This is a genomic window from Mesorhizobium sp. P2_F8, assembly GCF_056403655.1.
Map to the genome: position 1 here is coordinate 164,920 of NZ_JBFUFB010000011.1, position 57,671 is coordinate 222,590.

45 protein-coding genes and 4 pseudogenes (1 of these 49 running past the window's edge) are annotated in these 57,671 nt (G+C 61.8%); 25 read left to right on the forward strand and 24 right to left on the reverse strand.

The features are described from left to right. Positions 1 to 55 precede the first annotated feature (55 nt). The gene (locus AC1DZP_RS25920) at positions 56 to 1,438 is read left to right on the forward strand and encodes an RNB domain-containing ribonuclease (RefSeq protein ID WP_477306305.1); all 1,383 of its coding nucleotides are present in this window, start codon (positions 56 to 58) and stop codon (positions 1,436 to 1,438) included. Positions 1,439 to 1,461: 23 nt separating this feature from the next. On the opposite strand, the gene murI is transcribed toward AC1DZP_RS25920, so the two are convergent. Together murI and AC1DZP_RS25930 are read right to left on the reverse strand one after the other, a co-directional pair. After that, the gene (murI, locus tag AC1DZP_RS25925; RefSeq protein WP_477306307.1) at positions 1,462 to 2,250 is read right to left on the reverse strand and encodes a glutamate racemase; all 789 of its coding nucleotides are present in this window, start codon (positions 2,248 to 2,250) and stop codon (positions 1,462 to 1,464) included. Then, complete coding sequence (locus AC1DZP_RS25930) at positions 2,243 to 3,169, reverse strand: RNA methyltransferase (protein ID WP_477228572.1); 927 nt, start codon at positions 3,167 to 3,169, stop codon at positions 2,243 to 2,245. Before AC1DZP_RS25930 ends, murI begins: the two co-directional genes overlap by 8 nt. 492 nt (positions 3,170 to 3,661) lie before the next feature. On the opposite strand from AC1DZP_RS25930, the gene AC1DZP_RS25935 reads away from it, so the two are divergent. The 4 genes from AC1DZP_RS25935 to AC1DZP_RS25950 all read left to right on the forward strand — a co-directional run bounded on the left by AC1DZP_RS25935 (position 3,662) and on the right by AC1DZP_RS25950 (position 8,269). Beyond that, positions 3,662 to 4,642: a right-handed parallel beta-helix repeat-containing protein gene (locus AC1DZP_RS25935; protein ID WP_477306309.1), complete on the forward strand. Its 981-nt coding sequence runs from the start codon at positions 3,662 to 3,664 to the stop codon at positions 4,640 to 4,642. A 441-nt stretch (positions 4,643 to 5,083) separates the two neighbouring features. Further along, the gene (locus tag AC1DZP_RS25940; protein ID WP_477228574.1) at positions 5,084 to 6,061 is read left to right on the forward strand and encodes a right-handed parallel beta-helix repeat-containing protein; all 978 of its coding nucleotides are present in this window, start codon (positions 5,084 to 5,086) and stop codon (positions 6,059 to 6,061) included. A gap of 345 nt (positions 6,062 to 6,406) precedes the next feature. Further along, on the forward strand, positions 6,407 to 7,618 hold the full coding sequence (locus AC1DZP_RS25945) for an NADP-dependent isocitrate dehydrogenase (RefSeq protein ID WP_095085403.1): 1,212 nt from the start codon (positions 6,407 to 6,409) through the stop codon (positions 7,616 to 7,618). A 24-nt stretch (positions 7,619 to 7,642) separates the two neighbouring features. Further along, entirely contained in the window at positions 7,643 to 8,269 is a 627-nt protein-coding gene (locus AC1DZP_RS25950) for a glutathione S-transferase family protein (protein WP_477306311.1), read from the forward strand. A 35-nt stretch (positions 8,270 to 8,304) separates the two neighbouring features. On the opposite strand, the gene AC1DZP_RS25955 is transcribed toward AC1DZP_RS25950, so the two are convergent. The 5 genes from AC1DZP_RS25955 to recA form a co-directional block, all read right to left on the reverse strand. Then, positions 8,305 to 9,099 (reverse strand): PhzF family phenazine biosynthesis protein, encoded by a 795-nt coding sequence (locus AC1DZP_RS25955; RefSeq protein WP_477228575.1) that lies wholly within the window; start codon positions 9,097 to 9,099, stop codon positions 8,305 to 8,307. Between the two features lies 1 nt (position 9,100). After that, positions 9,101 to 9,589: a DUF2269 family protein gene (locus AC1DZP_RS25960; RefSeq protein ID WP_457153591.1), complete on the reverse strand. Its 489-nt coding sequence runs from the start codon at positions 9,587 to 9,589 to the stop codon at positions 9,101 to 9,103. Further along, the gene (locus AC1DZP_RS25965) at positions 9,586 to 10,881 is read right to left on the reverse strand and encodes an SDR family oxidoreductase (RefSeq protein WP_477306313.1); all 1,296 of its coding nucleotides are present in this window, start codon (positions 10,879 to 10,881) and stop codon (positions 9,586 to 9,588) included. The genes AC1DZP_RS25960 and AC1DZP_RS25965 overlap by 4 nt, the downstream gene beginning before the upstream one ends. Before the next feature lie 10 nt (positions 10,882 to 10,891). Beyond that, positions 10,892 to 13,558 carry an alanine--tRNA ligase gene (alaS, locus tag AC1DZP_RS25970; RefSeq protein WP_477306315.1) on the reverse strand — a complete coding sequence of 889 codons (2,667 nt, stop codon included), beginning with the start codon at positions 13,556 to 13,558 and terminating at the stop codon, positions 10,892 to 10,894. Positions 13,559 to 13,951: 393 nt separating this feature from the next. Beyond that, the gene (recA, locus tag AC1DZP_RS25975; RefSeq protein WP_111542534.1) at positions 13,952 to 15,049 is read right to left on the reverse strand and encodes a recombinase RecA; all 1,098 of its coding nucleotides are present in this window, start codon (positions 15,047 to 15,049) and stop codon (positions 13,952 to 13,954) included. A 281-nt stretch (positions 15,050 to 15,330) separates the two neighbouring features. On the opposite strand from recA, the gene AC1DZP_RS25980 reads away from it, so the two are divergent. Together AC1DZP_RS25980 and AC1DZP_RS25985 are read left to right on the forward strand one after the other, a co-directional pair. Further along, on the forward strand, positions 15,331 to 16,275 hold the full coding sequence (locus AC1DZP_RS25980) for a carbohydrate kinase family protein (protein ID WP_477306318.1): 945 nt from the start codon (positions 15,331 to 15,333) through the stop codon (positions 16,273 to 16,275). Positions 16,276 to 16,350: 75 nt separating this feature from the next. After that, positions 16,351 to 17,268, forward strand: a complete 918-nt coding sequence (locus AC1DZP_RS25985; RefSeq protein ID WP_477306320.1) for a pseudouridine-5'-phosphate glycosidase — start codon at positions 16,351 to 16,353, stop codon at positions 17,266 to 17,268. 232 nt (positions 17,269 to 17,500) lie between these two features. Here the strand turns inward: AC1DZP_RS25985 and AC1DZP_RS25990 are convergent, their stop codons facing one another. Continuing rightward, positions 17,501 to 17,824 carry a TfoX/Sxy family protein gene (locus tag AC1DZP_RS25990; protein WP_477306322.1) on the reverse strand — a complete coding sequence of 108 codons (324 nt, stop codon included), beginning with the start codon at positions 17,822 to 17,824 and terminating at the stop codon, positions 17,501 to 17,503. Positions 17,825 to 17,914: 90 nt separating this feature from the next. On the opposite strand from AC1DZP_RS25990, the gene AC1DZP_RS25995 reads away from it, so the two are divergent. Beyond that, entirely contained in the window at positions 17,915 to 18,412 is a 498-nt protein-coding gene (locus tag AC1DZP_RS25995; protein WP_477306324.1) for a GFA family protein, read from the forward strand. Positions 18,413 to 18,439: 27 nt separating this feature from the next. On the opposite strand, the gene sufA is transcribed toward AC1DZP_RS25995, so the two are convergent. The 8 genes from sufA to AC1DZP_RS26035 form a co-directional block, all read right to left on the reverse strand. Next, positions 18,440 to 18,820, reverse strand: coding sequence for a Fe-S cluster assembly scaffold SufA (gene sufA / locus AC1DZP_RS26000; RefSeq protein ID WP_013532156.1), 381 nt, complete (start codon positions 18,818 to 18,820; stop codon positions 18,440 to 18,442). Positions 18,821 to 18,906: 86 nt separating this feature from the next. Then, on the reverse strand, positions 18,907 to 19,335 hold the full coding sequence (locus AC1DZP_RS26005) for a hypothetical protein (protein ID WP_477306326.1): 429 nt from the start codon (positions 19,333 to 19,335) through the stop codon (positions 18,907 to 18,909). Continuing rightward, a complete protein-coding gene (locus AC1DZP_RS26010; RefSeq protein WP_477306328.1) occupies positions 19,335 to 19,727 on the reverse strand; it encodes an SUF system Fe-S cluster assembly protein in 393 nt (130 codons plus the stop codon). The genes AC1DZP_RS26005 and AC1DZP_RS26010 overlap by 1 nt, the downstream gene beginning before the upstream one ends. Before the next feature lie 5 nt (positions 19,728 to 19,732). Further along, positions 19,733 to 20,974: a cysteine desulfurase gene (locus AC1DZP_RS26015; RefSeq protein ID WP_477306330.1), complete on the reverse strand. Its 1,242-nt coding sequence runs from the start codon at positions 20,972 to 20,974 to the stop codon at positions 19,733 to 19,735. Between the two features lie 105 nt (positions 20,975 to 21,079). After that, complete coding sequence (gene sufD, locus AC1DZP_RS26020; protein ID WP_457152950.1) at positions 21,080 to 22,348, reverse strand: Fe-S cluster assembly protein SufD; 1,269 nt, start codon at positions 22,346 to 22,348, stop codon at positions 21,080 to 21,082. Positions 22,349 to 22,373: 25 nt separating this feature from the next. Beyond that, positions 22,374 to 23,129, reverse strand: a complete 756-nt coding sequence (gene sufC, locus AC1DZP_RS26025; RefSeq protein ID WP_095085379.1) for a Fe-S cluster assembly ATPase SufC — start codon at positions 23,127 to 23,129, stop codon at positions 22,374 to 22,376. Between the two features lie 26 nt (positions 23,130 to 23,155). Continuing rightward, complete coding sequence (sufB, locus tag AC1DZP_RS26030) at positions 23,156 to 24,673, reverse strand: Fe-S cluster assembly protein SufB (RefSeq protein WP_013532161.1); 1,518 nt, start codon at positions 24,671 to 24,673, stop codon at positions 23,156 to 23,158. A 188-nt stretch (positions 24,674 to 24,861) separates the two neighbouring features. Further along, positions 24,862 to 26,025 (reverse strand): cysteine desulfurase family protein, encoded by a 1,164-nt coding sequence (locus AC1DZP_RS26035; protein ID WP_477306332.1) that lies wholly within the window; start codon positions 26,023 to 26,025, stop codon positions 24,862 to 24,864. A gap of 241 nt (positions 26,026 to 26,266) precedes the next feature. On the opposite strand from AC1DZP_RS26035, the gene AC1DZP_RS26040 reads away from it, so the two are divergent. Together AC1DZP_RS26040 and AC1DZP_RS26045 are read left to right on the forward strand one after the other, a co-directional pair. Next, a complete protein-coding gene (locus tag AC1DZP_RS26040; protein ID WP_013532163.1) occupies positions 26,267 to 26,941 on the forward strand; it encodes an alpha/beta hydrolase in 675 nt (224 codons plus the stop codon). 18 nt (positions 26,942 to 26,959) lie between these two features. Beyond that, positions 26,960 to 27,628 (forward strand): FMN-binding negative transcriptional regulator, encoded by a 669-nt coding sequence (locus tag AC1DZP_RS26045; protein ID WP_477306334.1) that lies wholly within the window; start codon positions 26,960 to 26,962, stop codon positions 27,626 to 27,628. Positions 27,629 to 27,648: 20 nt separating this feature from the next. Here AC1DZP_RS26045 and AC1DZP_RS26050 read toward each other — a convergent pair whose 3' ends face one another. From AC1DZP_RS26050 to AC1DZP_RS26065, 4 genes are all read right to left on the reverse strand, one after another. Next, on the reverse strand, positions 27,649 to 28,392 hold the full coding sequence (locus AC1DZP_RS26050; protein WP_477306336.1) for a phosphatase PAP2 family protein: 744 nt from the start codon (positions 28,390 to 28,392) through the stop codon (positions 27,649 to 27,651). A gap of 111 nt (positions 28,393 to 28,503) precedes the next feature. Then, positions 28,504 to 30,153: an ArnT family glycosyltransferase gene (locus AC1DZP_RS26055; protein WP_477306338.1), complete on the reverse strand. Its 1,650-nt coding sequence runs from the start codon at positions 30,151 to 30,153 to the stop codon at positions 28,504 to 28,506. A gap of 58 nt (positions 30,154 to 30,211) precedes the next feature. After that, positions 30,212 to 30,544, reverse strand: coding sequence for a lipid-A-disaccharide synthase N-terminal domain-containing protein (locus AC1DZP_RS26060; protein ID WP_095085369.1), 333 nt, complete (start codon positions 30,542 to 30,544; stop codon positions 30,212 to 30,214). Beyond that, entirely contained in the window at positions 30,537 to 31,271 is a 735-nt protein-coding gene (locus tag AC1DZP_RS26065) for a glycosyltransferase family 2 protein (RefSeq protein WP_477306340.1), read from the reverse strand. The genes AC1DZP_RS26060 and AC1DZP_RS26065 overlap by 8 nt, the downstream gene beginning before the upstream one ends. Before the next feature lie 269 nt (positions 31,272 to 31,540). Between AC1DZP_RS26065 and tyrS the strand changes: the two genes are divergently transcribed. Beyond that, positions 31,541 to 32,794, forward strand: coding sequence for a tyrosine--tRNA ligase (tyrS, locus tag AC1DZP_RS26070; RefSeq protein WP_477306342.1), 1,254 nt, complete (start codon positions 31,541 to 31,543; stop codon positions 32,792 to 32,794). A 19-nt stretch (positions 32,795 to 32,813) separates the two neighbouring features. Here tyrS and AC1DZP_RS26075 read toward each other — a convergent pair whose 3' ends face one another. Then, entirely contained in the window at positions 32,814 to 36,212 is a 3,399-nt protein-coding gene (locus tag AC1DZP_RS26075) for a hypothetical protein (RefSeq protein ID WP_477306344.1), read from the reverse strand. Positions 36,213 to 36,307: 95 nt separating this feature from the next. Between AC1DZP_RS26075 and AC1DZP_RS26080 the strand changes: the two are divergent. The 14 genes and pseudogenes from AC1DZP_RS26080 (at position 36,308) to AC1DZP_RS26145 (ending at position 51,178) form a co-directional block, all read left to right on the forward strand. Then, a pseudogene (locus AC1DZP_RS26080) lies at positions 36,308 to 36,771 on the forward strand (peroxiredoxin). Between the two features lie 145 nt (positions 36,772 to 36,916). Beyond that, positions 36,917 to 38,221 carry a M23 family metallopeptidase gene (locus AC1DZP_RS26085; protein WP_477306346.1) on the forward strand — a complete coding sequence of 435 codons (1,305 nt, stop codon included), beginning with the start codon at positions 36,917 to 36,919 and terminating at the stop codon, positions 38,219 to 38,221. A 248-nt stretch (positions 38,222 to 38,469) separates the two neighbouring features. Beyond that, the gene (locus AC1DZP_RS26090; protein ID WP_477306348.1) at positions 38,470 to 39,636 is read left to right on the forward strand and encodes an ROK family transcriptional regulator; all 1,167 of its coding nucleotides are present in this window, start codon (positions 38,470 to 38,472) and stop codon (positions 39,634 to 39,636) included. Further along, on the forward strand, positions 39,633 to 40,397 hold the full coding sequence (locus AC1DZP_RS26095; protein WP_477306350.1) for an ATP-binding cassette domain-containing protein: 765 nt from the start codon (positions 39,633 to 39,635) through the stop codon (positions 40,395 to 40,397). The genes AC1DZP_RS26090 and AC1DZP_RS26095 overlap by 4 nt, the downstream gene beginning before the upstream one ends. 39 nt (positions 40,398 to 40,436) lie before the next feature. Continuing rightward, complete coding sequence (locus AC1DZP_RS26100) at positions 40,437 to 41,477, forward strand: sugar ABC transporter substrate-binding protein (RefSeq protein ID WP_477306352.1); 1,041 nt, start codon at positions 40,437 to 40,439, stop codon at positions 41,475 to 41,477. Between the two features lie 123 nt (positions 41,478 to 41,600). Beyond that, positions 41,601 to 42,596, forward strand: coding sequence for an ABC transporter permease (locus AC1DZP_RS26105; RefSeq protein ID WP_477306354.1), 996 nt, complete (start codon positions 41,601 to 41,603; stop codon positions 42,594 to 42,596). Between the two features lie 13 nt (positions 42,597 to 42,609). Then, complete coding sequence (locus AC1DZP_RS26110; protein WP_477306356.1) at positions 42,610 to 43,380, forward strand: SDR family oxidoreductase; 771 nt, start codon at positions 42,610 to 42,612, stop codon at positions 43,378 to 43,380. Between the two features lie 200 nt (positions 43,381 to 43,580). Next, positions 43,581 to 46,571 (forward strand): beta strand repeat-containing protein, encoded by a 2,991-nt coding sequence (locus AC1DZP_RS26115; protein WP_477306358.1) that lies wholly within the window; start codon positions 43,581 to 43,583, stop codon positions 46,569 to 46,571. 291 nt (positions 46,572 to 46,862) lie between these two features. After that, positions 46,863 to 46,964 (forward strand): annotated as a pseudogene (locus AC1DZP_RS26120) (3-oxoacyl-[acyl-carrier-protein] reductase); the annotation flags it as partial. A gap of 200 nt (positions 46,965 to 47,164) precedes the next feature. Continuing rightward, positions 47,165 to 47,986: a calcium-binding protein gene (locus tag AC1DZP_RS26125; RefSeq protein WP_477306360.1), complete on the forward strand. Its 822-nt coding sequence runs from the start codon at positions 47,165 to 47,167 to the stop codon at positions 47,984 to 47,986. A 181-nt stretch (positions 47,987 to 48,167) separates the two neighbouring features. After that, positions 48,168 to 49,784 (forward strand): annotated as a pseudogene (locus AC1DZP_RS26130) (hypothetical protein); the annotation flags it as partial. A gap of 98 nt (positions 49,785 to 49,882) precedes the next feature. Further along, positions 49,883 to 50,020 (forward strand): annotated as a pseudogene (locus AC1DZP_RS26135) (calcium-binding protein); the annotation flags it as partial. Positions 50,021 to 50,128: 108 nt separating this feature from the next. Next, positions 50,129 to 50,380, forward strand: coding sequence for a hypothetical protein (locus tag AC1DZP_RS26140; protein WP_477306428.1), 252 nt, complete (start codon positions 50,129 to 50,131; stop codon positions 50,378 to 50,380). Positions 50,381 to 50,683: 303 nt separating this feature from the next. Then, positions 50,684 to 51,178, forward strand: a complete 495-nt coding sequence (locus AC1DZP_RS26145; protein WP_477306362.1) for a GIY-YIG nuclease family protein — start codon at positions 50,684 to 50,686, stop codon at positions 51,176 to 51,178. A gap of 1,504 nt (positions 51,179 to 52,682) precedes the next feature. Here the strand turns inward: AC1DZP_RS26145 and AC1DZP_RS26150 are convergent. The 3 genes from AC1DZP_RS26150 to AC1DZP_RS26160 all read right to left on the reverse strand — a co-directional run. Beyond that, a complete protein-coding gene (locus AC1DZP_RS26150; protein ID WP_477306364.1) occupies positions 52,683 to 53,372 on the reverse strand; it encodes a hypothetical protein in 690 nt (229 codons plus the stop codon). 1,070 nt (positions 53,373 to 54,442) lie between these two features. Further along, the gene (locus AC1DZP_RS26155; protein ID WP_477306366.1) at positions 54,443 to 56,119 is read right to left on the reverse strand and encodes a hypothetical protein; all 1,677 of its coding nucleotides are present in this window, start codon (positions 56,117 to 56,119) and stop codon (positions 54,443 to 54,445) included. A 96-nt stretch (positions 56,120 to 56,215) separates the two neighbouring features. Beyond that, positions 56,216 to 57,671, reverse strand: partial view of an SNF2-related protein gene (locus tag AC1DZP_RS26160; protein ID WP_477306368.1) — the 3' end only. It continues 1,733 nt past the right edge of the window; 1,456 of the gene's 3,189 nt are visible here — the last part of the coding sequence; the start codon falls outside the window, past its right edge; it ends in the stop codon at positions 56,216 to 56,218.

The following is a 57,671-nucleotide window of genomic DNA, read 5'->3' on the forward strand; positions in this document are numbered from 1 at the left end:
GGCGATTCTCGTTGGCAGCCTTCCCGTGTATGGAACCCCAGTGTAGGACGGCTGGATGAAATCTCTGACCGATCCCTCACAAGCTCTCTCCACTGGCCTGGCGAAAATCCGCACCGAATTCCACGTGCCAGATAGATTTCCGGTAGTCGTCGTGGCTGCCGCGGAGGCGGCGGCCAAACGTGTGCCCAACCAGCATGCCGATCGAACAGCGATGCCCTTCGTCACGCTCGATCCGGCGAGCTCCACCGATCTTGATCAGGCGTTCTCAATCGAGGCGAGCGGCGGCGATCTTCTGCTGCATTACGCCATTGCCGACGTAGCCTGGTTCGTCGAGGACGGTGACGCGATCGATCTCGAAGCCTGGACGCGGGGCGAGACACGTTACTTGCCGGACGGCAAGGCCGGGCTCTACCCGCCGGTAATTGCCGAGGGTGCAGCGAGCCTGCTGCCGGATGGATCCCGGCCGGCGGTTGTCTTCACGGTCCGGGTTGCGCAGGACGGTGCGACGAAGTTGGACGGCGCGGAGCGGGCAATCATTCAAAGCCGCGCGAAGCTCGCCTATGACAGTGTGAAGCCCTCAGACGTTCCGGCCGGCTTCGCCGAAATGGCGCGACGCATGGCAATGAACGAAGAGCGTCGTGGCGCTTCGCGCGTCGACCCACCCGAGCAGGAGGTTGAAAGGCTCGCCGATGGTACATTCCGGCTTTCGTTCAGACCGCTGCTGCAATCCGAGCAAGACAACGCCGCGCTTTCGCTGGCTGCAAACATGGCGATTGCCGACGCCATGTTTGCGCACCATACCGGGTTATTTCGGGTGATGTCGGAGCCAGATGCTTTCAGGGTGCAAAGACTGCGCAGAGCGGCACAGGCTCTCGGGCTGTCTTGGCCGGTCTCCACCAGCTTGCGCGACTATCAGCGAACCCTTGACCCGACCGATCCGCAACAGGCGGCGCTGATGCTGGAAATCCGCCATGCAAGCGCCGGCGCATCCTACCAACCCTATAAGGAAGGTGTTGTGCCTTGGCATGAGGCGATGGCAGCGACCTATGCCCATGCAACGGCGCCACTCAGGCGACTGGCCGATCGCTACGTCGTGCGCTGCGCGCTGGCCATCGCCAATGGCCAGCCGGTGTCCCAGGCTGTCACCGACGCGTTCGCCAGATTGCCGCAGGTAATGGGGCGTGCGGATAGCCACGCTTCGCAGATCAACCACGCGGCTATCGACCTTGCCGAGGCGGTGATGCTGAAGGGACGCGAGGGCGAGACGTTCAAAGCTGCTGTCACCGACGTCGTCGACCATGGCGTGCGCGTTCAGCTTGCCGACATGCCTGTCGTTGCCAACGTAAAGGGCTCCGGGCTTAGACAGGGCGACGAACTGACGCTAAGGCTGGTCTTGGCCGATCCAGATCAACGCAGCATCGTCTTCGAACCTGTTTAAGTGGGAGACGTTTCCGCCGCCATCTAGCTCACGACCAGCCCGAATCCCTGCATCAGCCGGCTGGTGGCGAAATCCGCCTTGCCGGAGGTGAAGACCGCAATGTCAGGCTCACCCACCGGCAATGGCCCGTCGACCGGCGCCAGCAGCGACATGGCGCGGCGGGCGATCGCTTCGGCCGGATCGATCCAGTCGACCGGCCAGGGCGCGGTCTTGCGCATGCGATTGGCCAGGAACGGGTAGTGCGTGCAGCCGAGCACGACGATGTCGGTGCGGGCGCCGTCCTTCTCGACGAAGCAGGGCGCGATCTCCTGGCGGACGATCTCCTCGTCGACGAACCCCTCGCGCATGTAGATTTCCGCCAGCGGCGCCAGCCGGTCCGAGCCGACGAGCCGCACATGGCATTTCTGCGCCCATTTGCTGATCAGGTCGCGCGTGTATTGACGCTTGACCGTGCCTGGTGTCGCCAGCACCGAGACGAGGCCTGAGCGCGTGCGCTCGGCGGCCGGCTTGATCGCCGGCACCGTGCCGACAAAAGGGTGACCGGGAAATTTCTCGCGCAACGCGTCGATCACCAGTGTCGATGCGGTGTTGCAGGGGATGACCGAAATCTCGGGCTGGAATTTTTCCAGCAGCGCGCCGAACAGGCCAAGGATATGGGCGTTGAGGGCCGGCTCCTCCCAGGCGCCATAGGGGAAGGCGGCATCGTCGGCGACATAGACAAAGCGGCGGTCGGGCATCAGCACGCGCGCCTCGCGCAGCACGGTGAGGCCGCCGATGCCGGAATCGAACATCAGGATCGGCCGCTCAGTCATTGTCGGTTCCCTTTCCGCCGAGCGGCGGCATGTCGTCGTCCTTGCCGGTGCCGTCTGCCTTGCCTGCCAGGCGATCGCCTTCCGCCTTGCGGGCGCGCGCCACGGCCGCCGGCAATCGTCTTGGATCGTCGCCCGGCGAACCCTCGCCACGCGGCATCGCCGGTGAAAACCTGTCCAGCGACGAAATGATACCGCGCAGCACCTTCAGCTCCGGCTCGGCGAAACCGGCACGCGTCAGCACGGCGCGCAGATTGTCGACCATCTTCGGCTTCTTCGGTGCGGGGCGGAAATAACCGCGCGCTTCCAATGCGCCTTCGAGATAGGCGAACAGGCCGTGCAGCTCTTCCTTGCTTGCCGGCTTCATGTCCGGACCGGAAAAATTGGTTTTGGTCTCGTCTTCCAGCCCGGACTTCATCCACTCGTATGACATCAGCAAGGCCGCCTGGGCGATGTTGAGCGAGGAGAAATCGGGATCGACGGGAAAGGTGACGATCTCGTCGGCAAGGCCGACCTCGTCATTGTAGAGGCCGAAGCGCTCGCGGCCGAACAGGATGCCGGTGCGCTGCCCCATTGCGTGACGGGTCCGGAGCACCCTGCCCGCTTCCACCGGGCCGCGCACGGATTTGAAGCCGTCGCGCTGCCTGGCCGTGGTTGCGAAAACAAAGTTCAGATCGGCGAGCGCCGAGGCCAGGTCGTCGAACACCTTGACGGCGTCGATGACATGGTCGGCGCGGCTGGCGGCCGCGCGCGCCTTCTCGCTCGGCCAACCGTCGCGAGGGTTGACCAGGCGCAGTTCCGACAGGCCGAAATTGGCCATGGCACGAGCCACCATGCCGATGTTCTCACCGAGCTGCGGCTCGACGAGGATGATCGCCGGGCCAGCGGTCGTGAGGCCGTGCTGAAAGTCCGTTCCGGTCATGTTTTCCAGGTGATTACGCCACGAAGTCTCCGCGTCGTGCCATATCGATGCGGCTTTTTGAAGAGTTATCCGCCACTTGGCCGACAAATAGCCTTGTGCCGTCCCCTCGGAAGATTGACGGGATGCGGCATCGCACTCGTGCTCTCAACCAAAAGGCATCCGACCTCGTTGCTGCGTGATGGCTCGACCTGGCGCCTCAAACCGCCGGCAAATGGAAACACGGGTCCTCGCTGTTGCTATTGACGATATTTCCCATTTTTAGAAATCATCTACGATCCGAATGCATATTTATTTACGATGACGCATCGCGTCGGTGGAAAATCAAATTAGAAAAAGGTAATCTCCCGCCCGCTTGGGTCCAGCGTGTATTGACGAATGGTATTGAGAAGACGGAGCGTGTCTTGCACACTCCCGTCATCTATTCATGCCCCAGGCATTTCATCACGGATTTCAACGGCCGACGAGGGCGTTGGCCAAATCTAGGAGGGGCAAATGAAAATCGTACGATTTTTCCTTTCACTCGCCGTGTTGCTTGCAGCATCGATCTTCCTGATTGCGCCAGCTTCGGCGCAGGCGACTAGGACGTGGGTTTCCGGCGTTGGCAACGACGCCGATCCGTGCAGCCGAACGGCACCGTGCAAGACGTTTGCCGGTGCCATCTCGAAGACGGCGACGGCCGGCGAGATCAACTGTCTCGATCCGGGCGGCTTTGGCGCGGTCACCATCACCAAATCCCTCACCATCGACTGCAGAAACACTGAAGCCGGTGTGCTTTTTACGCTCGGCACGAACGGCATCATCGTCAACGCTCCCGCCGGCTCGATAGTGCATCTCCGCGGCCTCGATCTAGACGGTGTAGGCACAGGCGCCGACGCCGTGCGTATGCTTGGTCAAGGTCAACTGCATATCGAGGACTGCAACATAGAGCGGGTGACCAGCAACGGCGTCGAATTCGCCGCCAACGCCAACAGCGAACTCTACATAAGCAACACGCGGATAGCTGAGGCAGGCGCCGAAGGTGTTCTTATCAAATCGTCCGTGGCTGCTGGTATCAACGCCATCCTTTCAAGAGTGGAAATCACCAACAGCGGCAGCGGCATTCTTATCGACGGCACGGGCAACACCGTGGCCATGAACCTGACGCTGACCAACAGCCTGATCAGCGGCAACACCGCCAACGGCGTGGTGGTCAAATCCGTCGCAGCGGCATCGCCGGTGCGCGCGACGATTACCGGCAACACGATCAGCGCCAATGCCGGCGCCGGCGTCAACGCCAACGGTGCGGCTGCCAGCGGCAACGGAAGCGCCATCGCCTTTCTCGGCGGATCGACGATCTTCGGCAATGTCACCGGGGTCAGCAATACCGGGAGCGGCGCCGTCCAGTCGTTCAAGAACAACATGATCGCCGGCAACGTAACCGACGGCACACCGCTCACCGCCTTCCCGGGCCCTGGCGGTACGCCGCTGCAATAAGCGACGACAGCCTGCGCGGTAGCGTGAACAAAGGCGATGCCGGCTGCCCTCAAGGGATAGGCGGCATTGCCTCTTTGTTCCCGACTGCCATAGCAGGAGCCTGCGTCTTCCGCTGCCCGGTTGCACCGCTCGACCATGGCGGCCCAAGCCGTCGACAAATGGACCCGCCCTGTGCTCGGTGCCGGCATTGACGATATTTTCCATTTGTAAAAATCATCAACGATCCGAATGTATATTTATTTACGATGACGCGTCGCGTCACTGGAGAATCAAATTAGAAAAAGGTAATCTCCCGACCGCTTGGGTTTTCAAAGTGTATCGACGGTTGGTATTTCGAAGATGGAGTGTGTCCTGCACGCTCCCGTCGTTTATTTATGCCCCAAGCATATCGACACCGGTTTCCATGGCCGACGAGGCGTTGGCCAAATCTAGGAGGGGCAATTGAAAATCTTACGGTTTTTCCTTTCACTCGCTGTGTTGGCTCTCGCGTCAGCCTTCCTAATTGCGCCAGCTTCCGCGCAAGCGACGCGGACGTGGGTTTCCGGCGTTGGTGACGACGCCAATCCGTGCAGCCGGACCGCACCCTGCAAGACTTTTGCCGGTGCCATCTCGAAGACGGCGACGGCCGGCGAGATCAACTGCATCGACCCGGGCGGTTTTGGCGCGGTCACCATCACCAAATCCATCACCATCGACTGCAGAAACACTGAAGCTGGCGTGCTCGCGTCCCTCGTGAATGGCATCATCGTCAACACGCCGGTCGGCTCGGTGGTGCATCTTCGCGGTATCGACATAGACGGTATAGGCAATGGCCTCGACGGCGTGCGGATGGTTGGCCAGGGTCAACTGCATATCGAGGACTGCAACATAGAGCGGATGGGCGGCAACGGCGTCGAATTCGCCGCCAACGCCAACAGCGAACTCTACATAAGCAACACGCGCATAGCCGAGTCAGGCGCTGAAGGCGTTCTCATCAAATCGTCCGTGGCTGCTGGTATCAACGCCATCCTTTCGAGGGTGGAAATCACCAACAGCGCCAGCGGCATTCTTGTCGACGGCACCGGCAATACCGTTGCCATGAACCTGACGCTGACCAACAGCCTGATCAGCGGCAACACCGGCAACGGCGTGGCGATCAAATCCGTCGCCGCGGCATCGCCGGTGCGTGCGACGATTACGGGTAACACGATCAGCGGCAATGCCGGCAGCGGTGTCAACGCGAACGGTGCCGCTGCCAGCGGCAACGGAAGCGCCATCGCTTTTCTCGGCGCATCGACGATATTCGGCAATGTCACCGGGGTCAGCAATACCGGGAGCGGCGCCGTGCAGTCGTTCAAGAACAACATGATCTCCGGCAACGTAGCCGACGGCACACCGCTCACCGCCTTCCCGGGCCCCGGCGGTGCGCCTTTGCAATAAGCGACCGCCGCTTCCGCGGCAGCATGAAACAAGGCGATGCCGGTTGCCCATCAGGGGCAGCGCGGCATCGCCTTTTTTTGTTCTCGATTGCCAGATCGGTTCACCGTTTCACGGAAACGCCGTACCGCTCTATCTTTCTTGTTTTTGTCGCAATTCCCTGAGGAAAAGCGCCATGCGCTTTTCCCGAGAAAACCGCTTCGCACTTTTCCTGGAATTGCTCCGGCAGCAGCCTGCGTCTGCGTCGTCCCGGTTTGCACCGCTCTGATCGCTTTGCTATAGGCGAAGTCCCTGCTCTGGCGAGGTCTGCCCCGCCATCACCCAACTGTTGAACGAGGCATTCTTTCCATGGCGAAGATCAAGGTGGCGAACCCGGTCGTCGAACTCGACGGCGACGAGATGACCCGCATCATCTGGCAGTTCATCAAGGACAAGCTGATCCACCCTTATCTCGACCTCAAGCTTGAATATTACGACCTCGGCATCGAGCACCGTGACGCCACCAACGACCAGGTGACCATCGATTCGGCCAACGCCATCAAGAAATACGGCGTCGGCGTGAAATGCGCGACGATCACGCCCGACGAGCAGCGCGTCGAGGAATTCAAGCTGAAGAAGATGTGGAAGTCGCCGAACGGCACCATCCGCAACATCCTCGGCGGCACCATCTTCCGCGAGCCGATCATCATGAAGAACGTGCCGCGCCTGGTGCCGGGCTGGACCAAGCCTATCATCGTCGGCCGTCACGCCTTCGGCGACCAGTACCGCGCCACCGATTTCCGCTTTCCCGGCAAGGGCAAGCTGACGATCAAGTTCGTCGGCGAGGACGGCAAGGTCATCGAGCACGATGTCTACGATGCGCCGGGCGCCGGCGTCGCCATGGCCATGTACAATCTCGACGATTCCATCCGCGAATTCGCCCGTGCTTCGCTGAACTACGGCCTGCTGCGCAACTATCCGGTCTATCTCTCGACCAAGAACACCATCCTCAAGGCCTATGACGGGCGCTTCAAGGACATCTTCCAGGAAGTCTACGAGGCCGAGTTCGAGGCCGAGTTCAAGTCGAAGAAGCTGTGGTACGAGCACCGGCTGATCGACGACATGGTGGCGTCCAGCCTGAAATGGTCCGGCGGCTATGTCTGGGCCTGCAAGAACTATGACGGCGACGTCCAGTCCGATACCGTTGCGCAAGGGTTCGGTTCGCTCGGCCTGATGACCTCGGTGCTGATGACACCGGATGGCAAGACGGTGGAAGCCGAAGCCGCGCACGGCACCGTCACCCGCCACTACCGGCAACACCAGAAGGGCGAGGAGACCTCGACCAATTCAATCGCCTCGATCTTTGCCTGGACGCGCGGCCTCGCGCACCGCGCCAAGCTCGACGACAATGCCGAACTGAAGCGCTTTGCCGAGACACTGGAAAAGGTCTGCATCCAGACGGTCGAGAGCGGTTTCATGACCAAGGACCTGTCGCTGCTGATCGGCCCCGACCAGCCCTGGCTCTCGACCACCGGCTTCCTCGACAAGATCGACGAGAACCTGCAGAAGGCGATGGCCTGACCAGGCAAGACCCGGGAGGGGTATATGGGCAAGCCCGTCGTCTACGGCGCGGACTACAGCGTCTATGTGCGCATCGTGCGGCTCGTGCTCGAGGAGAAAGGCATCGACTACGGGCTTGTGCCGGTCGATGTCTTTGCCGCCGAGGGCATTCCCGCCTGGTATTTCGAACATCACCCGTTCGGCCGCATTCCGGCCTTCGAGCATGACGGGTTTCGCCTTTTCGAGACGAGCGCGATTGCAGGCTATGTCGACGAAGCCTTTGACGGGCCGGCGCTGCAGCCGAAGGATCCGCGCGGCCATGCGCGGATGAACCAGTTCATCGGCATGCTCGACGCCTATGCCTATCGGTCGATGGTCTGGGATGTCGCCGTCGAACGGTTGGAGAAGGAGGCGCCCGACGAGGCACTGATCGCCAAAGGGCTTTCGCAGGCGAGCAAGGCGCTTCAGACGCTCTCCTCACTGAAAGCGCCGGGTCCATGGTTGCTTGGCGACCAGCTGACGCTGGCCGATCTGCATGCGGCGCCGATCATCGGCTATTTCGTCAAGGTCGCCGAGGGGCAAAAGCTGCTCGCGGAGTTCCCCGAGATCCAGGCGTGGTGGGACCGGATCGCTGCCCGTCCAAGCTTTGCCGCGAGCGGTCCTGCGGCCTGATCAGCCTGCGCCCGTTGTTCAATCCGGCCCGCCGTTCATTCCGGAAGATAGATTTCCGCCTTCATGAAGGTCTTGGCGCGACCCAGGATCAGCACGCGATCGTCGGCCAGGTCACACAAGAGATGCCCGCCACGCTGTGAGCACTGGAAGGCCGACAGGTGGGTCTTGCCGAGTTTTTCAGCCCAGTACGGCACCAGCGTCGCATGAATTGAGCCGGTCACCGGATCCTCGGGGATGCCGGCTCCGGGAACGAAATAGCGGGAGACGAAATCATGCGTTTGGCCGTGCGCGGTAATGACAAGGCCGAGCGGGTGAAAAGCTTCGATCCTGAGCAGGTCGGGAACGAAGGACCGGACGGATTGCTCGTCGGCAAGCTCGACGAACAGGTTCTCAAAATTGCGAAAGCCCGCAACCGGATGCGGCGACAATATCTCCCGCAGCGCCAGCATGGTTTCGCAATCGACAGGCTGCGGCGGGAAGCATGGCAGATCGAGCTGGTAGGCGCCTTGCCGCTGAGAGACCCGCAACTCGCCCACTCGCGTGGCAAAGGCCATGTCATCGGCCACATCATGTTGCGAGGCCAGCACATGGGCGGTCGCCAGGGTGGCGTGTCCGCAGAAGTCGACTTCATGAACCGGTGTGAACCAGCGCAAGTCCCAGCCCTTGCCGTTCGGCCGAGCAAAGGCGGTTTCGGCAAGATTGTTCTCGTTTGCGATGGCCTGCATCACCTCGTCCGCCAGCCAGTCCTGCAAGATGAGGACGGCAGCGGGGTTGCCCTGAAAGGCGCGCTCGGCAAAGGCATCGACCTGGTACATGGTCAGCGTCGGCACATCATCCTCCAAAAAGACTGATCGCCGGCCGGGCGACCATCAGCCAAACGATGGCAAGCACGGCAGCGAAAGCCGGAAAGCCGCAAGCAAACCAGATGCGAAAAAGGCGCTTTTCCTCGACGGGCAGCGGTCGATTTTCGACGGCCGCCTGTCGCGCCAGATTTCGTATCCGAATCTGGATCCAGACCACCGGCAGCCAGAACAGACCCGTCACGACATAAAGCAGCAGCGACAGTACAATCCAGCCCTCGGACAGCGGCCACCCCAATGCCCGAGCAAGCAACACGCCGGTGATCGGCTGCACGACGACCGCGGTTGCCGTGAATATGGTGTCGGCGATGACAACCGTGCCCGCGACATGGGCGACCAGCTCGGCGCGACCGGTGCGCTGCGCCATCAGCATGAAGAAGGCGATCCCGGCGCCGGTGCCAAAGAGAACCGTGGCGCCAATGACATGCGTCCAGCGCAGTATGTCGGCCCAGAGGTTCATCTCTCGTCGAGGACCGCCAGCGCCACAAGCACCAGGCACAGCATTGGGATCGTCTTGACCAGCGGCCCCAGCGGCGCGAGCCATAGACCGGGAACGAGAAGCGTCGACGCCGCCAGATAAAACAGCGTGATGGCTATCATCGCCAGCAGCGCTGGCCGAGCAAAGGGCCGGACCAGAACCGCCGCGCCGGCCAGGATATCCGCAGCACTGCCGGCAAGAACCGACATGTCCGCCAATTTCGCCGACACGCCGCGTGAGACAAGAATGGAAGCGGCCTCGTCTTGCCGGATCAGGCCGATGATGCCCGAAGCAAGCCAGAACAGGGCCAGGCAGCCGAAGATGACAGGTTTTGCCAGCCAGAGGCGCGCGAACCATCGCTCCTGGACATGGGCCGGCATGGCGGCCAGCGTTGCTTCCAGCGGCTGCAGCGGATGGCCGCAAATCTGGTTCCATGGCCCGGCATTGCCGGTCACGCCACGCGCCAGCGCGGCAAGGGCTGCGCTGCGCAAAGGCGATCGCCAGCCAAGGAGGCCGAGGCCATCCGCGGTCACGGCAGCAAGACGGCCGACAATGGCCGGCACCGGTACGACCTTCGCCTGCGGCAGGCCAAGCCATGCCCGAAAGGCTAGGAGAACATCGGCGAGCGGTCTGGCTTGCGCCTCGACGAGATCGACGGCAGTACGGGGCGGCAGCGATCCGGCGACCGCGCGCGAGACCGCTTCAGCAACGTCGGTAACCGCCACGGTCTGGATCGGCTGGCGCGACATGACGGCAGGGATAAAAGCGGGGAAGGCCGCAAGGGCGCGCAAAAGGGCTGTCCCGCCATAGGCGGCGGGCGCGATCACCAAACCCGGGCGCAGGATCGTCCATTCCAGCGCAGAGCTTGCGACAGCCCTGTCGCCTTGCGCCTTGCTGTTGAAGAAAGCGTCGCTGGAGGAGAGGTCGGCGCCGATCGCGGAAATCTGGACAATACGGTGCACGCCGGCCTGTTCGCATGCCGCGACCAGCGCCACCACCGAATGCCGGTGGATGGCGTCGAGGCGATCGCGCGGGCCGTCCTGCAAGGCGCCCGCCGCATTGACGATTGCATCCATGCCGGTGACCACCGGCAGCCAGTGCTCAGCGGCAAGCAGCCGCGACATGTCGGCGGCGATCCAGCGCACCACCGGCCAGCGCCGCTCGGCATCCACGACATTGAGACCAAGGCCGGCCACATGATGACCGTCGCGAAGCAAGCGGCCGACGACGGCTTCGCCGATCAGACCGTAGCCGCCAAGGACGAGCACCTTCATGCAGGGACTTTCAGGCTGCCTCCAGCGCCGCCTTGACCGCGGCGATCGCATCACTGGCTTTCGAGGCGTCCGGGCCACCGGCTTGCGCCATGTCGGGCCGCCCGCCGCCGCCCTGACCGCCCAATGCTGCGGAGGCCACGCGCACCAGATCGACCGCGCTGAAACGGCTTAGCAGATCATCAGTGACAGCGACCACGACGCTCGCCTTGTTGTCGTCGCCGGCGCCGACGAAGACGACGACGCCGGAACCGAGCGAACTCTTGCCGGCATCGGCCAGCGGCTTCAGATCCTTCGGCGAAACACCCGAAACTGCCTTGCCGAGGAAGCCGACGCCGGCGACAGTCTCGTTCTCCGACGGTGCACCCGCCGCGGCACCGCCGCCCAGCGCCAGTTTCTTGCGCGCTTCGCTCAGTTCCTTCTCAAGCTTCTTGCGCTCGTCGAGCAGCGCCTCGACGCGCGCCGGCACGTCGGCCGGCGAGATCTTCAACGTCGCGGCCACCGATTTCAAACGCCGGTCCTGCTCGTCGAGATGCTTGCGCGCGGCTTCGCCGGTCAAAGCCTCGATGCGGCGCACACCGGCGGCGACCGCGCTGTCCGACACGACACGCACCAGGCCGATATCGCCGGTCGCCCTGACATGCGTGCCACCGCAGAGCTCGACCGAATAGGGCCGGTTGGCCTTGGCGCCATGCAGGCCGGTGCCCATCGACACGACGCGCACCTCGTCGCCGTACTTCTCGCCGAACAACGCCATGGCGCCCTCGGCAATGGCATCGTCGACCGACATCAGGCGCGTGCTCACCGGGCCGTTCTGGACGACGATCTCGTTCGCCATGCGCTCGACCTCTTCGAGATCCTCGGGCGAAATCGGCTTGTTGTGCGAGATGTCGAAGCGCAGGCGCTCGGGCGCGACCAGCGAACCCTTCTGCGCGACATGGGTGCCCAGCACCTCGCGCAGCGCCTCATGGATCAGATGCGTTGCGGAATGGTTGGCACGCAGCCTGGAGCGTCTGTCATGGTCGACCTTGAGCTCGACGACAGCGCCGGTCTTGACCGTGCCGCTGGCCACCTTGCCGATATGGACGAACAGGCCATCAGCCTTCTTCTGCGTATCGGAAATCTCGATCGAGAAGCCTTCGCCTGACATCACCCCGGTGTCGCCCATCTGGCCGCCAGACTCGGCATAGAACGGCGTCTGGTTGACGACCACGGCAACCGCCTCGCCCTTGCTTGCGCTGTCGACGCTCTTGCCGTCCCTGACAAGCGCCTGGATGAGGCCTTCCGCCTGCTCGGTCTCGTAACCGAGGAATTCGGTGGCGCCTGCCTTCTCGCGCACCGGGAACCAGATCGTCTCTGTGGCCGCGTCGCCGGACCCAGCCCAGTGAGCGCGCGCCTCGGCCCTCTGCCGTTCCATGGCATTGGTGAAGCCGGCCAGATCGACCGAGATGCTGCGCTGGCGCAGCGCGTCCTGCGTCAGATCGAGCGGGAAGCCGTAGGTGTCGTAGAGCTTGAAGGCCGTCTCGCCATCCAGCATGTCGCCGGCACCCAGTCTTTCCGTCGCTTCCGAAAGCAGGCCGAGGCCACGCACCAGCGTCTTGCGGAACCTCGTTTCCTCGAGCTTCAGGGTCTCGGTGATCAACTGTTCGCCGCGCACCAGCTCCGGATAGGCCTGGCCCATCTCGCGCACCAGGGCCGGCACCAGGCGCCACATCAAGGGGTCGCGGGCACCGAGCAACTGCGCATGGCGCATGGCGCGGCGCATGATGCGACGCAGGACATAGCCACGGCCTTCGTTCGACGGCAGCACACCATCGGCAACCAGGAAAGACGACGAGCGCAGATGATCGGCGATGACGCGGAAGGACGCGACCGTCTCCTTGTCGGGACCGTGCCCGATGGCGGACGACGCCGCGTCGATCAGGTGACGGAACAGATCGGTCTCAAAGATGCTTTCCACCCCTTGCAGGATGGACGCCATGCGCTCCAGGCCCATGCCGGTGTCGATCGACGGGCGCGGCAGGTCGATGCGCTCCTCCTTCGTCACCTGTTCATACTGCATGAACACCAGGTTCCAGAATTCGAGGAAACGGTCGCCATCCTCCTCCGGGCTGCCCGGAGGGCCGCCCCAGATGTGTTCGCCGCGGTCGATGAAGATCTCCGAGCACGGCCCGCACGGTCCGGTGTCGCCCATCGCCCAGAAATTGTCCGRGGTCGCGATGCGAATGATGCGGTCGTCGGAAAACCCGGCGATCTTCTTCCAGAAGCCCGCCGCCTCGTCGTCGGTGTGATAGACGGTGACCAGCAGCTTGTCCTTGTTGAGCCCGAACTCCTTGGTGATCAGGTTCCAGGCAAGCTCGATGGCGCGCTCCTTGAAATAGTCGCCAAAGGAGAAATTGCCGAGCATTTCGAAGAAGGTCAGATGGCGTGCCGTGTAGCCGACATTGTCGAGGTCGTTATGCTTGCCGCCGGCGCGAACGCTCTTCTGCGCGGTCGAGGCGCGCGAATAGGGCCGCTTCTCCAGGCCGGTGAAGACGTTCTTGAACTGCACCATGCCGGCGTTGGTGAACATCAGCGTCGGATCGTTGCGCGGCACCAGCGGGCTCGACGCGACGATCTCGTGACCCTCCTTGCGGAAGTAGTCGAGAAAAGTCGACCGGATCTCGTTCACGCCACTCATGAATGCTGCCTTTTCGAGAAAACCGCCGGCAAACCGGCGGAAAATGGGCTCTGGGTCTCAAAGAGCGTCGCGCTGAAAACGGATTCAGTCGACGCGCTTCAAGTTCTTGCTTCCATGCATGTCGCTGTCCCAAAGCCGCTGCGCACTTTTGGGGCGACATCCATAAGAAAATAGACTTGGCCTTTTAGCGGTCGCACCGCACCCTGTCCAGAAACACGGAATTGGTCCAAATCGCGCGCTTGCCGACCCATCAGCGCCGGCCGCAAAACGAAAAACCGCCGGCTCGAAAGCCGGCGGTTTGGAACGCAAAAACACTGAACTCAATTACATAAGCTTGAGATAATAGAACAGGATTATGGCCGATCTTCGGCCGGCATCCTGTGCACGAAGTTGTCACATCGCGCCGGATTCCTCCTCGAAGCCGTCGTCGCCGCTCTCCGCGCCGCCATTCTCGAGGAATTTCTCGGCGATCAACCCGGCATTCTGCCTGAGCGCCAGTTCGATCTCGCGCGCCGTGTCGGGATTGTCGCGCAGGAACAGCTTGGCATTCTCGCGGCCCTGGCCGAGACGCTGCGAATTGTAGGAGAACCAGGCGCCCGACTTCTCGACCACGCCGGCCTTGACGCCGAGGTCGACCAGTTCGCCGGTCTTGGACACCCCCTCGCCATACATGATGTCGAACTCGACCACCTTGAAGGGCGGCGCCAGCTTGTTCTTGACCACCTTGACGCGGGTCTGGTTGCCGACGACCTCGTCGCGGTCCTTGACCGAGCCGATGCGGCGGATGTCGAGGCGGACCGAGGCGTAGAATTTCAGCGCGTTGCCGCCCGTCGTGGTCTCGGGCGAACCGAACATGACGCCGATCTTCATGCGGATCTGGTTGATGAAGATGACCATGGTGTTGGAGCGCGAGATCGAGGCGGTCAGCTTGCGCAGCGCCTGGCTCATCAGGCGGGCCTGCAGGCCGGGCAGCGAATCGCCCATCTCGCCTTCGATTTCGGCGCGTGGCGTCAGCGCCGCGACCGAATCGACCACCAGCACGTCGATGGCACCGGAGCGCACCAGCGTGTCGCAGATTTCCAGCGCCTGCTCACCCGTGTCGGGCTGCGAGATCAGAAGGTTTTCCAGATCGACGCCAAGCTTGCGGGCATAGACCGGATCGAGCGCATGCTCGGCATCGACGAAGGCGCAGATGCCGCCCTTCTTCTGGGCCTCGGCCACGGTGTGCAGCGCCAGCGTCGTCTTGCCCGAGCTTTCCGGCCCGTAGATCTCGACGATGCGGCCGCGCGGCAGGCCACCGACGCCAAGCGCGATGTCGAGGCCGAGCGAGCCGGTCGGCACGGTTTCGATCTCGACGACCTGCTCGTTCGCGCCGAGCCGCATGATCGAGCCCTTGCCGAAAGCCCGCTCGATTTGCGACAGCGCCGCATCCAGAGCCTTTGATTTGTCCACCGCTTTGTCCTCTACCAGCCGCAAAGAATTCTGAGCCATGATACATCACCCCTTGGTCGTCAATGAAGGCCGGACAATCCGTAATCCCTGCCTATTTGTACCTTTTTTGTTCTCGTTTGGCAAGAGGGTTCAAGTATCTGAAAGGCAATCAATTTCCGGATTTGTTCTTTTTTTGTCCCGAGAATCACATCAGGAGCGCACCTCGCATTGGGCCAGACCGCATAGTCGTTTCGATCTGCCGAATCGCCTGCCTGCATGCGAAGCTTCGTCACGCAGCCTAGCGCTTGTGCGGCTGGAATAACAAAGGTCATATCGCCGGCATGGTGAAATCTCCAAGAATCCTGGCCGTGGGCGGCGCCCATATCGACCGGCGTGGCCAGGTGTCCGGCGCCTACGTGCCGGCCGCATCCAATCCCGGCACGATGCGCGAGGATGTCGGCGGCGGCGTCTTCAATGCCTTGCGCACTGCGGTCCGGCGCGGCGCCTCCGCCTCGCTGCTGTCGGTGCGCGGTGGCGACGCTGCCGCCGATACGGTTTCACGGGCCATCGCCGAAGCCGGGATTGCCGACCTGTCGGCGGTGTTCCTCGATCGCACGACGCCAAGCTATACGGCGCTGATCGACAGCGAGGGCGAGCTGATCGTCGGCTTTGCCGACATGGCGCTCTATGAGCTGGCGTTTCCCAAGCAGGTCAGACGCTCCAAGGTGCGCGAGGTACTCGCTGCCGCCGATGCTGTCTTCTGCGACGCCAATTTGCCGACGGTGGCAGTGGAGAGGCTCGTGGCACTCGCCGCCGGCAAACCCGTCTTCGCCATTGCCATTTCGCCGGCCAAGATCGTGCGCCTGAGGCCGGTGCTCGGCAATCTGGCCGTCGTCTTCATGAACCAGCGCGAGGCGGTCGCACTTGCCGGCCTGGACAGTGCGGCCTCGGGGTACGACATCGTCGACGGGCTGAAACGCGCAGGGCTCAAAAGCGGCGTGGTGACAGCGGGCGGCGCTCCCATGCTGGGCTTCGATGAAGCGGGCACCTTCTCGATCCTGCCGCCGACGCCAAGAAAGGTCGCCGACGTCACCGGCGCCGGCGATGCGCTGGCGGGGGCAACGGTCGCTGCCTCGCTGCGCGGCATGCCGTTGCGCGCGGCCCTGCGCGAAGGCATTGCCGCGGCGACGCTGGCCATCGAAAGCGCCGACGCCGTTCCCGATTTCACCGCTGCTGATTTCACCGAGGCACTGGCTCTTGTGCCGGATGCGCAGGAAGTGGCATGAGACCGGCCAGTTCATAGTGCCGGAGTGTTTCCGCGCGTCCAAGTGGAGGCGCATCGCTGCGGATTGGAGATCAGGATGACACCAGAAACCGCCCGTCCCTTCATCGATATCCATGCGCCGGTTGCACAGGCCTTGGCCGCCGGGCGGCCGGTGGTGGCGCTGGAAAGCACCATCATCACCCATGGCATGCCCTACCCCGACAATGGCGCCATGGCGGCCGATGTTGAAAAGATCATCAGCGACGGCGGCGCCGTGCCGGCGACGATCGCCGTGGTTGGCGGCCGCATCAAGATCGGGCTTTCGGACGGCGAGCGCGAATCGCTCGCCATGACCGGCGACGCCATGAAACTGTCACGCGCCGACCTCGGCTTCGCGGTGGCGCAAGGGCGCACGGGCGGCACCACCGTCGCCGCAACGATGATCGCGGCGCATATGGTCGGCATCAAGGTGTTCGCCACCGGCGGCATCGGCGGCGTGCACAAGGGTGCGGAAAAGAGTTTCGACATTTCCGCCGACCTCGACGAGCTGGCGCGCACGCCAGTCATCGTCGTGTCGGCCGGCGCCAAGGCCATCCTCGACATCGAAAAGACGCTGGAAGTGCTGGAAACGCGCGGCGTGCCCGTGGTCGGCCATGGCTGCGAGACGATGCCGGCCTTCTGGTCGCGGCATTCGCCCTTCCGCGCGCCGCTGACCTTGCACAAACCGGAAGAGATCGCGCATTTCTACCAGACCCGGCAGGCGCTGGGGCTCGCCGGCGGCATGCTGATCGCCAATCCGGTGCCCGAAAACTACGAAATCCCCGCCGCGGAGATGGCCGGCTATATCGAGGCCGCGCAGAAGGCCGCCGAGGCGCTCAACGTGACCGGCAAGGCGGTGACGCCGTTCCTGCTGTCGAAAATCCTGGAACTCACGGGCGGCAGGAGCCTGAAGACCAACATCGCGCTGGTCGAAAACAACGCAAGGCTGGCGGCCAGGATAGCAAAAGCGCTTTAAAGCGACTGCCGAGTTCCTTCACACCCCCCTCTGTCCTGCCGGACATCTCCCCCGCAAGGGGGGAGATCGGATGTCACATTGGCTTTCGCCAATCATCAATGTTGAAAGCGAGAGCCAGCGGTTGAGCTGCCAATCTCCCTCCTTGCGGGGGAGATGTCCGGCAGGACAGAGGGGGGTGCTGTCCYGCCGGCGTTTCCAACCCTGCACAGCCGCAACGCACCAAAGTCACCCGTCACTTCCCCACCCGCCGCCCTGCCTCATAGGCGCGGCGTGCCCAGAGCGTCATCTCGTCGAGATCGTCAAAAGCGCTGTCGGGAATGCTCCAGTAGGGCATGGAGACCAGCTTGCCGTGGCGGGAGCCGGTATAGGTCCACTGCCGGCAGCCTGCTGCCTCGAAGTCCGGCGCGCTTTGCTCGTCGGCCTTCAGCATCAGTTCGCCGCGCAGCACGACGGCGATGATGACACCGTCGAAATAGATGCCCTTGCCGCCGAACAGTTTGCGGATGCTGACCGGACCGAGGCCCTCGAACAGTTCGGCGATGCGTTCATTGTCCATGCCGCGATCATGTCACCGGCATTTGACATTGTCATCGCGCAACCAAGATCATGCTGACAGATTGAGAACATCCGTCGGAGTCGTTTTGTCATGCCGCTTCTGCTCAAGGGGTCCTGCCGCTGCAATGCCGTTCGTTTCGAGGTGGAGAGCCACACGCCGGCGCCGTTCATGCTGTGCTACTGCTCGATATGCCGCAAGCAGCAAGGCGGCGGCGGCTTCGCCATCAATCTCGGGGCCGACAACGAGACCCTGAATATCAAAGGCAAACGAAACCTCGGCGTCTACCGAGCCGAGATCGATGACGACGAGCATCCGCGGTGCGAGATATCGACCGGCGAGCGCAATTTCTGTCGCAAGTGCGGGTCGGCACTGTGGCTCTACGACCCCACCTGGCCGGAGTTGGTGCATCCCTTCGCCTCGGCGATCGACACCGATCTGCCGGAGCCGCCGAGCCGGGTGCATCTGATGCTGAAATACAAAGCCAACTGGGTCGAACCCGTGATCGGCAAGGGCGACAAGACGTTCGACGTCTATCCGGAGGAATCCATCGCCGACTGGCACAAGCGAACGGGCATGTGGGTGGATTAGCGTTCGTCGCCCTGGCGAGGGGAAATCTCAGGCCGAGGCGCGTGCTTCCGCGAGAGCCTTCAGATCAGCCGGCTTCAGCTCGACGGATTCGCCGCAGCCGCAGGCCGAACTCTGGTTCGGGTTGTGGAAGGTGAAACCGGTACGAAGCGTCGTCTGCTCGAAATCCATCTCGGTGCCGAACAGGAAAAGGGCAGCCTCGGGCGCCACATAGACATGGGCGCCATCACGCTCGATGTGGTCGTCCTTGGTGTTGGGTTCGGTCACCAGATCGACCGTGTATTCCATGCCGGCGCAGCCGCCCTTCTTGATGCCGAGGCGAATGCCATGCGCATTGTCGCGGGTGGCGACGATCTCGCGCACCCGGTCGGCGGCCTTTTCGGTCATCGTGATGACGGCAAAGCGTCCCATTCTTTTTCTCCGCGTTCACGCAGGTTCAAGGCCTGCGGAATGAGTCTTCACCTAAAATGGTGAAGAATGTTGGCCGGCGCAACCTCTCAACCGGCAGCCGATGAACTTTGCGAGCCAACCAATCCAAAATAGGCTGCCAGCTTTTTGAACGTCGGCGTGTCTTGCACCTCGCCGTAAGGACGAATGAGCTGCCAAACATCATCGCTATAGAGCAGCAGCATTTCCTCGGTCGGCGCTACCATCTCAATGTCATGTGGATCGAGGTACAGCGAGTATCCAGCTATCCCCTCAGCAGACAAAATCGCGTAGTGCGCTCGATATTCGCCAGAGCTGGTGCGAAGTCCGTCCTCTGACGTTCCCTCATAAGGCTCGACAATACGACAGATACGACCGATTGCCGATCTACGCAGCACCTCCTCGGCCTCCGGGTAGCGCCAGCCATCTTGCGACAGGGAAAGAACACGAACGTAGCAGCCGACGACTACCTCCCGCCCGTCGACGACAGGCTCCGTCATCAATACCAGCCCACCGCGACTTGCGCCTCTTCCGACATGCGGTCGGGCGTCCATGGCGGGTCGAAGGTCATGTTGACCTCGACACCGGACACGCCTTCGACGGCGCCGACGGCGTTTTCCACCCAGCCGGGCATTTCGCCGGCGACCGGGCAGCCCGGCGCGGTCAGCGTCATGTCGATCTTGACCGAGCGGTCGTCCTCGATGTCGATCTTGTAGACGAGGCCAAGCTCGTAGATGTCGGCCGGGATCTCCGGGTCGTAGACCGTCTTCAGCGCCGAGACGATGTCGTCGGTCAGCCGCGCCAGTTCGTCAGCAGGAATGGTCGAGGCGGAGACGACGCTGCTGGCGGCGGTTTCCGGCGTGGTTTCGGCAGCGATGCTCACATCATCCATGGTCGTCACCCAAAAAACTTGCGCGCTTTTTCAAGCGCCTCGGCCAAAGCGTCGACTTCGGCCCTGGTATTATACATGCCGAACGATGCCCTGCATGTGGAGGTTACGCCAAAGCGTTTCAACAGCGGCTGGGCGCAATGCGTGCCGGCGCGCACGGCAACGCCTTGCCTGTCTATCACCATCGACACGTCATGGGCGTGAATGCCCTGCAGTTCGAAGGAGATGATGGCGCCCTTGCCGGGCGCGTCGCCGAAGATGCGCAGCGAGTTGATGGCGCGCAGGCGCTCATGCGCATAGGCCTTGAGGTCTTCCTCGTGCGCTGCGATGCGCTCGCGGCCGATTTTTTCCATATAGTCGAGTGCCGCGCCCAGCCCGATCGCCTGCACGATCGGTGGCGTGCCAGCCTCGAAGCGGTGCGGCGGCTCGTTGTAGGTGACGATGTCCTCCGTCACCTCCTCGATCATCTCGCCGCCGCCCATGAACGGCCGCATGCCAGAGAGAATGTCCTTCTTGCCGTAGAGCACGCCGATGCCCGACGGACCGTAGACCTTGTGGCCAGTGAAGACGAAGAAATCGCAGTCGAGATCCTGCACGTCTACGGCCATGTGCACGGCGCTCTGGCTGCCGTCGACGAGGACGGGAATTCCACGCGCATGCGCAATGCGCACGATCTCCTTGATCGGCGTCACCGTGCCCAGCGCATTCGACATCTGGGTGATGGCGACCAGCTTGGTGCGATCTGTCAGCCGCTTCTCGAACTCCTCGATGTGGAAGACGCCGAGATCGTCGACCGGCACCCAGACCAGTTTGGCGCCCTGCCGCTCGCGGATGAAATGCCAAGGCACGATGTTGGAGTGATGCTCCATGATCGACAGCACGATCTCGTCGCCCTCGCCGATGTTGGGCATGCCATAGCCATAGGCGACGGTGTTGATGGCCGAGGTCGTGTTCGAGGTGAAGACGATGTTGTCGGTGCTTGGTGCATTGAGGAAACGGCGCACCGTCTCGCGCGCCTTTTCATAGGCGTCGGTCGCGGCATTGGATAGGAAATGCAGGCCGCGATGGACGTTGGCGTATTCCTGGGAATAGGCATGCTGGATGGTGTCGAGCACCACCTGCGGCTTCTGCGCCGAGGCACCATTGTCGAGGTAGACCAGCGGTTTGCCGTAGACCTCGCGCGACAGGATCGGGAAGTCGCGGCGGATCGCCTCGACGTCGTAGGGGATGTTTTCGACTTTCTGGTCCATTTCGAAGTCCTTGCCGCTCTAGGCCGCGTTCCTTCCAGCACCCCTGATCCGTCTTGGCGCTTCGCGCCAATCCACCTTCTCCCACAAGGGGAGAAGGGAGGGAGCTTACCCGTGTGTCACAAACCAGTCGTCGAGCTTCGCTTCGAGCGCGTCGACGATCGTCTCGTCGTCCAGTTCCTCGATCACCTCGGCGACGAAGGCTTTGACCAGAAGGCCGCGAGCGGTCTTCTCGTCGACGCCGCGCGCCATCAGGTAGAACAGGTGATCGTGGTCGATTTCGGTGACCGTCGCGCCATGACCGCAGACGACGTCGTCGGCGAAGATTTCAAGCTCCGGCTTGGTCGAGAACTCGCCATCGTCCGACAGCAGCAGCGTGTTGCAGGCCATCTTGGCGTTGGTCTTCTGCGCATATTGGTGGACGTTGATACGGCCCTGGAAAACGCCGCGCGCCTTGCCCGTCACCACGTTGCGGATCACTTCCGTCGAGGCCGTGTGCGGCACGGTGTGGTCGAGCACCATGGTCACGTCGGTGTGGGTGTCGCCGGCCAGAAGGTTGATGCCGCGCAGGGTGAAGTCGCCGCCTTCGCCGGTCGTCCTGACCATGATCTCCTGGCGCACAAGCTTGCCGCCGGCATTCATGACGAACAGCGTCAGTTTCGCGTTCTTGCCGATATGGGCCTTGAACTGCGCCAGATGCGTTGCCGTCTCCGGCTGCTCCTGGACGATCAGCCACGTCACCTCGGCGCCTTCGCCGAGCACGAGCTGGCTGACCGAGCTCGTCAGTGCCGCGCCCTCGCCGGCCTGACGCTCGACGATAACGGCCTTGGCGCCAGCGCCGACGCGCGCCATGAGGCGCACATGGGTCTGGCCGCCGGCCTGCAGGTTCTGCAGTTCGATCGGCTTTTCCAGTTCGGCGCCGTCGGCGATGTCGACAAAGTAACCGTCGGCGACGAAGGCGGTGTTCAGCGCGCCGATGGCGTCATCGCTGCCATAGGGATCGAGCCCGGGCGCGATACTGCCGTCGGTCAGTTTTTCCGACAGGCGCTGCACGGTGACGCCTTCGACGGCCGGCGTCTTCGCGTCGGACTTGCCGTTCAGGATCGCCAGCACGGCGGAGCCTTCCACGATCGGTGCAACAGCCTTGGCCATGGCGGCCGGATCGAAGTCCGGCACCGCGTTCAACAGGCGGCGCAGATCGGTGTAGTGCCAGGATTCGATACGCCGTGTCGGCAGGCCGTGCTTGATCGCTTCGATGGCGTCGTCGCGCTTGAGCATCACCGCGCCGTCGCCCGGCAGCAGCGACAGCCGGTCGCCGAACGCGTCGATCAACGCTGTTTCGGCCGGTGTCCGCTGGGGCTGAGTGTGCATATTCATCAGTTTGACCTTGCCTTCTGGCATCTCACGCGGCTTCGCCGATCACACCGGCATAGCCATTGGCTTCCAGATCGAGCGCCAGCGACTTGTCGCCGGACTTGATGACCTGGCCCCTGTAGAGCACGTGCACCGAGTCAGGCACGATGTGTTCGAGCAGGCGCTGGTAGTGGGTGATGACCAGGAACGCACGGTCGGGCGCGCGCAACGCGTTGACGCCGTCGGAAACGATCTTCAGCGCATCGATATCGAGGCCGGAATCGGTCTCGTCGAGCACGCAGAGTTTCGGCTCCAGCAGCTTCATCTGCAGGATCTCGGCGCGCTTCTTCTCGCCGCCGGAGAAGCCGACATTGAGCGGCCGCTTCAACATCGCCATGTCCATGCTGAGCGAGGCGGCGGCTTCCTTCACGCGCTTCAGGAATTCCGGGATCTTCAGCGGCTCTTCGCCACGCGCCTTGCGCTGCTCGTTCATCGCAACCTTCAGGAATTCCATGGTCGCTACGCCCGGTATCTCCATCGGATACTGGAAGGCGAGGAAGATTCCGGAAGTGGCGCGCTCGGCCGGATCCATTTCGAGGATCGACTGGCCATTGTAGAGGATGTCGCCTTCGGTCACCTCATAATCCTCGCGACCGGCGAGGATATAGGACAGCGTCGATTTGCCCGAGCCGTTCGGCCCCATGATCGCGGCGACTTCACCGGCTTTCACCGTCAGGTTCAAGCCGCGGATGATCTCGGTGCCGTCATCGACGATGCGGGCGTGCAGATTTCTGATCTCAAGCATTCTTTGTTTCCTGAATATTTGTCCGGTCAGCCGACCGAGCCTTCGAGCGAGATCCCGATCAGTTTCTGCGCTTCGACAGCGAACTCCATCGGCAACTGCTGGATGACATCCTTGACGAAGCCATTGACGATCAGCGCGATCGCTTCCTCTTCGGGAATGCCGCGCTGCATGACGTAGAATTTCTGGTCCTCAGAAATCTTCGACGTCGTCGCCTCATGCTCGAACTGCGCCGTCGAATTCTTGGCTTCCATGTAGGGCACGGTGTGTGCGCCGCACTGGTCGCCGATCAGCAGGGAATCGCAGTTGGTGAAGTTGCGGGCATTGGTCGCCTTGCGGTGCGCCGAGACCTGGCCGCGATAGGTGTTCTGCGAGAAGCCGGCGGCGATGCCCTTGGAGATGATGCGGCTCGACGTGTTCTTGCCGAGATGGATCATCTTGGTGCCGCTGTCGACCTGCTGGTAGCCGTTCGAGACGGCAATCGAATAGAACTCGCCGCTGGAATCGTCGCCGCGCAGGATGCAGCTCGGGTACTTCCATGTGATGGCCGAGCCGGTCTCGACCTGAGTCCACGAAATCTTCGAGCGGTCGCCGCGGCAGTCGCCGCGCTTGGTGACGAAATTGTAGATGCCGCCCTTACCTTCGGCGTCGCCGGGGTACCAGTTCTGCACCGTCGAATATTTGATCTCGGCATCGTCGAGCGCCACCAGTTCGACGACCGCGGCGTGAAGCTGGTTCTCGTCGCGTTGCGGCGCCGTGCAGCCTTCGAGATAGGAGACGTAAGCCCCCTCCTCGGCGATGATCAGCGTGCGCTCGAACTGGCCGGTGTTCTTCTCGTTCATGCGGAAATAGGTCGACAGCTCCATCGGGCAGCGCACGCCCTTGGGCACGAAGACGAAGGAGCCGTCGGTGAACACGGCGGAATTCAGCGTGGCGTAGTAGTTGTCGGAGGTCGGCACGACCGAGCCGAGATACTTCTTCACCAGTTCCGGATGCTCGCGGATGGCTTCCGAGATCGAGCAGAAGATGACGCCGGCCTGCGCCAGCTCCTTCTTGAAGGTGGTGACGACGGAGACGGAATCGAACACGGCATCGACAGCAACGCGGCCCGATTTGTAGACATTGTCGCTGACTTCCTCGAGTTCCGAGGCGTCGGTCTTCTGCACGCCGGCGAGAATTTCCTGCTCCCGCAGCGGGATACCCAGCTTCTCGTAGACCTTCAGCAGTTCGGGATCGACGTCGCTGAGCGACGTCGGGCCGGGCGTGCTCTTCGGCGCCGCGTAGAAGTAGATGTCCTGGAAATCGATCTTCGGATAGTGAACGCGCGCCCAGGTCGGCTCGTCCAGCGTCAGCCAGCGGCGATACGCTTCCAGGCGCCATTCCAGCATCCAGGACGGTTCGTCCTTCTTGGCCGAAATGAAACGGATGATGTCTTCGCTGAGGCCCTTGGGGGCCTTGTCCATCGCGATTTCAGTCTGGAATCCGTATTTGTATTGGTCGACGTCGATCTTTCGGACCCGATCGATCGTGTCCTGCACAGCAGGCATATGCGTTCTCCATCCACGCCGGGGTCAAGGCCCGACAGTTTTCAAACTATGGCACCGCCAAATGAACGCCGTAGAGGCATTCGCGGCAGCGTAAGTTCCATATAGTGCGTTTCGACCGGAAATTCACCCGGCCAGCATAAAACGCACGGCTCTACCAGGCCGAAGGCCTGTCTATGTCCGGCCGCTGCTCATGCGGCCCTTTCCCTACTCGCCCGACGTGCGGCGATTGCCGCCAGCGCGGTGCGAAACAGTTCGATGTCCTCAGCGCCGGTCGCGGCACCGATCGACACGCGCAAGGCGCCAAGGCTGTCGCCGTATCCCATGGCTTTCAGCACATGGCTCGGCCCGACCTTGCCCGACGAACAGGCGGAGCCGGCCGACAGCGCCACGCCGGCCAGATCGAAGGCGATCTGCGCGGTTTCGGCTTTGATGCCCGCAATAGCGAAGAATGTCGTGTTGGCAAGCCTTGGTGCGCCGGTTCCAAAGATTTCCGCGTCCGGCACCAGCATTTTCACGATGGCCTCGATCTCGTCGCGGCGCTGCCGCACCGTGTCCATCGACCGCAGCCCTTCGAGCGCCTCGCGTGCCGCGGCGCCAAAGCCGGCGATGGCGGCAAGGTTTTCGGTGCCGGCGCGATGGCCTTTTTCCTGGCCACCGCCATTGATCAGCGGCTTCGGCATCATCAGATCGGAGGCGGCGACGAGGGCGCCAACGCCCTTGGGGCCGCCGATCTTGTGCGAAGACAAAATCAGATAATCGGCGTAACCCGATGATAGATCGATCGAAACGCGTCCCGCTGCCTGGACGGCATCGACGACGAGGACACCGCCCGCAGCCTTGACGACCGGGGCGATACGATCGATTGGCTGGATGACGCCGGTCTCGTTGTTGGCGGCATGGATGGCGACCAGCGGCAGGCCCTCGGCCTTGTCATGACGGGCGAGTGCGGCTGCCAACGCGTCGAGATCGGCGATGCCGTTGGCATCGACGCCAATCCGCGTCACCTGCGCTGCCGGGAAGCGCCCGCCATTCAACAGGCAGGGATGATCGGCCTCGGACACGTAAAGACGGCTCATGCGCACGCTGCCGCGCCCCATCTGCCAGTCCGAGGTCAGCAGCGTCGAGGCCGCTTCCGTCGCGCCGGAGGTGAACACGACATGCTCGGCCTTGGCGTTGACCAGTGCCGCGACATCTCGCCTTGCGGTCTCGATCAGGCGCCGTGCCGCGCGCCCCTCGGTGTGGACCGACGACGGGTTGGCGGCGACATCAAGTGCGGCGACCATGGCCTCGCGCGCCGCGGCAAGCAGCGGAGCACTGGCATTGTAGTCGAGATAGGCGCGCATTCCGGCCATTTTCGTCCGTTTGGTTCCCGTCAGAAGCCATTCCGCTGTCGTATCGCGTTATTTCCTTGAAATTCCAAGGCGAGCCGTCCTATTTACGCGGCTTGCGGCGCGGGTGGCCCGGCTCGACGTCTGGCCACTCAGTTTTGAACAATTCTAAACTAGCTTCTAAGAAGACGCTCGCCCTGCGTCAAGGCCAGAGGAAGACACGTTCCGGGCGCCGCGCATTCGTATTACCCAAGTGGAGTATTTCATGCCTGAGGTCATTTTTACCGGTCCTGCCGGCCGCCTGGAGGGACGCTACCAGCCTTCCAAGGAAAAGAGCGCGCCGATTGCCATCGTCCTGCACCCGCACCCGCAATTCGGCGGCACGATGAACAACAAGATCGTCTACGACCTCTTCTACATGTTCCAGAAGCGGGATTTCACCACGCTTCGCTTCAATTTCCGCGGCATCGGCCGCAGCCAGGGCGAGTTCGACCACGGCACCGGCGAGTTGTCGGATGCGGCGGCCGCACTCGACTGGGTGCAGTCGCTGCATCCGGATTCCAAGAGCTGCTGGGTCGCCGGTTACTCGTTCGGCTCCTGGATCGGCATGCAGTTGCTGATGCGCCGGCCGGAGATCGAAGGCTTCATCTCGATCGCTCCGCAGCCCAACACCTATGATTTCTCGTTCCTGGCACCCTGCCCGTCATCGGGCCTGATCATCCATGGCGATGCCGACAAGGTGGCGCCGCCGAAGGATGTGCAAGGCCTGGTCGACAAGCTGCACACGCAAAAGGGCATCACCATCACGCAGAAGACCTTGCCCGGCGCCAACCATTTCTTCTCCAACGATGCCGACCTGCTGCTCGAGGAATGTGCCGACTATCTTGATCGCCGGCTGGCCGGCGAGCTGTCGGATCCGCGGCCGAAGCGGCTGAGATAGGCAGGGAAGCGGGCAGCGATGTACGAGCCTCCTCATTTCAAGGAAACACGGCCGGAAATCCTGCACGGGCTGATCCGGGCGCATCCGCTCGGCCTGTTGATTTGCAACGGAGCCGAGGGGCCGGTCGCCAACGCCATCCCGTTCCTGCTCGACGCCCCCTCCGGGCTCAATGATAGCCTGCCGCCGAACGGCAGGCTGCGCGCCCATCTGGCGAAGGCCAATCCGCAATGGCAGCTGTTGGCCGACAATCCGGCGTCACCGGTGCTGATCGTCTTCCAGGGCACTGATGCCTATGTCACGCCGTCCTGGTACGAGACCAAGCGTGAGACCGGCAAGGTGGTGCCAACCTGGAATTATGCCATCGTGCAGGTGCGCGGCACCGTCAAGGTGATGGATGACCAGGCCTGGCTGGCGCAGCAGATCGCCGATCTGACCGCGTCCCAGGAAGGCACCCGCGCCGCACCCTGGGCGGTGACCGACGCGCCGGCGCCCTTCATCCAGTCGCAGATCAAGGGCATCATCGGGCTGGAAATCGAGATCGCAGAAATCCACGGCAAGTGGAAGGTCAGTCAGAACCGACCGGTCGCCGATCGTGTCGGCGTTGCGCAAGGGCTCGAAAGCGAAGGGCACCAGTCACCCGACATGGCCCGCCTGGTCAGATCCTATGGCGGGCTGGACAGCAACTAAGCTTCAGCAAACCCGAGCCTTCAGCCAGCCTTCGCTGCAATCAGCCGAAACGTGTTCTTGCGGACCGGCAACCCCGACGGCATCGGGCGAAAGATGAAGCCGAGCCGGGCAAAGACAAGCCCGCACGCCAGCGCGAAGGCGCAACCGAGGCCGAAGCCGGCGACGGTGTCGCTGGGATAGTGCGCGCCGACGAAGACGCGCGTCGAGGCAATGCAGGCGGTGATCGCCAAGGCGATATACCAACGCCGGGGAAACAACAGCAGAGCGACCCCGAACACGGCGCCCATGGTCGTGGCATGGCCGGACGGGAAACCGGCGAAGCGCGCATCGAAGGCAAAGGGATGAAAGGCCAGCACGCCAAAATCGTCGAAATAGAGCGGGCGAGCCCGACCGATCGCATATTTCAGCACATTGACGGCGAGGCCGGACAGGCCGGCGGCGCTCAGCACCAGAAAGGCCAGGCAGGTCCAGTTGTAGACCAGCATCAGCGAGCGCCTTGAAAGGCTTCGCCAATCCGTCAGGTTCGCGGCGACGAGCAAAAGCGCCGATGGAATGAGATACCAGCCACCGAGGCCGAACTGGGTGAAAAAATCGGCCAGGTGGACGAACCCTGGCGACCACTGGCCATGAAGCATCCCGGCCGGGGTGTCGAGGCGAACAAACGCCGCCGCCGTCAGCAAGACCCAGACCAGGCCCCAGACCGGCCACACTATGTTCGGGTACCTGGCGGGACGAGCGGCAAAGCGCTTTCTTGCGATCTGCATCGTGTCGCGAAAATTGTCGAGGGATCGGCGCCCCACCCCAAGGAGCATACCGGAAACGGAAGGGCGCGATTTCACCAGCATAGGAAATTCGAGCCTGTCATCGACGAGCCGTCATGGCGCCACACGATAGAGACCGAGCGAAAGTTTGTCTCCCGACGAATAGTTGAGGCCGTCGATCAGGGCAACGCGGTTCACCGATTTGCCTTGTGCCGCCAGCAGGCCAGTCAGTTTCTGCTCGTCCTCGACCGATGCCAGTGCCAGCGCGCAGGCCGGATCGGTAAACAGATGCCTGGCGACGCCCTCGACATTGGTCAGCACCGTTTTCGTGCCGACCAGGAACACCAGGCTCGGTTCCTGAAATCGCGACGAGGCCAGCACGGTGGTGTCGCAGGGCTTGTTGGCGCGCACCGCCGCCTCGATGGCCGGGCTCAGCCAGATCGGCTTCAGCGACGGCGCTATGACGCCGAACAGCAGCGCATAGGTAATGCCTGCGCAAACGGCGATGGCACCGATGCGGCGGAGCGGCACTTGCAACTGCCGCGAAAAGGCGAAGTAGCCGGCGCCCAGTGCTGCCGCGGCGGCTGGAATGCTCCACCATGAGAACGTACCTGTGAGGTAGATCGGCGCGCCGACGCAGACCGCGGCCAGGCCGAGACTGACCACGGCGAGACCAAACGCCGTCGACCACCACAACCAGTCCTGCCAGCGCCTGAGCGGCGCATTCGCCTCCTGCGGCGACAGCGTCAAAAGCCAGCCGATCAGCAATGCCATGCCGGGATAGGCCGGCAGGACATAATGCGGCAGCTTGGTCGGGATCAGCTCGAACACCAGCCAGAACGGAATGTACCAGGCGAGGCAGAAACGCAGCCTCGGATCGTCGCGCAGACGGTTCAGTGCCTGGAGCCCGGCGCCGACCGCGATCAGGCCGAAGGGCCACATGAACAGCGAATAGGTCAGCATGTAGAAGCCGGGCGGTAGGCCGTGCGATTCCTCGCCCGACGCGACCTTGCCGAGCATGTCCTTGCCAACGGCCTGCTGCAGGAAGGCGCCACCGCTCTTCCAGGTGATCAGCGCAAGCCAGGGCAGCACGATCAGCACGACGAGCGCCAGGCCGCGCCCCGCCTTGAGCTTCGACAGCCAGCGCCCGTCACGCTCGAAGGCGAACAGCACGGCGATGGTGAGTGCCGACAGCAGCGGCGCAATCGGGCCCTTGATGAGGATCGCGGCACCCTGCGCGATCCAGAAGATCCACCAGAGATGGCCGCCGACAGGTTGGTTCCGGCGCGAGGCCAGATAGATCTGCGCCAGCGCGCCTTGGGCCGCCACGCAACAGGCCAGCAGCATGGCGTCGGTCTTGGCGTCGCGGCCTTCGAAAGCGGTGGCGAAGATCGCCGCCATGACCAGGCCGGCGGCGATGCCGGCATTGGCCCCGAACAGATTGGTGCCGGTCCAGGTGATCGCCAGGACAGCAATGGCAATGCCAAGCGCCGAAACCGTGCGATAAACCCAGATCGGAGCGGCAGCGCCCTCGCCGCTCAGCGCGACGGCCGCCGATTGCAGCCAGTAGATGCCGATCGGCTTCTGATAGCGCGAGGCGTCCTGAAAGCGGATGTCGACATAGTCGCCGCTCTCGGCCATCTGCTTGGTGGCCTGGACGAAGCGCGACTCGTCGCGATCGATCGGCGGCATCGACGCCAGCCCCGAAACCGTCATCACCAGGCTGAACAGGAAGAGAAGGATGTAATTCCTGTTCACCGCCATGTCCCGGCCTCTGTGACGAATTTTGATTGATATGCCACGCTGCTCAATAGATCGCTGTTCAATCGACCTTGCTCATCGCGGTCTTGCGCTCGTTGGCGATCAGCCAGAGATTGCGGATGTAGATGAACAGGCCCATGGACTGGCCGGCGATGAACACCGGATCCTGACGCTGGATGGCATAGATCAGAAGCAGGCCGCCGCCGAACAGCGAAAAGAACCAGAAAGCGACCGGCACCACGCTGCGCTTGGCTTTTTCCGATGCCAGCCACTGCACGACGAAGCGCATGGTGAAGAAGAACTGCGCGACGAAGCCGAGCAGGATCCACGCATCGAACTGCTTGATGAAAACCTGGTGAAGCCAGGTCACCAATTCCTGAAGCACGTTAACCACGGCTGATTTCCTCTACTTTAGGCATTCTGCGGCGCCGGCGGCGCAGCCACCAGACACCGGCGAGATCGAGAACCCCCTGCAGGCCGCGATCGAAAATGCCGTAATTCGACTTGCCGTGCCGGCGCGAGCGATCGATGACATCGCAATGCACGACGCGATAGCCCTCCTGGATGACCAGGGCCGGAACGAAGCGATGGGTGCCGTCGAAGAACGGCAATTTGCGCAGGATATCGGTATGGACCGCCTTCAGGCCGCAGCCGGTGTCGCGCGTCTCGTCATGCAGGATGGCATTTCTCAGCCAGTTGGCGAAACGTGACGCCAGTTGCTTGACCTTGCTGTCGCGGCGCTTGAGGCGCTGCCCCTGTGCGGCGCCGAAATCGGGGCCGGCCTCTACAAGCGCATCGATCAGCACCGGAATGTATTGAGGATCGTTCTGGCCGTCGCCGTCGATCGTGGCGACGATGCTGCCACGCGCCGCCCAGGCGCCCGAGCGCACCGAAAGGCTCTGGCCGGCGGATTTCCGGTGCCGCAATTCCCGCACCGGAAACGGGCGAAGCGCTGCCTGCGCTGCGAGCACCGAAGCGGTGTCGTCGGTCGAGCCGTCGTTGACGATGATCAGCTCGAAGTCGCGCCCGGCCATGGTGGCCTCGATCTCGTCGATCAACAGCGGCAGATTTGCCGCCTCGTTCCTGCAAGGAATGACGATGGATATCAATGCGTCCGGCATGTCGCGTCGGGGCTCTGTCGTCGGATATGGCATTTTGTGGATGCCGTGCGGTGCCGCTCGAGGTCGTGGACTGCTAGAACCTTTGGCGCGGCGCCTCATTACGCCAGCCGAAACGATGAAGCAAGCATTGGGCCGATGGTCTCAGACTTCATCCGCGCGGACCACAAAACCGGATTCCACTTTTGCTGATCGCGCTTGGGTGCTAAACGCGCCCGTTCATGCACGCCACGCCCGGGCCAGATTGGCCGGACGCTTTCGGGAAACACAAAATGCCTGCCTTCAAATCCGATTTCCTGCGCACGATGAGCGAGCGTGGTTTCATCCACCAGACTTCGGATGATGCCGGCCTCGACAATCTCTTCGCCACGGAGACGGTGACGGCCTATATCGGCTTCGACGCGACCGCCAAAAGCCTGCATGCCGGTTCGCTGATCCAGATCATGATGCTGCACTGGCTGCAGCAGACCGGTCACCGGCCGATCGCGCTGATGGGCGGCGGCACCTCGATGATCGGCGACCCGTCCTTCAAGGACGAGGCGCGCAAGCTGCTGACCCCGCAGGACATCGACGACAACCTCGCCGGCATCCGCCGCAACTTCATGCCGTACCTCAAATTCGGCAGCGGGCCGAACGACGCGGTCATGATCAACAACGCCGACTGGCTGATGGAGATCAACTACGTCAATTTCCTGCGCGACGTCGGCCGTCACTTTTCGGTCAACCGCATGCTCGCCTTCGATTCCGTCAAGCTGCGGCTCGATCGCGAGCAGTCGCTGTCGTTCCTCGAATTCAACTACATGATCCTGCAGGCCTATGATTTCGTCGAGCTCTACAAGCGCCTCGGCTGCCGCCTGCAGATGGGCGGCTCCGACCAGTGGGGCAACATCATCAACGGTATCGATCTCGGCCGACGCATGGAGGACGCCCAGCTCTATGCGCTGACCACGCCGTTGCTCACCACCTCATCGGGCGCCAAGATGGGCAAGTCGGCGTCGGGCGCGGTCTGGCTCGATGCGGAGATGTTGAGCCCCTACGAGTTCTGGCAGTACTGGCGCAACACCGAGGATGCCGACGTCGGCCGCTTCCTGAAACTCTACACGACGTTGCCGCTGGACGAGGTCGCGCGGCTTGAGCAGCTCGGCGGATCCGAGATCAATGAGGCCAAGAAGGTCCTCGCCACCGAGATCACGGCCTTGCTGCATGGTCGCGGGGCCGCGGAACAAGCCAGCGAGACGGCGCGCAAGACGTTCGAGGAAGGCGCGCTCGCCGAATCGCTGCCGAGCGTCGAGGTGGACAAGGCAGCGTTTGGAGCCGGCGTCGGCGTCCTGTCGCTGCTGGTGACAGCCGGACTGGCGGCGTCAAACGGCGAGGCGCGGCGGCATGTGCAGGGCGGTGCGGTGCGGTTGAACGACCAGCCCGTCAGCGACGAGCGCCGGCTGGTGACGCTTCAGGATTTGAGTCCGGAAAACATCGTAAAGCTTTCACTCGGCAGGAAAAAACACATTTTGGTGCGGCCGGTCTGAGATCGGCCACCGGTATTTCTCACCGGTATTCGAAGATCGACCTGAAGATACCGGGTGCGATCACCGACAGCGGGTTGATATCCAGCACCGGCTTGTTGGCATTGCCCTTGAGCCGATAGGTGACGCCAATCAGGCCGCGGTCGCGGCCATTGCCGAGAAGCGCGCCAACGATGGGCAATTCGCCGAAGATGCGGTTGAGGCCATAGACCGGCATGAACGTACCGGTCATGTCCATGTTGTTGTCCTGGTCGTAGAGGGTGCCCTGGAACGTCGTGCCGATTCGGGGGCCGCGCAGCACGCCATTGGCTAGTTTCAGATAGCCGCCGCCCTTGTCGATCTCGGCGTAGCCGCGTTCAAACTTGACCCGCGAGGTGTCCAGATTGCCCTTGACCGCCTGGTTGAGACTGCGGCTGTCGCCGGCCGGCGTGGTCGAGACGATGGAAGCCAGTTTCGGCTCATTGACCACGAAGAAGTTGCTGGTATCGACCTTGCCCCGCAGCGATCCGTCGCTCGGCCCCGCCAGCGCCAGGGTAATCGCTCCGCCTTCCATATGCTCGTAGATGTTGAGGAACCTGAGTACGGCGCCAGCGTCAGCGGACTGCATGTTGAGCGTGCGCTGGCCAGCACCTGTGGTGTTGCTGATGGTTATAGCGGCGCCCGAACTTGCCGTGGCGCTGACCTTCAGGCCGTTCACCCGCGAGCCGGCGGCGCTGTAGTCGAGCTTCAGGTTGGACAGTTGCTCATCGTGGAACCCGGTCAGCTGATCGACATCGGCGCTGACGGAGATGGCATCGGAGCCGGTGGTCTTGGTTGCCGTGTCGACGTCCGAGGTGAACTGCTTGATCAGCGAGCGGGCATCCAGCGCGTTGCCTGATATGTCGACCGCATAGCCCTTGCCGGACCGCTTCACCGACACCGCGACATCGTCGCCCCTGTTCAAGGTCACCTTGCTGAACTTCGCGGACGACAGGGCGCCATTGACCAGCACGATGTCACCTTCGATGGAGAAGGTTTTCCCGTCGAGATCGAAGTCGGACAGCGTCGTGGTGTCGCCGGACTTGGTCATGACGAATGTGACTTTGGCGGGAACCCCCGCCCCCTTGCTCCAGCCGGCCCAGGGAATGTCCAGCCTGGCGTTGGTCAAATCGGCCGAGACGTTCTGGTCGCCGCTGCCGCTCTTGTCGATCGCGACCTTCACCGTGCCGCCAAGCAGCGGCGTCAATCCGGGCATTGCTGCGGCACGGATCTTGTCGTCGAGCACCAGGGCCACCTTGCGGCTGGGCGGCGGCCCGTCGTCCCGGAGTGGCTCGATCAGGTCGAGTTCGGCCGGAATGCCGTTCAGCGATGCCTTGGCCGAGATCACCGCCTTTTCAGGGTCGACGGTGATCGAACCGTCGGCATCCGTCACGGTCTGCCCCTCGAACGGCTTGGCCAATGACATGCCGCTGTAATCGAGCGACACCAGCCAATCGAGCTTCGAGGAGTCGACGCCGGACTGCAACGGAATGTCAGCCCTGACATGGCCGGTGACGCTACCCGACAGATCTTCCGGCAAAAGGCCGACATGGCGCATGGCGTTGATCGGCTCGTAGGAGGCGAGTTCGGCAACGGCGGAGGCGTCACCCTCGACATCGATGTCGAGCGCGCCGATGACTGGCGGGTGGTTGGCGGCTTTGACCGTCAGCGTGCCATTGCTGGCCGCGACGGTGCGGCCGCTCGGCATGTAGACGGTGCCCGAGGACAGGGAGACGTCGACATCATTGCCATGGAAACCAACAACGCCGACGGCGTCGCGTATCGGCGGAATGCGGCCGGCCGTGTCAAAACGCGATCCCTCGATCTGGAAGCGGCCGAACACCTCGTCGGCGGACAGCGGCACGCCATTGCCGAGACGGTTCGGGACGACGTGGAACTGGAGGTTGGCGTCGACGACGCGGCCGCCAAACAGATTGGCCAGCACCCACAGCCGGGCGTTGCGCGCCGAAAACCACGGCCAAAGCTGCTTGACGTGAGAGACCTGCATGTTGTGGACGTTGAACGCCAGATTGATCCCCGGCGCCTTGCCGTCGACGAACTCCACGGCGGCGGTGCCAAGCACCTCGCCGGAGGAGGCGGAGCGAAGCGCGATCTGCTCGGCGACCAGCCTGTGGCTCACCGTGTTGTAGACACCGGCAATCCGGGCGAGGAAGGTGAGCGCTGGCTCGGGCGAGTCCGAAGGCGCCAGCGAGGAACCGTCGCTGGTCAGGTCATAGCGATAGGCCGGTTCCTCGCCGGCCGCTCCGGTTGCCGGCTTCGGCCCGATCGAGCCGGCGAAATCGAATGTCGACCGGCCGGTCTTCAGCAGCAATCTGTCCACCTGGACCTTGTTGCTGCCCGCTACCAGCGTGACGTTGACGTCGACGTCCGCCGGCAGCAGCCCGCGTGTGCCGAGATCGAGGATGGAACCCGTCGATGACAGAGCGGCCGTCAGCCGCGATGCATTCGTGCCGGACCCTTCCGATCCCGTCAGCTTCAGCGCCACCGCACCCAGCTTTCCGGCAGCGGCCGTGGTATCTGCAGCCCCCGTGACAACACTCGCGTCCGCCAGATTGATGCTCGCGTCCAGCGCCGTCACGCGGTGTGCCGCGATATCGCGGGTGGCGGAAGCGGCGATGGTAACCGCCCTGCCGTCGACATCGGCCTGCGACGAAAACTGCATGCCGCCCGGTCCCGACTGCACGACGGCGGCGTCGGTGACTTTGACCCGTTTGATCGTTGCGGTTTCGGGCAGTACGAATTCGACGTTGCGAAGATCGATCTGGCGCATCGAATCTTCGCGCACGGCGTCGAGCGCGCTGTGAACGTTGGCGAACACCGCAGCCGTCAGTTTCTCCGGATCGACGAGGCCACCCTGATTGCGCAGGCTTGCTGCCCAGTCGCCGCCGGACGGCATCGCCGCCACGACGATGTGGGCATCGGATATCCTGGCGCTGGTCAGCCGCACTTCCCCGCGCAGTAGCGGTATCAGGCGCACGCCGAAGCGCACGCGGCCCGCATCGGCCATCGGCTTGCCGTCGGCGGTCTTCAGGCTGACGTCGCTGACCTGCAACGCAATGAAGCTCGAACCATCAAGGGTGATGCGCGCCGGCCCCACCGAAACATCGACATCGACGCCGGCCAGTTTCTCGATGGCGGTTTCCGCTTCTGCGCGAAGCCGCTCGGAGCCAACGCCGGACGCACCGACCAGATAGACGGCGACTGCCGCCAACAGGACAAGGCAGGCGAAACCGGCGAACACCCGTGCCAGGATGCGAAAGCCGCGTCCGATCCGCGCCTGACCCAGCGGCGGCACGCGGCACGCGGAGGGAAAGGCCCCCAGGTCGGTGATCTCATCCCGCCTGAACCGGATCTTCTCGTGCTGCGGTTGCTCCTGATCCACGCAATTTTCCGTTGTACGAACTCGATCGTGGACGAATCCCCGCTCGACACTATATGGCTGTGGCTTGGCGCGTAACCACAAACAAGGGCATCGGTATGGCTGACCTAGACGTAGGCGATATCGCGCCGCAATTCGACCTGCCGAGGGACGGCGGCGGATCGCTCAGCCTAGCCGCATCCTCCGGCAAGCCCATTGTGCTCTATTTCTATCCGCAGGACGACACAACAAGCTGCACGCAAGAGGCAATCAGCTTTTCGCAACTGAAGCCGGAATTCGAGAAGGCCGGCGCGGTGGTGATCGGCCTGTCGCCCGACAACGTCAAAAAGCACGACAAGTTCAAATCGAAATACAGCCTCACCATCGACCTCGCCGCCGACGAGGCAAGGTGATCGAGGCCTACCATCTGTGGGTCGAAAAATCGATGTATGGCCGCAAATACATGGGTGTCGAGCGGGCAACGTTCGTGATCGGCCGCGACGGGCGGATTGCCAGGATCTGGCGCAAGGTCCGGGTCAAGGGCCATGCCGAAGAGGTGCTCGCGGCTGTCCGCTCGCTTTGAGATCTTCGTCGGCACAGCCAACTGCCCGCAACCCCATGCCCGCCTGACGCGCAATCGTTACTGAAAAGTCCGCAGCGCAAAGCTTTGTTAACCTTAATAATGTGTAGTCAAGCTGTCGTGGTGTCGTAAACGAAAGCTTGGTCCCGTGAAGGCAACCGGTCAGTCAGCAGTCTTCGGCAGGCGCAAAGAACCTCACACGATCATCATCGCCCGGGGCAATGAGATCAGGCACTTCACGATCCGCCCCTGGCTCGCGGCCTTTGTCGGCTCGGCGCTGGCGGCCATCGCCATCGGCTACCTGCTGGCCACCTCCTATCTGGTGCTGCGCGACGACCTGATCGGCGCCACCACGGCGCGGCAGGCGCGCATGCAGCAGGCCTATGAAGATCGCATTTCGGCGCTTCGCGCCCAGGTCGACCGCATCACCAGCCGCCAATTGCTCGACCAGCAGCTGATGGAAACCAAGGTCAGCGAATTGCTTGAACGCCAGAGCCAGCTCAGCCAGCGTCATGGCCGCCTCGGCCCGCTGCTCGAACGCGCCGAGACCGAAGTCGGAGCGGCGCCTGCCGAGGATCCGGTGGCGGCCGGCAAGCCGGACAAACGCGCCGAGGGGACCGGCAGCATCAAGCCGCCGGCGCAGACCTACGCGGTCGCCAGCCTGGGCGCCGATCTCGGCGCCGGCGACACCCGGCCATTCTCGTTGTGGTCGACCCGCTCCGATCCGCTGCCCAACGATTCAGCCGCCGATCGTGCCGACCGACTGTTCGTGTCGATCAACCAGTCGCTGAAATCCATCGAGAGCGATCAACTGACCCGCATCAGCACGCTCGCCGACAACGCCTACAAGAGCGCTGACGCGATCACGCAGGCACTTGAAGCGGCGGGCCTGCCGGTTGACAGCGATTTCGGCAAGAACGAGAGCGACGTCGGCGGACCGCTCATCCCGCTCGACAGTTCGATGATGTTCGACAGCAAGGTCAAGGAACTGGACGAGGCGCTGGACACGCTCGACCATCTCAAGAAGGAAGCCCGCCAGCTGCCGCTGACCAACCCGGCTCCGGGTCATTCCGTCACCAGCCCGTTCGGCGTGCGCACCGACCCGATCCTCGGCACCGCGGCGCTGCATTCCGGAATGGATTTCAGGGCGCCGATCGGCATGGCCGCAAAGGTCACCGCGCCCGGCGTCGTCACCAAGGCAGGCTGGAACGGTGGCTATGGCCGCATGGTCGAGGTCGACCACGGCAATGGTTTTGCGACGCGCTATGGGCATCTCAGCGAAATCGACGTGACCGTGGGCGAGAAACTCGATGCCGGCGCGGTCATCGGCAAGACCGGCAGCAGCGGCCGCTCGACCGGCCCGCATCTGCACTACGAAGTCCGCCACAATGGCGAAGCCATCGATCCGCTGCGCTTCCTCACGATCGGCAAGAAGGTCGCCCAGTATCTCTGAGCCGCGCAGGCCCTGAGCTGATTGGCCCAATACCTCCGAACTCCTATCTGCCCCGCTTCGCAAGCAACCCGGCGAGCGAGGCAACGCCATCCATGCCGCCTGACTGCCGGACGATGGTTTCGCGCCCCTGAAATCATCCACTGGTCAAGCCCTCGTTCCGAAGGACCGAATGCACGAATTATTTTTGAATTCCATTTGACTGAATAAATAAGCGGTGCGAAGCTGAGCCTTCCTAAGGGGCGCACGTCATGGCACTGCGGGGGACCAATCAGGAATTCGGGCGGCCGTACAACCGGCGCATCGTGCTTGAGTCCATCCGCCTGCAAGGACCAATCGCCCGCGGCGAGATCGCCAGGCGCGTCGGGCTCACCGTCCAGACCGTGTCGACCATCGTTCGCGAACTCGAAGAGCAGGGCTACATCCTTTCGCTGCGCGAAGAGCCGAAGGGTCGCGGCCTGCCCCCGGCGACCCTGCGCATCAATCCCGAGGGCGGCTATGCCGTCGGTATCCACATCACCCCGTTCGGCATCAGTGCCGCCTTGATCAATCTGAGCGGCGACGTGATCGAGAGCACATACCGCGAAGCACCGAACGCGACGCCCGACCACGCCTTCGACCTAATCGGAGCAATGGTGGTTGAATTGACAAGATTGCGGGCTGGAGGGCGGGTCCTCGGGGTCGGCCTCGCCCTGCCCGGCCCGTTCGGCGTCGAGTCCATGAGCTTTGTCGGCCCGACCACCATGACCGGCTGGAAGGATGTGGCGCTGCGCGAGCGGCTGGCGGCTTCGACCGGACTGCCGGCCTTCTTTGAAACTGACATGGCGGCGGCCGCCATGGGCGAGCGCCTCTACGGCCTCGGCGCGCAGTTTTCCGAATACTATTACCTTTATTTCGGCGTTGGTTTGGGCGGCGTCATGGTTCATGACGGCAGCGTGTTGCGCGGCGCCTGGGGAAATGCCGGCGAGGTCGGACACATTCCCGTCGTTCCAGGTGGCGAGGCTTGCCCCTGCGGCAATAGCGGCTGTCTCGAAAGGTACCTGTCGCTCGAGGCGCTCCGGCGCTGGAATGGCAGCGAGGCCGATTGGGTGGCGGAAGTCGCCCCGATCTTTCGCAATGCCGTCGCCATCATCGAGAACCTGTTCGACCCCGAGACCATCATCCTCGGCGGGCTGGCATCCACCGACCTGCTCGACCGGCTGGCTGGTTCAACCGAAGGCCTGCACAACTCCGTCTCGGCGCGGAAGGACCGCACGACGCCGCGCGTCATGGTCGCGCGGGGCGGGCAGCATTCGGTGTTGCGCGGTGCCGCCGCCCTTGCGGTTTCCGGGGTGCTGTCGCCGCGTTTCGGCCAGATCTTCACGGCTGAACGCGAACGCGGGCGCGATCTTCTCAAAACCGGAGGAATTGCGGCATGAGCGAACCCCTGCTGGTGCTCGACAACGTCACCAAGAACTATGGCGCGATCGAAGCACTGAAGGGGATCAGCTTCTCGATCGGCAAGGGCGAGGTCGTGGCGCTGCTGGGCGACAACGGCGCCGGCAAATCGACACTGGTCAAGATCATCGCCGGCGGGCTGGAGCCGACCTCGGGGCGCATGCTGTTCGAGGGCAAGGAGTTCCTTGCCAGGTCGCCGGCAGAGGCCAAGGCGGCGGGCATCGAAACCGTCTACCAGGACCTGTCGTTGTGCACCAATGTCGACGTGGTCGCCAATTTTTTCATGGGCCGCGAGATCACCAGGAAGGTTTTTGGCGTCCCCGTGCTCGATGAGCGCGCGATGGAGGCCGTCGTCGAGAAGGCACTGGCTAGCGCGGGCACGCGCATTCCTTCGCTGCGCACCAATGTCGAGCATCTCTCCGGCGGCCAGCGGCAGGCCATCGAGCTCAACCGGTTCGTGCATTGGGGCGGCAAGCTGGTGCTGCTCGACGAACCGTTCGCCGCCCTCGGCGTCGAGCAGACGCGGCGCGGTCTCGACATGATCCGCCAGGTGGCGAGCCAGGGCATCGGCGTCGTCATCATCACCCACATCATGCAGCAGGCCTTCCAGGTCGCGGACCGGATCGTGGTGATCCGGCAGGGCGTCGTGGCGGGCGATGTCGCACGCAACAAAACAAGTCCCGATGCGGTGATCAACATGATCACCGGAGAGACGCTTGCCGGTGCCGGACCGGCGGGCTGAGGGACAAAAGAGGGGTCCGGCTCAACAGGAGCGAACGACATGAAGCGAATACTTCTTGCTGTCTTCGGTATCCTGGCACTGGCCTTTGCCACGCTCGCGCCGGCATTCGGCCAGTCCAAGGGGACCGTCTACTACATGGTGCCGACACTGCTCGACGAGTTCCAGACCGGCTCGGTGAGCGCCCTGGAGCTGTTCCTGAAGCAGGTCGGCTATGAGATGAAGGCGCTGAACGCCGACAACAAGACCGACGCCCAGCAGTCGCAGATGAACGACGTCATTGCGCTGAAGCCGGCGGCGATCATCCTCGCCGCCGTCGATTTCAATGCCCTGAAACCGTCGATCGAAGCCGCACGCGCCGCCGGCATTCCGGTGGTCGAGTTCGACCGCCAGATCACGTCGACGCCCTCCGACTTCACCTCGGTCGCAGGAACGGTCGAGATCGGCTACGTCGCCGCGGACCAGGCCGAGAAGCTGCTCAAAGCCAAGAACGGCGCGGTGAAGGGCAAGGTCCTGCAGGTGCTTGGCGACCCTGGCGATCCCTATACGCTCGACATCCAGAAGGGCTTTGAGGAGAAGCTGAAGGCGTTTCCCGACGTCAAGATCATCTCGCTTCCAGCCATGCAATGGGAAGCCAGCAATGCCGGCACCATCGTCGCCGACCAGATGCTTGCCAACCCCGACATCGACCTGATCTTCAGCCATGCCGCTCACCTGTCGGTCGCTGCCGTCGCCTCGCTCGAGGCCGCCGGCAAGAAGCCGGGCGACGTCATGCTGATGAGCTCGAACGGCGCTCCGGTCGGCCTCGACCTGATCCGCAAGGGCTGGCTCAATGTCGAAGTCGAGCAGCCGCTCTACGCACAGGCGGCGGCTGTTGCCATGTTCATGGACAAGATCGTCAAGAAGGAAGAGATCAAGCCCGGCGAATACGATGTGCTCGGCTTGAAATCGACCGTGACCAAGGAAGCCTGGGGCCCGAACATCAAGATCCCCGGCGCCGCCATCACCAAGGAAAATGTCGACAACCCTGCCTTCTGGGGCAATCAGAAGCCGTCGACGGAGGCCATCAAGTCCGTCGAATAGGCCCGTCGCATGAAACGCTCCGGGCCATCTCGGCCCGGGGCCAATCCTCTGCAATTCCAATCGCGCATGATCCCTTGCGGAAATCGAATTGATTTCAGGGGGATGCGCCAGCCGGATCAGCCCATGAACCCCCGCACGCGCCACGCCCTGGAGTTCGTCCTCGACAACCTCGTCTGGTTCATGCTGCTGTTCGTGCTGGTGGTGTTCTCCATCTTCATCCCGAACTATTTCCAGCTCGGCATCTTCGCCAACATCATCGAGGCGTCGAGCGTGCTCGGCGTCATGTCGATCGGCCTGGCGCTGGTCATCATCGCCGGCCACATGGACCTGTCGGTCGAATCCGTCGCAGCGCTCAGCGCCATGGCGGTCGGAATCCTGTTCTGCTCGTCGGGCATAGGCCTTGGCGTGCAACTGCATCCGGAATGGCTGATGGTTCCGGTCTCGCTGCTGCTGGCGGTTGCCGTCGGCGGCCTCATCGGCGCCTGCAACGGCTATCTGGTGGTGCGGGTGAAGATGAGCGCCTTCATCATCACGCTGGCGTCCTACATCTGGGTGCGCGGCCTCGTGCTGGTGATTTCGGGCGGCCGTTCGGCGCAGGATCTTGCGCCAGCCATCCGCTGGTTCGGCATCCAGCGCCTCGTCGGCCTGCCGCTCACCGCCTGGATCGCGATTGCCTGTTTCGTCATTTTCTCGCTGATCATGGCCAAGACACCGTTCGGCCGGCATCTGGTGATGATCGGCGGTAACGAGACGGCGACCTTCCGCGCCGGCATCCGGGTGAACCGCAACCTGATCATCGCCTTCGTGCTGGCCGGCGCCATTGCCGGCCTTGCCGGCTGGCTGCTGGCGATCCGCACCTCGGGCGCCACCGCCAATCTCGGTGTCGGCCTTTTGTTCAACGCCTTCGCCGCCGTCGTCATCGGCGGCGTCAGCCTGAAAGGCGGTGTCGGCACCCTGCCCGGCGTCTATGCCGGCGTGCTGCTGCTGTCGGCCATCAACACGGCGATCAACCTGATGGGCCTGCCGGCCAATTACACCCAGGTGATCCATGGCCTGCTGGTGCTGGCCGCCGTGCTGCTCGACGCTTTCAAGCAAACCATTCGCCAAAGACTGGCATGACAGGACGGCTCGCATGACCGCACGACTAGAAGGCAAGGTGGCGCTGATCGTCGGCAGCGCCCGTGGCATCGGCAAGGGCATCGCGCTGCGTTTCGCCGAAGAAGGCGCAAAGCTGGTGCTCGCCGATACCGAGCTCGAAGCCGGGCAAACGACGGCGGCCGAACTGGGCGTCCCCTTCATCGGCACCGACATTTCGTTGATGACCGAGGCCGAGGCCGCGGTGGCGCTGGCGCTCGAACACCATGGCCGCCTCGACATCGTCGTGCAGAATGCCGGCATCTATCCCTGGCAGCTGATCGAGAACACCAGCACGGACGACTGGGACCGCGTCATGGCGGTCAACCTGCGCGGCACCTTCAATGCCACCCGCGCCGCCCTGGTGCCTATGAAGGCGCAGCACTACGGGCGCATGCTCTACACCTCCTCCATCACCGGCCCGCACGTGACCAGCCCCGGCCACGGCCACTATTCGGCCAGCAAGGCCGGCATCAACGGCTTCATCCGAGCCGCGGCACTCGAATTCTCCGGCTACGGCATCACCGTCAACGGCGTCGAGCCCGGCAACATCCTCACCGAGGCGATCGAGCTGCATCGCGGCGCCGCCTATATCAAGAACATGGAAGACGCCATCCCGCTCGGCCGGCTCGGCAGCCCGCGCGACGTCGCCAATGCTTTCCTGTTCCTCGCCTCCGACGATGCCAGCTACATCACCGGGACGACCATTGTTGTCGATGGCGGACAATTGCTGCCCGAGGGCAACGACTTCCGGCTCCTGCCGCCTTGATCGCTGCGCCCCGCGGCGCTCCGAAGCCGTAATGCTTCCTGGGAAAACTTGGCCGCTGTCCAACAATACTGTTGAACTCGAATTGCGAGGCACTTCGCTGGCGCCGAACAGGATGACCCTACGTCTTTATATCAGATGACTCTAATGCAACCGTAGGATACAGTTTCCGTTGGGGAAATGCCAAACAACGGGAGGACCAAATGGCTGTCATCAACGGAACCGTCGGCAACGATATCAATCCCGGCGTTCAGGACCTGGTCGGCAACGACACCATCAACGCATTGGCCGGTGACGACTTAATTTTCATGGCGATTGGCGGCAATGACCAGGTGAATGGAGGGGACGGGGAGGATGACATTGTCTACGAGGCTTACACAAATGGCCTGACCATCAACATGCAGACTGGTGTCGTCACCGACGGCTTGGGCAACACCGACACGCTCAACAGTGTCGAGGCGGTGAACGCCAGCTACTTCGCAGACAACATCACGATGCGAAATGACGGCTTTTGGGCGTATGCCCGGGCGGGTAACGACATCATCCATCTGGGATCAAACGGCGGTATGATACTGCCGGGAAGCGGCACCGACACCATCATTGGCGGCGCCGGCAACGATTTGGTCTCCTACAGGGACGACGGTTTTGACTATGGAAATGACGTCGATGGCGGCGGCATCATCACCCATGGTGCCACGATCAATTTGACGACCGGCGTTGTAATTGACGGCTGGGGCTTCACGGATACCCTGACCAGCATCGAGTATGCTGAAGGCACCCAGTTCGCCGACATCATCACCGGCACAAGCGGCAGCAACTATCTTGCCGGCGACGAGGGCAATGACACGCTGGACGGCAAGGCTGGTGCCGACACCATGCAAGGCGGGGCCGGCGACGACACCTACTTCGTCGACAATGCCGGCGATATCGTCGATGAGAGCACGGCCGGCGCCAACGGCACCGATATCGTCAATGGCTATATCTCGATCAACCTCAGCGATGGCAACCACTTCAAGGGCAATATCGAGAACGTCGCACTGCGCAGTTCGGCTTCGATCAACGCCACAGGCAACAGCCTGGCCAATGCGCTGACCGGCAATTCGGGTGTCAACATCCTGATTGGCCTTGGCGGCAACGACACGCTGGACGGCAAGGAAGGTGCCGACACGATGCGGGGCGGCATCGGCAACGACACCTACTATGTCGACAATGCCGGCGATCTCGTCGACGAGAGCACCGCCGGCGCCGACGGCACCGATGTCGTCAATGGCTATATCTCGATCAACCTTGGCGATGGCAACCACTTCAAGGGCAATATCGAGAACGTCGCGCTGCGCAGTGGGGCCTCGATCAACGCCACAGGCAATAGCCTGGCAAACATCATCACCGGCAACAGTGGCAACAACATCATCAACGGAATGGGCGGCGCTGATACGATGAGTGGCAGCACCGGCAACGACACCTACTATGTCGACAATGCCGGCGATCACGTGATCGAGGCCAGTGGTCAGGRCACTGACACGGTCAACAGCGCGATTTCCTTCGATCTCTCAGGCCAGGACCTGGAAAACCTGACGCTGATCACCGCGGCAAACATCAACGGAATTGGCAATGCCCTCGCCAACGTTCTCAATGGCAACGCTGGCGTCAACACGCTGATCGGCCTTGAAGGCAACGACACACTGGATGGCAAGGGTGGTGCCGACACGATGCAGGGCGGCATCGGCAACGACACCTACTATGTCGACAATGCCGGCGATCTCGTCGACGAGAGCACCGCCGGCGCCAACGGCACCGATGTCGTCAATGGCTATGTCTCGATCAACCTTGGCGATGGCAACCACTTCAAGGGCAATATCGAGAACGTCGCGCTGCGCGGTGGTGCCTCGATCAACGCCACAGGCAATAGCCTGGCAAACAGCATCACCGGCAACAGTGGCAACAACATCATCAACGGAATGGGCGGCGCCGATACGATGAGTGGCAGCACCGGCAACGACACCTACTATGTCGACAATGCCGGCGATCACGTGATCGAGGCCAGTGGTCAGGGCACTGACACGGTCAACAGCGCGATTTCCTTCAATCTCTCAGGCCAGGACCTGGAAAACCTGACGCTGACTGGATCGGCGAACATCGACGGCACCGGCAATTCCCTTGCCAACATCATCACTGGCAACAGTGGTGTAAATACACTTTTGGGCCTCGGCGGCAACGACATCTTCAGAGGAGGCCTCGGCAACGATGTTATGGATGGTGGAGATGGTGTCGACACGGCCGACTACAGCAATCAAACCTCAGCTGTTGCTGTAAGTCTAACCAAGTTCGTTGACGCTCAAGTCACGATCGGCGGGATCACGGAAGATACTATTCGCAACATCGAGAACGTCACCGGCGGCAGTGGTGGCGACACATTGAACGGCGATGGTTTCGCCAACATTCTCATCGGTGGAGGCGGCAACGATACAATAAGCGGCAAGGACGGGAACGACACGCTCATTGGCGGAGACGGAAATGATATCATCAACGGCAACTCAGGCGACGACAGGCTGATCGGTGGACGTGGAAATGACACGATCAATGGCAATTCCGGCCTTGACACGGTCGACTACAGTACCGACGTCAGCAGCGGCGCCATACATGGTATCCTCGTCAATCTCTGGGGAGTCGGCTCGCAACTGGGGTTGGCAGCCGATACCGCAACGGATTCGTTTGGGAATACGGATACCGTAGCCACCATCCGAAATGTCACCGGTACGCAGTTTGCGGATCAGATATATGGCGGCGAGCATGACAACACCCTGACTGCCGGCGCGGGCAACGACATCCTCGACGGCCACCTGGGCAACGATACACTGATCGGCGGAACTGGCAGCGACATTTTCCATTTCCATACAGCGCTCGACGCCTTGACCAATGTCGATACCATCACCGACTTCTCGGTCGCCGACGACACCATCCAGGTCGACAATGCGATCTTTGCAGCGCTTGGCGGCAATGGCACGCTGACGGCGGACCAGTTCGTCAAGAACACCACCGGCCTTGCCGCAGACGGCAACGATCACATCATCTACGAGACCGACACCGGCTGGCTCACCTATGACAGCAACGGCAGTGCGGCTGGCGGCTCAATCCATTTCGCCACGGTGGCCGCCAACCTCGCGCTCACCAACGCCGATTTCGTCGTAGTGTGAGGAGGCAACGAAAACAGCCCGCCACATGGGGCCCGTCACACCAGGACTGTGTGACGGGCTCCCGTTCCCAGCAGGGGTGGTGCGGTTGCTGGCTCCAGAGCAGTTCACCGTTTCACGGAAACGGCGAACCGCTCTAACTCTTTGTTTTGACGCAATTCCCTAAGGGAAAGCGCTACGCGCTTTTCCCGGGAAAACCGTTTCACACTTTTCCTGGAATTGCTTTAGGAGAAAGCGTCGGCGCCTCACGCTTTCATTGAAGAAATCTGGTGTGCGATGACGGTCGACCCGCTCCTGTTCCTCGCCTCCGACGCTGCCAGCTACATCACCGGCATTGTCGTCGATGGCGGCCAACTGCTGCCCGAGGGCAACGACTTCCGGCTCCTGCCGCTGTGATCGCTGCGCCCTGCGGCGCTCCGAAGCCGTAAAGCTTCCTCGAAAAACTTCGCGGTTGTCCAACAATACTGTTGAACTCGAATTGCGAGGCACTTCGCTGGCGTTGAACAAGGTGACCCTACGTTCTTTGCATGAGATGACTCTAATGCAACCTTCGGATACAGTTGCCCTTGGGGAATACCATACAGCGGGAGGATCAAATGGCAGTCATCAATGGAACCGTCGGCAACGATATCAATCCCGACATTCAAGACCTGATCGGCAACGACACAATCAACGCATTGGCCGGTGACGACTACATTCGCATGGCGATTGGCGGCAATGACCAGGTGAATGGAGGGGACGGCATCGACGTCGTTTTTTACGAGACTTACTCAAACGGCCTGACCATCAACATGCAGACTGGTGTCGTCACCGACGGCCTCGGCAACACCGACACGCTCAACAGTGTCGAGTCGGTGAACGCCAGCCACTTCGCAGACAACATAACGATGCGAAATGACGGCTTTTGGGTGTTTGCCCGGGCGGGCAACGACATCATCCATCTGGGATCAAACGGCGGCACGGTGTTCGCGGGAAGCGGCGCCGACACCATCATTGGCGGCGCCGGCGAGGATATGGTTTCCTACAGGGACGACAGCCTTGACTATGGAATCGACGTCGACGGCGGCGGCATCATCACACATGGTGCCACGATCAATTTGGCGACCGGCGTTGTAACTGACGGCTGGGGCTTCACGGATACGCTGACCGGCATCGAGGATGCCGAAGGCACCCAGTTCGCCGACACCATCACCGGCACAACCGGCAGCAACTATCTCGCGGGTGACAACGGCGCCGATATTATCAATGGCGGCGTGTCGGCGACCGTGGACGATTTCGATTTCTTGAGCGGCGGCAACGGCAACGACTCCGGCTGGCTCACCTATGACAGCAACGGCAGCGCGGCTGGCGGCTCAATCCATTTCGCCACGCTGGCCGCCAACCTCGCGCTCACCAATGCCGATTTCGTGGTGATCTGAACGCGGCTTGTGCGCAGTCCCAACAACGCACCTTGTAACGATCTTCACCGCGCTCACCGAATTCCATTTATGCCAGTACGCGATGCCGGCTGCTGGCCATTCCCACCACGCCGGCAACGAAAGGGAACAAGCCATGCCTATCGGACGCATCGGACAGGACTTCATCGTCAATTCGACGGCAATGAACAATCAGTATACCCCCGCGATCACGGCGTTGGCCGACGGCCGCTTCGTGGCCGCCTGGCAGTCCGCCGACCCCGGCGACGGCAGCGCCACCTGCATCCGCGCCCACATCTACAACGCCGACGGTTCAGCGGCCGGCAGCGATTTCATCGTCAATTCGACGGTAACGAGCGATCAACCTGGCCCGGCGATCACGGCGCTGGCCGATGGCCGCTTCGTGGCCATCTGGCAGTCCAATGACACAGGCGACGGCGACGGCATTTGCATCCGCGCCCGCATCTACAATGCCGACGGTTCAGCGGCCGGCAACGACTTCATCGTCAATTCGACGGCAACGAGCTTCCAGGTTAACCCCGCGATCACGGCGCTGGCAGATGGCCGCTTCGTGGCCATCTGGCAGTCCTATGACACCGGCGACGCCAGCAGCAGCTGCATCCGCGCCCACATCTATAACGCCGACGGTTCAGCGGCCGGCAGCGACTTCATCCTTAATTCGACGGCAACTGGCGATCAGGCTTATGCTGCGATCACGGCGCTGACCGATGGCCGTTTCGTGGCCACCTGGCAGTCCCAAGACACTGGCGACGGCAGCGGCGGCTGCCTCCGTGCCCGCATCTACAACGCCAACGGTTCAGCGGCCGGCAGCGACTTCATCGTCAATTCGACGGCAACGGACTCTCAGGTTAGCCCCGTGATCACGACGCTGACCGATGGCCGCTTCGTGGCCACCTGGCAGTCCTATGACACCGGCGACGGCAGCGGCGGCTGCCTCCGCGCTCGCATCTTCAATGCCAACGGTTCAGCGGCCGGCGGCGACTTCATCGTCAATTCGACGGCAACGGGCGAGCAGGCTTATGCCGCAGTCACGACGCTGGCCGACGGCCGCTTCGTGGTCATCTGGCAGTCCAACGATCTCGGCGACGGCGACGGCGATTGCATCCGTGCCCGCGTCTACAACGCAGACGGTTCAGCGGCCGGCAGCGACTTCATCGTCAATTCGACGGCAACTGGCTCTCAATATGCGCCGGCAATCACGGCGCTGGCCGATGGCCGTTTCGTGGCCACCTGGGAGTCCAGTGATACCGGCGACGGCAGCTTCGGCTGCGTCCGCGCCCAGATCTTCGACCCGACCATCTTCGTCGGCACGGTCGGCGAGGACATCTGGAAAGGCAGCAATGTCTTCACGGACCATATCAACGGCGGCGCCAGCACCGACACGCTGTCGGGTCTTGGCGGCGACGATACGATCGGCGGCGATGCCGGCAACGACATCCTCAACGGCGGCGACGGCAGTGACAAACTCTTCGGTGGAGCCGATAGCGATACGCTCAACGGTGGCGCTGGCGCCGACACGATGAGCGGCGGCACCGGCAACGACACCTACTGGGTCGACAATGCCGGTGACAAGGTGATCGAGCTGAATGGCCAGGGCACCGACAACGTGCAGAGCACCATCTCCTTCAACCTCTCCGGTCAGGAGTTGGAGAACCTGGCGCTGCGGACTGGCGCCTCGATCAACGGCACCGGCAATTCGATCGCCAATGTCATCACCGGCAATTCCGGGGTCAACATCCTGATCGGCCTGGGCGGCAACGACACGCTGGATGGCAAGGAAGGCGCCGACACCTACAAGGCGGCATCGGCAACGACACCTATTACGTCGACAATGCCGGAGACCATGTCGTCGAGGCCAATGGCGGGGGCACCGACAATGTGCAGGCCTATGTCTCGTTCAATCTTTCCGGCCAGGAGCTGGAGAACCTTGCGCTGCGTAGCTCGGCGAACATCAACGGCACCGGCAACTCGACCGCCAACATCATCACCGGCAATTCGGGCGCCAATGTCATCAACGGCCTCCTCGGCAACGACACGCTGTCCGGCAGCACCGGCAACGACACCTTCGTCTTCACCACGGCGCTCAACGCGTCGACCAATGTCGACCACATCACCGACTTCTCGGTGGTCGAGGATACCATCCAGCTCGACAATGCGATCTTTGCAGCGCTTGGCGGCAATGGCACGCTGACGGCCGCGCAGTTCGTCAAGAACACCACCGGGCTTGCCGGCGATGGCAACGACCACATCATCTATGAGACCGACACTGGCTGGCTCACCTATGACAGCAACGGCAGTGCGGCGGGCGGCTCAATCCATTTCGCCACTCTGGCCGCAAACCTGGCGCTGACAAACGCGGATTTCGTGGTGGTGTGAGGAACGCTACATGGGCCCGCCACATCAGGACTGTGTGACGGGCTCTCGACCTCAGCAAGGGCTATGCGGTTGCTGGCTCCGGGGAGTGCCGGCGCCACAGGGCTTTTGATTGAAGAAATCTGGTGGGCGATGACGGGCTCGAACCGCCGACATCTTCGGTGTAAACGGTGGGCTCCCCACTGAAACCCTTGGAAATCCGGGAAAAGAGCACTTCGCAATATGCCGTTTTAGGCATGTTGTTCTGCCTGTGTTCGACTTTTCAGGTTCATTGAACCGAAGAGCACTTCGTAAATGGGGTTAGATATGAGCCGATATTTTAAACAGCGGATGACTGAAATTAGGTCAACGCCCAACCTAATCAAATCGACCAAATCATCAGATTTCGATCCGAAGGCTAAGGAGTGGCGGCCAGGCTCGCCGGAGCCGGTTGCTGGCACTCGGCGCGGGTACATCTACTTTGCAATGAGCGGCAAACTCGTGAAGATCGGCTTCGCCACAAATGTTTATCGCCGGATCGCCGCGCTCAACAGCGGGAACGTCAACAAGCTATCCGTTCAAGAGGTGTTCCACTCCTATTTCGAAGCCAAAAAAATGGTCCACGACCGCTTTGCCAAGGACCGGGTTCGGGGCGACTGGTTCAGGCTAACGTGGGAGCTTGAGGAACTTTGGAATGACATTTGGGATTTCCAGGGCGGCCGGTCACGGGGCAGCACGGGCAGAGAGCATCTCGACAACATGCAAGATGTATTCTTCGAGCTTGACGATGTAGCTCATCTGCTATCGAACATCAGCTCGTGACCCGTCTCCCGCATTTTGTCGATTTCCGCCCTTCGCAAGCAAGTCACCCAGATCATTCAGAGTGCAAGACAGCGGACATCCTAACGGCAAAGACCTGCTGCCGCCCTTCCGCGTCTTCCAAGAGGACGGACCCGCAGGCTCTAGGCCGCCCGGTGCTCGGTACCCAGTGCAAATCGAGAGGTTGCAGATACGGTTCTAGATCGACGGTTTGAATGGCTGGTTTAAGCTCAAGATGGCCCTGGTGGCGCGCTGCTGTGGCGTCCGATTCGGCCACATCATTGGGCAATCGAGGCTCGAGAATTCGGATCAACAAAGACGGAAGACGTTCCCTGAATGGTGCGACGACGCGTCTCGACGAAATCGTGCGGGCCCGGCATGCGGAAAGAAGACACACGGAAAATCCGCCGTACGAACTTTTGCCCTCAGAAGGACCATATCGGGACTTAGATCGACACGCGTGACCTCATTCGCAAGGTGATCGAGCCGGTGCCCAGCAGGACGAAGCACCCACCTGAAGAGGAACATACCCATCTCGCCATCAAAGTGGAGCACTGCGAGGCGAGCGTCGAAACTCGCATCGAACCTGGTATATATCAGCCTCAATATGCTTGGGATTTGGATGATGACGCCCCTCTTTATCGGACTACAACCCTACTGACATTCGCCGGCGTGGCGACATATCCGGAAGGACGGGCGGGCGAAGCCTATGAGTTGACGATCTATGGATCGCATTCGGATTCGCGGCGCATCAAGGCAACCGTCAAGGATGTGCAGGCGCGCGGCGAAGGTGGCTCGCTAAAGTTTCGTTCATTCCGAGGCAGGCAGATCCCTATCTACAATCCCCCTTCAGGCATGGGACTCATCGAGAAGATACGTGGCGAGCCACGCTGGACAGCGTGGCTTCATGTTTCACCGCCCTTTACGAGTGACGCACTCGCCTTGGTGGCTAGCAGACGATCGCTGTTTCTGGGGATACACGAACGTCGGAGTAAACGAGCTCGCTGGATCCAGGGAGTAAGCTTACAAACGACCGACCCCGCCGAGGAATAGCGCAAGGGAGGATGAGGACGCTTTTTCCACCACTAATCATTGATCTTGTTGGAAAAGCACACATCAGTCTCAGAGCCGATTTCGGACTACCTAAGAGCCTCTGACATTGTCACGTCTGTGCTCCCATGCCTTAACTTCGCACCGGCCAGATGCTGTCTGTCTTCTCTTCCAGCGTGAAATGAAAATACCTGAGCCGTCGCGCTTCTGCGCGCGGAAGCATGTCTGAAATTGGGGGCTGGTCCCTTCAAGAGAGAGGCGATCGAGGTGGGCGCCGTAATCATAACGACTTTCCCACCGAAAACAGCAACGTGGCTTCAGTCTGGGCTAAACTGATTCAGTGTGAAATGGGTATTTTACACTGACCCCTCACCTATTGCCGAAATACGACTACACCACCGCCCCCGCCAACTTGGCCTTCGTCGCCTAGTCTAGCGGCTGTCGGGCCAGTCCGGCGCTACGAACCTTTCTTGACATCTGGAAGGCTCGTCACGCCATCTGCGAGCGCGCGAGCAAACGCCCGAAGCGTTGCCGTGTAATTGGTKAAGCGCTTCTTATCGAGCTTGATCGGATCGCCCTCCTTGACGGCGATATTGCGCCCTGCCGCCGCTGTTATTCGGTTGATCGCCTTGCGGTTGAAGACAGGAATGCCGTGAGCGCAAAGATTGCGGACCGTCACTGCTTCAACGACAGCGCGCTTGCTGCCTTTGATTCCCAACCAGTCGCGGCCGCTCGCCTTCAAGATGGCATCGCCCCAAACCTCCATTGCTACGTCGGTCACATAGCGCTCGGCCGCCTCGCTGATGTTGCCAGCCTTCATGCCCGCGAAGCTCGTGCGAGCGACCCCCTTGTCGGTCACGAGCCGTTCGACGAGTTCGCGCGCCAGGTCCTCTGTGAGTGCGACGTACGTGGGATAGAGTGTCCGGTATAGCACCTCCCCGTCGTTCAACACCTGCTTGAAATCGTCAAGAACGCATTTGAAACCAGAATCGCCGGAGGGATCATGGACGATCATTGGCGATGGAGACGATACCGGAAAGTCGTTCACATAGGCCTTGTAGGAATCAAGCGCCATCTCACACGCCAGCCGGAACCGCGTTAGATCGCGCCAGCGGTCCCACATGGAATACCGCACCCAGCCGGCCATGCTTTCCCCCACATCTTACCCGTTGGAACAATGTGGCGCCCGACGAGTTCGCGGACAAGGGGCGACCAAGCCACTCCAGTTTCACTCGGGTCAGGGGCGAGATCTGTATGCGCCTAATCACGAAGATCCATTTCGTCGTTCACTGCCTGGTGATCAATTCAAGCGGCTGCAATACCGCGACCGCGCCCTTCTGTCTCCGTCACTAACCGAACTTCGCGGACCGGACAGGCGTCCTCCGAGACGGCTCATCCGCAAAAGTAGGGTTTACGGCAGATCCGGGGGCTGAAGGGCTGAACCACCACTTTACACTCTTTGCGTCCTTTGGTGGCAAACGCTGCCTGGACAAACTCGTCGTGTTCAGGCGTCTCGATCCAGGCTCCCATGATGTAGTCTGGGTGGATGGGGCTCATTACCTGGACTTCGGAATCTGAGAAAGCCGGCCAACTTATCGGAAGGCCGTACTCAGCGCGGAAACTTGTCTTCGTCGAATCCGTCGACAAAGAGAAATCGTCGAAAAGCTTCTTGAGGGCGAACCCGCCATACGTCGTGCTGCTCCCGTACTTCGTGGCATTTGTCGCAGCGCCATTTCGGTGGAAGCGGCAGGGGTAATCCCACAGAAGGCTCGGATGCAGGACAAGGATAACCCACGGCTCGTCTCCTGAGCGGTTCCGCTTCGCGTCATCTTCGGGTAGTAACACGAGATCGACACCGAGATCGCGTCATCTTCCTTGTCGAGGCGATCGGCATCGCTAACACAAACGCCATAATCGGCGTTCCGGAGCAATGATCGACTTAGGAGTCCGTGTTCAAGGATACCGGACAGATTCTCTAGGCGCGAAAAATGCAGAACATCCTCGATCTGCCGGTCTCCGACAACCTCCGCGATGTGCTCCGCAATTGTTTCCCAGTAGTTCTTCTTGCACGTCATGCCTTCCCCCGATGCCCACAACATGAGGCGTAGATCAGGTCAGACTGGAGTTCGACAAGCGAATTGTGCATTCAGCCAAAGACACCTCAGTGTGAAACTGGAATTTCACACTGAGAGCCCCGTCCACAGTGGCTGCTGATATTCAAACTTGGTCTTTTGAGATGAAACCATCTGCCCAACCGCTCTCCCCGAGTGGAGGAACGTCCTCGCTCTTGGACAGTGGCAATATGGTGCCAATCTGGTCTTCCGGATAGCTAAGTCCCCATGCAACGGCCATTCGACCGAAATCGAACACCGGCTTTGGGCAGTCGATCCCCCTTAGCGGAGGAAGAGACAGAAATCGAACACCCTCGCCTCCCGTATGCTGACGCAACCAAGGGGCAAGCGCCCCTACCAGTTCGCGATGCGTCTGGTTCTTGGCGCCGCCTCCCACGAGGAAAATCGGAAGGTCGTTACCCTGCTTCCAACACCGTGCGTTTGGATCCTTGTCCTTCTTCGTTGTCCAGACCACCTGCCTAAGACTTTGCTGGCATTGCAGGCGGAAATCCGGGTCGCTTTTTCCCTGACCCAGGAACCAGTGCATAGCCTCGACGCCAAGGGGCCGAACCATGCCGTTCAGCAGGGCGTATTGATCTTCGCCGCCGTTCAAACGATGCAACCTGAAGGTACAAACGTCGAGGGTCATCGCTCCCACGTCAACCATCAGATACAAGTCAGGAGCAGATTGGTTCGACTTTGCAAAGCCGGCTGCTTCCGCGGCTGTCTCGGCGATCACTGCAATGCCGAAAGTCGCAGCTTCTTCCATAGAGTGTCCGGCAGAGATGACGCGCTTGTCTTCAAGGAATATGTTCGTGACTTCAATATCGATTGGACCATCATGGTTGGCGGCCAACAGTGCCGCAGCCGCAACCCGGCGATAGACATTGCTCAGTCGACTGCTGTCGGCGTTCTCAGCTGGAAGGCCCAAGTTGACGGACCAACGTGTGTACCGGCCTCTCAAGATTTCAGGCCGATTTATCCGGAGCCAGCCGCGGACATAGCGAACGACAAAGGCGAGATACGCTGTCGCTGCGTCGGTACGCCTAACCTTCAGCCCGCGGTATTCCTCGCTGGTGCAGGGTAGGTTGGCCTGCGAGCCCATGATTCCCTGCTTAAGGGAGTAAAGGACTCTTGCCCCTTTCTCCGGCCAAGTCACAAACTCCCCATTGCTGCGCAGCCACAAGACGGTTTGCCACAGATAATCGTCACCGTCGCTTAAGCAGTGACGTGGCGCGGGGATCGCAACTGACGGCTCGCCGGCTTCGTAGGGGAAGCGCACGATGACTTTTGTGGAACTTGTCCCGAAATCCAACCCGATCGTCGCGTGCAAATCGGGGTGATCTCTGGCATCTTCGACGCTCCCTTGAGCCAGAACGCTTTCGAAATCGGCGCGATCAGCGGCCTTGATTCTGGTGGGAGGGTTTTCACGAACGGATGCTTCCAGAGGAAGGTCCCAATAGCGGAATGGCTCCGTATGCTGAGGCTCGATCTTTTGCTGCTTGGCCTTCGAGCCGCGAATTGTTTCCGGTACGGCCGGGCTATGGGTCTTGATCGTCACCTTAGGCCTGACGAGGCTGTAACCTCGCGGTTTTGGGTTTGCGATAGGAGCCGGAGGTGTCGGCCGCGTTGAACTGTGATGCAAAGGTCGATTGGTCTTGATATTGGGAGCCTGTGTTGTCACGCGAATTGGCTTATGATCCTTTCTCGGCTTATCGGCAGCAAACGCTTGCAACTGCTTTTCGATCGTATGTTCAGTTTTACGCGCCAGTTCTTTCTGCAACGCTAGGAGCTTCCCGTGAATTTCTGGCGATAATACATCGCCGAGGGTTCCACTCCCCTTGCTGCCTCGACTCTTCCAACCCATGACTTTCCCCCTTTAGACTATATCCACAAAAATGGCCGAGACTTCCGTCATCTCGGCCGTCACTTCTCCCAATGCGTCCAATTCTGATAAGCGGCGAGTGCAGCTCTCATTGAGCCGGCGCATTTTCCCTTCGGTCGCTTCGGCCAGGGACGCCCGTTGGCGTGCCGCCTTCTCGTCGCCCTGCCGTTCGTAGGCCTCGGCGCGTGACCGATGGTAGTCTCTCACAAGGGTCAGGCTGAGAGCTTTTGCGTCGCGATGACGTTCGAGTGCTCGCCGGCGAATCTTGATGCGGTCTTCGACTTGCGCTCTGATTTGAGTTTCGAACTCATCAAAGCGCGCGTCCAGTTCTCCCAAAACAATCTCATGAAGAATGTCGGCGGATGGACCGAGCCGTCCGTCGTTCGCGGCGTTGGGAAGCATCCTCCCTCGCGAAGCAACAGCCGAAGCAATTGCCTCCGCCATGTCTGGTGGAATGAGCTGCCCATTGCCAAGGCTGGCACCTGCGTAGGCAATCTTAGAGCTTCCGGCAACGCTTCCGTCGCCCGTGTTGGCATACCAACGCCTTATCCCTATGACATAGGGGCCAGGCTTCAAAGGCTTGGGCAGGTCCTCCATGCGTAACGTGGATGCTATTGGCTCCGGTCGTTGGCCAAGCGCATCAAGCAAATCGAGATCTGCCGCGAAACGAACCAAAGGGTGCATTTGAGACACATTCTCATTGGCGCCGTGCCTTCCTTTCACAACCGACGGGTCGAACTGGAAACGCTGCTGGTCATTGCCATTTAGCAGGCGGGTAGTACCGCGTAGCCCGCGACGCCCCAGGAACGTTGTGAACGCTTCCGCGGCCGCCGGTGAAAGCCTGATCCTGTAGGTATCCGAGCCTGGCGGACTTGCGTCGATGCTGCAGCCCGGAAAAGACCTAACCAGGCGATCACGCACATAGACGAGGATGTCCTCGCCACTCAACCATCGATTCAATCTGCGGCTTTCGGCAATGCTTTGTAGGATATAGTCACCATGCCGCATGAGGGAACCGGCTTGTTCCTCGAGATCGTCCTCCTGCTTCTTCAGCACTTCAACAGCTTGCGCGGCCTGTTCAATCGCCTCGGCCTTCTGTTGGTCGGTCAGGCGCGGATCGACAAGCTTCCTGGTCATGTCTCGAATGGGAGCGCCCAGAACCGCTTCGAATTCCCCTAGAGCTTTCTGACCTAGCCCCAGACGCATGTAGAGACGATCGTAAATCTTCTGGTCGATCGTCCCGTCAAAAAGCAGGTTAAGGACCACAACGACATCCTTGGGTTGTCCTAGCCGATCCACGCGGCCGATGCGCTGCTCCAATCGCATTGGATTCCACGGTAGGTCGTAGTTCACCATTACCCAGCAGAACTGCAGGTCGATACCCTCGCTTCCCACTTCGGAGGAAAGCAGAATTTTACTGGCTTCGTTCTCTCGAAAACGCTGCAGAACG

Coding starts and splice junctions, on each gene's coding strand:
- AC1DZP_RS25945 (WP_095085403.1), top strand. CDS start 6,407: ATGGCGAAGATCAAGGTGGCGAACCCGGTCGTCGAACTCGACGGCGAC.
- AC1DZP_RS25995 (WP_477306324.1), top strand. CDS start 17,915: ATGCCGCTTCTGCTCAAGGGGTCCTGCCGCTGCAATGCCGTTCGTTTC.
- AC1DZP_RS26100 (WP_477306352.1), top strand. CDS start 40,437: ATGAAGCGAATACTTCTTGCTGTCTTCGGTATCCTGGCACTGGCCTTT.
- AC1DZP_RS26145 (WP_477306362.1), top strand. CDS start 50,684: ATGAGCCGATATTTTAAACAGCGGATGACTGAAATTAGGTCAACGCCC.
- AC1DZP_RS26040 (WP_013532163.1), top strand. CDS start 26,267: ATGCCTGAGGTCATTTTTACCGGTCCTGCCGGCCGCCTGGAGGGACGC.
- AC1DZP_RS26050 (WP_477306336.1), bottom strand. CDS start 28,392: ATGCAGATCGCAAGAAAGCGCTTTGCCGCTCGTCCCGCCAGGTACCCG.
- sufC (WP_095085379.1), bottom strand. CDS start 23,129: ATGCTTGAGATCAGAAATCTGCACGCCCGCATCGTCGATGACGGCACC.
- AC1DZP_RS26090 (WP_477306348.1), top strand. CDS start 38,470: ATGGCACTGCGGGGGACCAATCAGGAATTCGGGCGGCCGTACAACCGG.
- AC1DZP_RS25965 (WP_477306313.1), bottom strand. CDS start 10,881: ATGAAGGTGCTCGTCCTTGGCGGCTACGGTCTGATCGGCGAAGCCGTC.
- AC1DZP_RS25950 (WP_477306311.1), top strand. CDS start 7,643: ATGGGCAAGCCCGTCGTCTACGGCGCGGACTACAGCGTCTATGTGCGC.
- AC1DZP_RS26095 (WP_477306350.1), top strand. CDS start 39,633: ATGAGCGAACCCCTGCTGGTGCTCGACAACGTCACCAAGAACTATGGC.
- AC1DZP_RS25980 (WP_477306318.1), top strand. CDS start 15,331: ATGGTGAAATCTCCAAGAATCCTGGCCGTGGGCGGCGCCCATATCGAC.
- AC1DZP_RS25960 (WP_457153591.1), bottom strand. CDS start 9,589: ATGAACCTCTGGGCCGACATACTGCGCTGGACGCATGTCATTGGCGCC.
- AC1DZP_RS26125 (WP_477306360.1), top strand. CDS start 47,165: ATGGCAGTCATCAATGGAACCGTCGGCAACGATATCAATCCCGACATT.
- AC1DZP_RS26110 (WP_477306356.1), top strand. CDS start 42,610: ATGACCGCACGACTAGAAGGCAAGGTGGCGCTGATCGTCGGCAGCGCC.
- AC1DZP_RS26045 (WP_477306334.1), top strand. CDS start 26,960: ATGTACGAGCCTCCTCATTTCAAGGAAACACGGCCGGAAATCCTGCAC.
- sufA (WP_013532156.1), bottom strand. CDS start 18,820: ATGGGACGCTTTGCCGTCATCACGATGACCGAAAAGGCCGCCGACCGG.
- AC1DZP_RS26055 (WP_477306338.1), bottom strand. CDS start 30,153: ATGGCGGTGAACAGGAATTACATCCTTCTCTTCCTGTTCAGCCTGGTG.
- recA (WP_111542534.1), bottom strand. CDS start 15,049: ATGGCTCAGAATTCTTTGCGGCTGGTAGAGGACAAAGCGGTGGACAAA.
- AC1DZP_RS26005 (WP_477306326.1), bottom strand. CDS start 19,335: ATGACGGAGCCTGTCGTCGACGGGCGGGAGGTAGTCGTCGGCTGCTAC.
- tyrS (WP_477306342.1), top strand. CDS start 31,541: ATGCCTGCCTTCAAATCCGATTTCCTGCGCACGATGAGCGAGCGTGGT.
- AC1DZP_RS25990 (WP_477306322.1), bottom strand. CDS start 17,824: ATGGACAATGAACGCATCGCCGAACTGTTCGAGGGCCTCGGTCCGGTC.
- AC1DZP_RS25920 (WP_477306305.1), top strand. CDS start 56: ATGAAATCTCTGACCGATCCCTCACAAGCTCTCTCCACTGGCCTGGCG.
- AC1DZP_RS26065 (WP_477306340.1), bottom strand. CDS start 31,271: ATGCCGGACGCATTGATATCCATCGTCATTCCTTGCAGGAACGAGGCG.
- AC1DZP_RS25985 (WP_477306320.1), top strand. CDS start 16,351: ATGACACCAGAAACCGCCCGTCCCTTCATCGATATCCATGCGCCGGTT.
- AC1DZP_RS26015 (WP_477306330.1), bottom strand. CDS start 20,974: ATGGACCAGAAAGTCGAAAACATCCCCTACGACGTCGAGGCGATCCGC.
- AC1DZP_RS26105 (WP_477306354.1), top strand. CDS start 41,601: ATGAACCCCCGCACGCGCCACGCCCTGGAGTTCGTCCTCGACAACCTC.
- AC1DZP_RS26035 (WP_477306332.1), bottom strand. CDS start 26,025: ATGGCCGGAATGCGCGCCTATCTCGACTACAATGCCAGTGCTCCGCTG.
- murI (WP_477306307.1), bottom strand. CDS start 2,250: ATGACTGAGCGGCCGATCCTGATGTTCGATTCCGGCATCGGCGGCCTC.
- sufD (WP_457152950.1), bottom strand. CDS start 22,348: ATGAATATGCACACTCAGCCCCAGCGGACACCGGCCGAAACAGCGTTG.
- sufB (WP_013532161.1), bottom strand. CDS start 24,673: ATGCCTGCTGTGCAGGACACGATCGATCGGGTCCGAAAGATCGACGTC.
- AC1DZP_RS25935 (WP_477306309.1), top strand. CDS start 3,662: ATGAAAATCGTACGATTTTTCCTTTCACTCGCCGTGTTGCTTGCAGCA.
- AC1DZP_RS25930 (WP_477228572.1), bottom strand. CDS start 3,169: ATGACCGGAACGGACTTTCAGCACGGCCTCACGACCGCTGGCCCGGCG.
- AC1DZP_RS26010 (WP_477306328.1), bottom strand. CDS start 19,727: ATGGATGATGTGAGCATCGCTGCCGAAACCACGCCGGAAACCGCCGCC.